Origin of the sequence: Synechococcus sp. R65.1 (assembly GCF_047461755.1) — a bacterium.
Classification (GTDB): Bacteria; Cyanobacteriota; Cyanobacteriia; order Thermostichales; family Thermostichaceae; genus Thermostichus.
The window spans coordinates 56149-96821 of the sequence record NZ_JANSHU010000008.1 but is presented as its reverse complement, the minus strand read 5'-3'; the positions used below and the strand labels follow the sequence as shown (position 1 = coordinate 96821).

Annotated in this window: 39 protein-coding genes and 1 other RNA gene (1 of these 40 running past the window's edge); 23 read left to right on the top strand and 17 right to left on the bottom strand. The window is 60.8% G+C overall.

Annotated features, from left to right (window positions below; translation table 11 throughout):
* Positions 1–185: 185 nt before the first annotated feature.
* The gene (gene glyA, locus NW814_RS05585) at positions 186–1511 is read right to left on the bottom strand and encodes a serine hydroxymethyltransferase (protein ID WP_414405516.1); all 1326 of its coding nucleotides are present in this window, start codon (positions 1509–1511) and stop codon (positions 186–188) included.
* Positions 1512–1718: 207 nt separating this feature from the next.
* On the opposite strand from glyA, the gene psaM reads away from it, so the two are divergent.
* The 3 genes from psaM (at position 1719) to purL (ending at position 6678) form a co-directional block, all read left to right on the top strand.
* Positions 1719–1811: a photosystem I reaction center subunit XII gene (gene psaM, locus NW814_RS05580; RefSeq protein ID WP_414332959.1), complete on the top strand. Its 93-nt coding sequence runs from the start codon at positions 1719–1721 to the stop codon at positions 1809–1811.
* 137 nt (positions 1812–1948) lie between these two features.
* The gene (gene recG / locus NW814_RS05575; protein ID WP_414405514.1) at positions 1949–4372 is read left to right on the top strand and encodes an ATP-dependent DNA helicase RecG; all 2424 of its coding nucleotides are present in this window, start codon (positions 1949–1951) and stop codon (positions 4370–4372) included.
* Between the two features lie 11 nt (positions 4373–4383).
* Positions 4384–6678, top strand: a complete 2295-nt coding sequence (gene purL, locus NW814_RS05570; RefSeq protein WP_414405513.1) for a phosphoribosylformylglycinamidine synthase subunit PurL — start codon at positions 4384–4386, stop codon at positions 6676–6678.
* 8 nt (positions 6679–6686) lie between these two features.
* Here purL and trxB read toward each other — a convergent pair whose 3' ends face one another.
* A complete protein-coding gene (trxB, locus tag NW814_RS05565) occupies positions 6687–8105 on the bottom strand; it encodes a thioredoxin-disulfide reductase (protein ID WP_414405512.1) in 1419 nt (472 codons plus the stop codon).
* A gap of 283 nt (positions 8106–8388) precedes the next feature.
* On the opposite strand from trxB, the gene glnA reads away from it, so the two are divergent.
* The 3 genes from glnA (at position 8389) to NW814_RS05550 (ending at position 11412) form a co-directional block, all read left to right on the top strand.
* Positions 8389–9813, top strand: coding sequence for a type I glutamate--ammonia ligase (gene glnA / locus NW814_RS05560; RefSeq protein ID WP_414405511.1), 1425 nt, complete (start codon positions 8389–8391; stop codon positions 9811–9813).
* Positions 9814–10077: 264 nt separating this feature from the next.
* On the top strand, positions 10078–10617 hold the full coding sequence (locus NW814_RS05555; RefSeq protein ID WP_414405510.1) for a hypothetical protein: 540 nt from the start codon (positions 10078–10080) through the stop codon (positions 10615–10617).
* A 66-nt stretch (positions 10618–10683) separates the two neighbouring features.
* Entirely contained in the window at positions 10684–11412 is a 729-nt protein-coding gene (locus NW814_RS05550; protein WP_414405509.1) for an SDR family oxidoreductase, read from the top strand.
* Positions 11413–11639: 227 nt separating this feature from the next.
* Here the strand turns inward: NW814_RS05550 and recR are convergent, their stop codons facing one another.
* Both recR and NW814_RS05540 read right to left on the bottom strand, forming a co-directional pair.
* Positions 11640–12239 carry a recombination mediator RecR gene (gene recR / locus NW814_RS05545; RefSeq protein WP_414393157.1) on the bottom strand — a complete coding sequence of 200 codons (600 nt, stop codon included), beginning with the start codon at positions 12237–12239 and terminating at the stop codon, positions 11640–11642.
* 4 nt (positions 12240–12243) lie between these two features.
* Positions 12244–12573 (bottom strand): YbaB/EbfC family nucleoid-associated protein, encoded by a 330-nt coding sequence (locus tag NW814_RS05540; RefSeq protein ID WP_414393158.1) that lies wholly within the window; start codon positions 12571–12573, stop codon positions 12244–12246.
* Positions 12574–12731: 158 nt separating this feature from the next.
* Between NW814_RS05540 and pyrE the strand changes: the two genes are divergently transcribed.
* Both pyrE and malQ read left to right on the top strand, forming a co-directional pair.
* Positions 12732–13346 (top strand): orotate phosphoribosyltransferase, encoded by a 615-nt coding sequence (pyrE, locus tag NW814_RS05535; RefSeq protein WP_414405508.1) that lies wholly within the window; start codon positions 12732–12734, stop codon positions 13344–13346.
* An 82-nt stretch (positions 13347–13428) separates the two neighbouring features.
* Complete coding sequence (malQ, locus tag NW814_RS05530; RefSeq protein ID WP_414405507.1) at positions 13429–15057, top strand: 4-alpha-glucanotransferase; 1629 nt, start codon at positions 13429–13431, stop codon at positions 15055–15057.
* Here the strand turns inward: malQ and thrS are convergent.
* Positions 15035–16846, bottom strand: coding sequence for a threonine--tRNA ligase (thrS, locus tag NW814_RS05525; protein WP_414405506.1), 1812 nt, complete (start codon positions 16844–16846; stop codon positions 15035–15037). The genes malQ and thrS overlap by 23 nt on opposite strands.
* Before the next feature lie 173 nt (positions 16847–17019).
* Here thrS and NW814_RS05520 point away from each other — a divergent pair, with 173 nt between their 5' ends.
* Complete coding sequence (locus NW814_RS05520) at positions 17020–18732, top strand: HD domain-containing protein (protein WP_414405505.1); 1713 nt, start codon at positions 17020–17022, stop codon at positions 18730–18732.
* 284 nt (positions 18733–19016) lie between these two features.
* Positions 19017–19646: a pentapeptide repeat-containing protein gene (locus tag NW814_RS05515; protein ID WP_414405504.1), complete on the top strand. Its 630-nt coding sequence runs from the start codon at positions 19017–19019 to the stop codon at positions 19644–19646.
* Positions 19647–19770: 124 nt separating this feature from the next.
* Here NW814_RS05515 and NW814_RS05510 read toward each other — a convergent pair whose 3' ends face one another.
* Entirely contained in the window at positions 19771–21381 is a 1611-nt protein-coding gene (locus NW814_RS05510) for an S-layer homology domain-containing protein (protein WP_414405503.1), read from the bottom strand.
* Positions 21382–21703: 322 nt separating this feature from the next.
* On the opposite strand from NW814_RS05510, the gene NW814_RS05505 reads away from it, so the two are divergent.
* Positions 21704–21931, top strand: coding sequence for an indolepyruvate ferredoxin oxidoreductase subunit alpha (locus tag NW814_RS05505; protein WP_414393171.1), 228 nt, complete (start codon positions 21704–21706; stop codon positions 21929–21931).
* Between the two features lie 3 nt (positions 21932–21934).
* Here the strand turns inward: NW814_RS05505 and NW814_RS05500 are convergent, their stop codons facing one another.
* Positions 21935–22459 carry a hypothetical protein gene (locus NW814_RS05500; RefSeq protein WP_414393172.1) on the bottom strand — a complete coding sequence of 175 codons (525 nt, stop codon included), beginning with the start codon at positions 22457–22459 and terminating at the stop codon, positions 21935–21937.
* A 186-nt stretch (positions 22460–22645) separates the two neighbouring features.
* Here NW814_RS05500 and ssrS point away from each other — a divergent pair.
* A non-coding RNA gene (ssrS, locus tag NW814_RS05495) (6S RNA) lies at positions 22646–22831 on the top strand.
* 45 nt (positions 22832–22876) lie between these two features.
* On the opposite strand, the gene NW814_RS05490 is transcribed toward ssrS, so the two are convergent.
* Positions 22877–24754: a protein kinase domain-containing protein gene (locus tag NW814_RS05490; protein ID WP_414405502.1), complete on the bottom strand. Its 1878-nt coding sequence runs from the start codon at positions 24752–24754 to the stop codon at positions 22877–22879.
* Between the two features lie 123 nt (positions 24755–24877).
* Between NW814_RS05490 and NW814_RS05485 the strand changes: the two genes are divergently transcribed.
* Entirely contained in the window at positions 24878–25714 is an 837-nt protein-coding gene (locus tag NW814_RS05485; protein WP_414393176.1) for an inositol monophosphatase family protein, read from the top strand.
* Here NW814_RS05485 and NW814_RS05480 read toward each other — a convergent pair.
* Entirely contained in the window at positions 25669–26652 is a 984-nt protein-coding gene (locus NW814_RS05480) for a glycosyltransferase family 2 protein (RefSeq protein ID WP_414405501.1), read from the bottom strand. The two genes, NW814_RS05485 and NW814_RS05480, sit on opposite strands and share 46 nt — an antisense overlap.
* Positions 26653–26899: 247 nt before the next feature.
* On the opposite strand from NW814_RS05480, the gene NW814_RS05475 reads away from it, so the two are divergent.
* The 6 genes from NW814_RS05475 (at position 26900) to NW814_RS05450 (ending at position 31853) form a co-directional block, all read left to right on the top strand.
* Positions 26900–27751 (top strand): leishmanolysin-related zinc metalloendopeptidase, encoded by an 852-nt coding sequence (locus tag NW814_RS05475; RefSeq protein ID WP_414405500.1) that lies wholly within the window; start codon positions 26900–26902, stop codon positions 27749–27751.
* Positions 27752–27832: 81 nt separating this feature from the next.
* Complete coding sequence (locus tag NW814_RS05470; RefSeq protein WP_414393181.1) at positions 27833–28114, top strand: hypothetical protein; 282 nt, start codon at positions 27833–27835, stop codon at positions 28112–28114.
* A 67-nt stretch (positions 28115–28181) separates the two neighbouring features.
* On the top strand, positions 28182–28508 hold the full coding sequence (locus NW814_RS05465) for a hypothetical protein (protein ID WP_414405499.1): 327 nt from the start codon (positions 28182–28184) through the stop codon (positions 28506–28508).
* Positions 28508–29401 carry a DMT family transporter gene (locus NW814_RS05460; RefSeq protein ID WP_414405498.1) on the top strand — a complete coding sequence of 298 codons (894 nt, stop codon included), beginning with the start codon at positions 28508–28510 and terminating at the stop codon, positions 29399–29401. Before NW814_RS05465 ends, NW814_RS05460 begins: the two co-directional genes overlap by 1 nt.
* Positions 29402–29405: 4 nt before the next feature.
* The gene (locus NW814_RS05455; protein ID WP_414405497.1) at positions 29406–30488 is read left to right on the top strand and encodes a glycosyl transferase; all 1083 of its coding nucleotides are present in this window, start codon (positions 29406–29408) and stop codon (positions 30486–30488) included.
* A 30-nt stretch (positions 30489–30518) separates the two neighbouring features.
* A complete protein-coding gene (locus NW814_RS05450) occupies positions 30519–31853 on the top strand; it encodes a class I SAM-dependent methyltransferase (protein WP_414405496.1) in 1335 nt (444 codons plus the stop codon).
* Here the strand turns inward: NW814_RS05450 and NW814_RS05445 are convergent.
* The 3 genes from NW814_RS05445 to NW814_RS05435 form a co-directional block, all read right to left on the bottom strand.
* Positions 31850–32656, bottom strand: coding sequence for a hypothetical protein (locus tag NW814_RS05445; protein WP_414405495.1), 807 nt, complete (start codon positions 32654–32656; stop codon positions 31850–31852). The two genes, NW814_RS05450 and NW814_RS05445, sit on opposite strands and share 4 nt — an antisense overlap.
* A gap of 188 nt (positions 32657–32844) precedes the next feature.
* Positions 32845–33480 carry a low-complexity tail membrane protein gene (locus NW814_RS05440; RefSeq protein WP_414405494.1) on the bottom strand — a complete coding sequence of 212 codons (636 nt, stop codon included), beginning with the start codon at positions 33478–33480 and terminating at the stop codon, positions 32845–32847.
* Between the two features lie 10 nt (positions 33481–33490).
* Positions 33491–33709 (bottom strand): NAD(P)H dehydrogenase subunit NdhS, encoded by a 219-nt coding sequence (locus NW814_RS05435; protein WP_414393193.1) that lies wholly within the window; start codon positions 33707–33709, stop codon positions 33491–33493.
* Positions 33710–33815: 106 nt separating this feature from the next.
* On the opposite strand from NW814_RS05435, the gene NW814_RS05430 reads away from it, so the two are divergent.
* Positions 33816–34403: an FHA domain-containing protein gene (locus tag NW814_RS05430; protein ID WP_414405493.1), complete on the top strand. Its 588-nt coding sequence runs from the start codon at positions 33816–33818 to the stop codon at positions 34401–34403.
* On the opposite strand, the gene NW814_RS05425 is transcribed toward NW814_RS05430, so the two are convergent.
* Entirely contained in the window at positions 34400–35899 is a 1500-nt protein-coding gene (locus NW814_RS05425; RefSeq protein ID WP_414405515.1) for a cation:proton antiporter, read from the bottom strand. The two genes, NW814_RS05430 and NW814_RS05425, sit on opposite strands and share 4 nt — an antisense overlap.
* A gap of 254 nt (positions 35900–36153) precedes the next feature.
* Between NW814_RS05425 and NW814_RS05420 the strand changes: the two genes are divergently transcribed.
* The gene (locus NW814_RS05420) at positions 36154–36729 is read left to right on the top strand and encodes a thylakoid membrane photosystem I accumulation factor (RefSeq protein WP_414405492.1); all 576 of its coding nucleotides are present in this window, start codon (positions 36154–36156) and stop codon (positions 36727–36729) included.
* Positions 36726–37004, top strand: a complete 279-nt coding sequence (locus NW814_RS05415; protein ID WP_414405491.1) for a hypothetical protein — start codon at positions 36726–36728, stop codon at positions 37002–37004. The genes NW814_RS05420 and NW814_RS05415 overlap by 4 nt, the downstream gene beginning before the upstream one ends.
* 19 nt (positions 37005–37023) lie before the next feature.
* Here the strand turns inward: NW814_RS05415 and mreD are convergent, their stop codons facing one another.
* Genes mreD through NW814_RS05400 form a run of 3 tightly spaced genes read right to left on the bottom strand, consistent with a single transcriptional unit; the run spans position 37024 to position 39429 of the window.
* On the bottom strand, positions 37024–37617 hold the full coding sequence (gene mreD, locus NW814_RS05410; RefSeq protein WP_414405490.1) for a rod shape-determining protein MreD: 594 nt from the start codon (positions 37615–37617) through the stop codon (positions 37024–37026).
* Complete coding sequence (gene mreC, locus NW814_RS05405) at positions 37589–38344, bottom strand: rod shape-determining protein MreC (protein ID WP_414393201.1); 756 nt, start codon at positions 38342–38344, stop codon at positions 37589–37591. Before mreC ends, mreD begins: the two co-directional genes overlap by 29 nt.
* Positions 38345–38400: 56 nt before the next feature.
* Complete coding sequence (locus NW814_RS05400) at positions 38401–39429, bottom strand: rod shape-determining protein (RefSeq protein WP_414393785.1); 1029 nt, start codon at positions 39427–39429, stop codon at positions 38401–38403.
* 75 nt (positions 39430–39504) lie between these two features.
* Between NW814_RS05400 and NW814_RS05395 the strand changes: the two genes are divergently transcribed.
* Positions 39505–39966 (top strand): VOC family protein, encoded by a 462-nt coding sequence (locus tag NW814_RS05395; RefSeq protein ID WP_414405489.1) that lies wholly within the window; start codon positions 39505–39507, stop codon positions 39964–39966.
* Positions 39967–40071: 105 nt separating this feature from the next.
* Here the strand turns inward: NW814_RS05395 and fba are convergent, their stop codons facing one another.
* Positions 40072–40673 carry the 3' portion of a class II fructose-bisphosphate aldolase gene (gene fba, locus NW814_RS05390; RefSeq protein ID WP_414393205.1) on the bottom strand. Its footprint extends 478 nt past the window's final position, so the window shows 602 of its 1080 coding nt (coding positions 479–1080); the start codon falls outside the window, past its right edge — the gene reads right to left on this strand; it ends in the stop codon at positions 40072–40074.

Here is a 40673-nt window from a genome sequence, read left to right as displayed (position 1 = left end):
AAAAAGCTGGAGTCCCCCCCCAGGCGCACCATCGGCTTCCGGTGGATCTTACGCTCGTCAGGAAAATCCAACTGGCCGCTGCGGATCCCGACCGCCTTCACCACCGGGGTTGCCCACAAGACCACACAGGCAGCAGCGAGAAAGGCAACCAAGTAGGGCATGGCAGGCCGTAGCGAGGATGGCGGTTATCCCAAGTGAGGGTAGAGCGGAAAACGGCGGCAGAGCTGAGCAACCCGCTGACGACAGTCTTCAAGAACGCCTGGATCCTCCGGTCGGAACAGGCAATCGGCAATGATCTCCCCGATTTCCTCGAATTCTGCCGGCCCTAGGCCGCGGGTGGTCAAGGCCGGGGATCCCAGACGCAGGCCGCTGGCCACAAGGGGCGGCTGCGGATCGAAGGGGATGGCGTTTTTGTTGGCGGTGATGTGGATCTCGTCCATCAGGCGATCCGCCCGCTTGCCCGTCATCACGGGATCCGCCGCCCCGTTTTTCTCCAGCACCGCCGAGACCGAGCGCAGGTCCAACAACATCAGGTGGTTGTCGGTGCCCCCCGAAACCAAGCGGATGCCACGCCGCTGCAGAGTCGCCGCCAGCGCCTGGGCATTGGCGATTACCTGGGCTGAGTACTGGACAAAGCTGGGCTGCAGCGCTTCCCCAAAGGCCACCGCCTTGCCGGCAATGACATGCTCTAGCGGCCCACCCTGGCTGCCGGGGAACACCGCCTTGTCCAGCTTTTTGCCCAGTTCCGGGTCGCGGGTGAGAATCAGGCCCCCGCGTGGCCCCCGCAGTGTCTTGTGGGTAGTGGTAGTTACCACATCGCAGATGGGCACGGGGTTAGGGTGGTGCCCAGTGGCCACCAGGCCGGCAATGTGGGCGATATCGGCCATCAGATAGGCCCCCACCTCGTCGGCAATAGCACGGAAAGCGGCAAAGTCAATGACCCGAGGATAGGCCGAATAGCCGCAGATGATGAGCTTGGGCCGGTGCTGCAGGGCCAGATCCCGCACCTGGTCAAAATCGATTCGCTCCGTCTTGGGATCCACCCCATAGTGCACCACGCGGAACCACTTGCCGGAGACATTGACTGGCGAGCCATGGGTAAGGTGGCCACCATGGGCGAGATCCATACCCATGATCGTGTCTCCCGGCTGCAGCAGGGCCAGGAAAACGGCAAAGTTGGCCTGGGCGCCGGAGTGTGGCTGCACATTGGCGTGGGCTGCTCCAAACAGTTGCTTGGCGCGGTCGATGGCCAGTTGTTCGATCTCGTCGATAAACTCGCAGCCACCGTAGTAGCGCTTGCCGGGCAGCCCCTCCGCATACTTGTTGGTGAGCACCGATCCCTGGGCCGCCAGGACAGCCGGCGAGGTGAAGTTCTCGCTGGCAATCATCTCCAGGTGATCCCGCTGCCGGTTCAGCTCCTGCTGAATCAGGCGGTAAACGAGGGGATCCGTTTCCGCCAAGATGGCCAGGTTGTCCCGGGGGGTGGTCAAGCTTTGGGGAGCGGCTACCATGGTGACGCCAAAAGCAAACGTTGCCGACAAAAAAAGCCCAGCAGCGCCCTGCCGTCGCAACAGTCCTACGGAGCAACATCGTAACACAGGGGGGCTAGGCCAGGGGATCCCCAGGGGCCAGAGGAGGCTTTGTAAAGAATGTTTTTCGGCCCTGGGTCTGGCCGCCGGCCAAGGTAAAGTGGGGGGCAGGGTTTTAGGGAGTTGGCTATGACCGACGCACAGGTTTTCACTATCCTGGCCATTGCCCTAGTGCCGGCAGTGATGGCCGTGCTCCTGGGATCCGCCCTGGCTCGCAGCTAGTTTTCAGCAAAAGGCTGCTCTGCAGGACCTACCCCTGGGTAGGTCCTTATTTAGTGGTCAAACGGGTGAGTGTTGCTATTGGCTAAAGTTGGATAAGAGACACTGCCGGTAGCCAGCCCGGAAGCAACTTGAGCCAGGTGGATCTCCAGCGAGTTCAGCGCGCCCTTTCCCTAGAAGCAGAGGTGGGGTTTACCGACCTGCGAGGGCGAGAGCAGACCTTCTCCCAATTTCTGCAGAGCGTGTTTGCACAGGATCCCCCCCCTGTCTGGAAGCTGGATGGGGAAGAGCGACGGCGCTGGCGGGAACTGGGATCCCGCTATCGCCTCTACCCCCAGCTAGAGCTGTCGGAGCGGCAGCACCTGGTGGCAGAAACCCGTCGCTGGCTGGAGCGTCTCCGGCGGCAGCAAGAACAAGCCCACTCCGCCCCACCCAGCCCTGCTTTGCCCCCGCCCAAGGGCCTCAGCTTGGAGCAGCCTCTGCAATTTCTCAAAGGCATTGGCCCCAAGTCAGCGGAGAAGCTGGCGCAACTGGGCCTGCATACTGTGCGCGATGCCCTCTACTACTTCCCACGGGATCACCTGGACTATTCTCGCCGGGTGCCCATTCGCCAGGCCAAGGTGGGGGAGACGGTCACCCTGGTGGGGACGGTGAAAAGCTGCAGCTGCTTCACCAGCCCCAAGAACCCCTTGCTGACCATCTTGAACCTCAAGATTGCCGACAAAAGCGGCATAGTCACCCTCAGCCGCTTCTACAGCGGGCGGCAATTTGCCCAGCGCAGTTGGCAGGCAGCCCTAGAGCGGCAATACCCCAAGGGAGCAGTGGTGGCGGCCAGTGGCTTGGTGAAGAAAGGCCGCTTTGGCCTGACGCTGGATAACCCGCAACTGGAGGTGCTGGGGGGAGAGGGCGAGGATCCGGACAAGCTGGGCAAGATCCTGCCCGTTTACCCGCTCTCAGAAGGGATCCCCGCCGATCTGGTGCGCAAGGCCGTCCAGCTTGCCCTGCCGGCAGCCGCCTTGGTGGAGGATCCCTTGCCAGAGAACCTGAAGCGGCAGTTGCAGCTTTTGGACTTGCCCCTTGCCCTGCAGCAGATTCACTTTCCTGAAACGCGAGAGCTGCTGGCCCAAGCCCGGCGGCGGCTGGTGTTCGACGAGTTTTTCTATCTGCAACTTAGCCTCTTGCAGCGGCGGCAGCGCTACCGCGCCCAAGCTCAGGCTGTACCTCGCTACCAGCCCGCCAGAGGGGAGCTCTTGGATCGCTTCTACCAGATCCTGCCCTTCCAGCTTACTGCGGGCCAGCAGCGGGCCATCGATGAGATCCTGGCGGATCTGCGGGATCCCTTGCCCATGAACCGCCTGCTACAGGGGGATGTGGGATCCGGCAAAACGGTGGTGGCGGTGGCGGCCTTGCTGGCAGCCATTCAATCCGGCTGGCAGGCGGCCCTCATGGCTCCCACCGAAGTCCTGGCCGAGCAACACTACCGCAAGCTGGTGGAGTGGCTCAGCCAACTGCAAGTGCCCGTTGAACTCTTGACTGGCTCCACACCCCCCGCCAAGCGGCGCGAGATCCTGCGGCAGTTGCAAACCGGGGAGCTGCCCCTGGTAGTCGGCACCCATGCCCTCATCCAGCCGGCGGTGCAGTTTCGCAACCTGGGCTTGGTGGTCATCGACGAGCAGCACCGTTTTGGGGTAGAGCAGCGGGCTGCCCTGCAACAGAAAGGGGATCACCCCGATGTCCTGACCATGACGGCCACCCCCATCCCCCGCACCCTTACCCTGGCCCTGCACGGGGATCTGGACGTAACCCAGATTGACGAGTTGCCCCCGGGGCGCAAGCCGGTGCATACGGTGGTAGCTCGACCGGGGGATCGCCTGCAGGTGGTGCGGCTTATCGAGCGGGAAATTGCCCAGGGGCGGCAGGCCTACGTGGTGCTGCCTTTGATTGAGGAGTCGGAGAAGCTGGATCTCAAGTCGGCCATTGAAGAGCACCAGCGCCTGCAGGAGAAAGTCTTCCCCCAGTTCCGGGTGGGCCTGCTGCACGGGCGCCTGAGCAGCAGCGAGAAGGAGGCGGTTATCGAGGCCTTTCGCCAGCGGGAGCTGGATATTCTTGTTTCCACCACGGTGGTGGAGGTGGGCGTGGATGTGCCCAACGCCTCGGTGATGCTGGTAGAGCATGCCGAGCGCTTTGGCCTCTCCCAGCTCCACCAACTGCGGGGACGGGTAGGACGGGGCTCCGACCAGGCCTATTGCATCCTCATGACCTCCTCCGAAAGCGAAGAGGCCCTGCGCCGCCTCAAAGTCCTGGAGCAGTCCCACGATGGCTTTTTCATTGCCGAGATGGATCTGCGCTTCCGGGGGCCGGGGGAGGTGATGGGCACCCGCCAGTCGGGGCTGCCCGACTTTGCCCTGGCCAGCCTCATGGACGACCAAGAGGTGCTGCAGTTGGCTCGCCAGGCGGCAGAGCAGCTTATTGCCCAAGACCCTGAGCTGCAGCAGTGGCCCCGCCTGCGCCACATACTGGAAGAACGCCAGGCCCGCCTTTTGGGGCCCGCTTTGTTGACTTAGCCTTGGTGCCTATGCCCCCTACCCCTGAAGAGCTGAAGCTCCACGGCCTCTCTTCCCAGGAGTATCAACAGATCCAACAGCAACTGGGCCGGGATCCCAACCCCACCGAGCTGGCCATGTTTGGGGTGATGTGGTCGGAGCACTGCTGCTATAAGAACTCTCGCCCTCTGCTGAAAAACTTTCCCACTGCGGGCGAGCGGGTGGTGGTAGGGCCAGGGGAAAATGCCGGCGTGGTGGACTTGGGGGATGGGGACTGGCTGGCCTTTAAGATCGAGTCCCACAACCACCCTTCAGCCGTGGAGCCCTTCCAGGGGGCGGCCACCGGCGTGGGGGGCATCCTACGCGATATCTTTACCCTGGGCGCCCGCCCCATTGCGCTCTTGAACTCCCTGCGCTTTGGGCCGCTGACGGATCCCCGCAACCGCCGCTTGATGGCCAGAGTGGTGGAGGGGATCGCCCACTACGGCAACTGCGTGGGGGTGCCCACGGTGGGGGGCGAAGTGGCCGTGGATCCCTGCTACAGCGGCAACCCCCTAGTCAACGTCATGGCTTTGGGGCTTTTGGAGGCACCAGCAGTGGTGAAGTCGGCAGCGCGGGGGGTGGGCAACCCTGTCTTGTATGTCGGCGCCACCACCGGGCGGGATGGGATCCGCGGGGCCAGCTTTGCCAGCGCCGAGCTGAAAGAAGATGCGCACCAAGACCGGCCAGCCGTGCAGGTGGGGGATCCCTTCCTCGGCAAATGTCTCATCGAGGCCTGCCTGGAAGCCTTTGCCACAGGAGCAGTGGTGGCTGCGCAGGACATGGGCGCTGCCGGGATCACCTGCTCCACCGCGGAGATGGCGGCCAAGGGAGGGGTGGGGATCCGCTTCGACCTCGACCGGGTGCCGGCCCGAGAAAGCGGCATGGAAGCTTGGGAGTACCTCCTTTCGGAGTCCCAAGAGCGGATGCTGCTGGTGGTGCAGAAAGGCCGGGAAGCAGAGGTCATAGAGATCTTCCACCGCTGGGGCCTGCAGGCCAGCGTGGTTGGGGAAGTCATTGCCGAGCCGCTGGTGGAGATCTGGCACCAGGGATCCTGCGTGGTGCGAGTGCCGGCGCGGGCCTTGGCGGAGGATACCCCTGTATACGTCCGTCCCGTGTTGCCAGAGCCGCCAGAGTATGTGCAGGCAGCCTGGCAATGGGATCCCAGTACCCTTCCCCCCTGCGACCGGCAAGGGATCCACCTACCCCAGGAAACGCTGGCGTGGGAGCAGGTGCTGCTACAGCTTTTGGCAAGCCCCACCCTGGCCAGCAAAGCCTGGATCTATCGCCAGTACGACCACCAGGTGCAAAACAACACCGTCCTTTGGCCGGGACAGGGAGATGCGGCGGTCATCCGCATCCGCCCCCAGAAATTTGGCGTAGGCGAAGTGCCACCCCTGCAGGCTTCCCGCAAGGCGATTGCCGCCACCGTAGACGGCAATGGTCGCTGGGTGTACCTGGATCCCTATGAGGGGGCCAAAGCTGCGGTGGCCGAAGCCGCCCGCAACCTTTCCTGCGTGGGGGCAGATCCCTTGGCCGTAACCGACAACCTTAACTTCGGCAACCCGGAAAATCCGGTGGTGTACTGGCAGTTGACCCTGGCCTGTCGGGGGATTGGGGATGCCTGCCGCACCCTGGGCACGCCGGTAACCGGGGGGAACGTCTCCCTCTACAACGAGAAGGGATCCCAGGCCATCTACCCCACTCCTGTCATCGGCATGGTGGGTCTCATTCCGGACTTGAAATTCATCTGTGGCCAGGGGTGGCAGCAAGAAGGGGATCTCATCTACCTCTTGGGATCCCAGGCCGTCGCCAGCCTGGGGGGAAGTGAGTACTTGGCGGTCATTTACCAGAAAGTTACAGGCCGGCCCGCGCCGGTGGATCTGGAACTGGAAAGGCAGGTGCAAGCAGCCTGCCGCCACGGCATCCGGCAGGGGTGGGTGCGCTCCGCCCACGACTGCAGTGAGGGGGGACTGGCCGTGGCGCTGGCGGAAGCCTGCCTCAGCGGCGGACGAGGGGCCAAGATCTGGATCCCCTCTCCGTCTACCCGTTGGGATCTAGCTCTCTTTGGCGAGGGATCCAGCCGCATCCTCGTTTCCGTCGATCCAGCCCAGCACTCTCCTTGGGAAGCCTACCTAGAGTCGCAGCTTCCCCGCCAGTGGCAGCTTCTAGGACAGGTGGGCGGGCCAGCGGATCCCTTGGTGGTGACTACTGCAGAAGGGGATCCCGTGTTGTCGGTCTCTTTGGCAGCTCTACAGGCCGCCTACTCCAGTGCCTTTGCCGACTAGCTGGTAGACTAGGCTGATTCGGACAAGTTGGCCTGGATCACCTCGCGGTAGTGGGACTTGGGCTTGACGCCCACCACCTGGGCCACCAGCTCCTTGTTTTTGAAAAACTGCACCGTTGGCGTACAGGTTACCCCGCCGGCCTCGGCAATCTCCGGCTCCTTCTCGATATCGATCTCCACCACGTGCAGCTTGTTGGCAAACTCTTCGATGACCTTGTTCAGGATTGGCTTGAGGGCATGGCAAGGGGTACAGGTGGGAGCCGTGTACTTGACCATCAGCAGGCGATTGCTCTCATGGTAAAGCCGCCGCAGGGCATAGCCCCCTTCATGGCAAGTTTGGTTGAAGTCGAGGTCCTCTTGCACCTCCTGCTCAAAACCGGCCTCCTCGACAGCAGAGCCTCCCGCAGGCTCTACCTCGATAGCAGAAGCGAGTTCCGGCTGGCTCGGCGGGACAACGGGATATTCCTGAGCTAGACCTCGCTCCGAGAGCCAGCGCTCCGCCAGCATGGCCGCCATACAGCCGGTGCCGGCAGCGGTGATGGCCTGACGAAACTCGTGATCTTGCACGTCCCCAGCGGCAAATACCCCCTCCACACTGGTGGCTACAGAACCAGGGCGGGTGACAATGTAGCCAGCTTCATCCAGCTCCAGTTGCCCCTTGAACAAGTCCGTGTTGGGTTTGTGGCCAATGGCGTAGAATACCCCCCCTACCGCCATCTCCTGCAGCTCGCCGGTCTGGTTGTTGCGCACCCTCACGCCAGTCAGGCGCTGGCCGTCGCCCAGAACCTCTACCGCCTCCGTGTGCCAGTGCACCGTAATCTTGGGGTGGTTGAGCACCCGGTCTTGCATGGCCTTGCTGGCCCGCATCTTGCCACTGCGCACCAGCATATGGACATGGGATCCAAACTTGGTCAGGTAGGTGGCCTCCTCACAGGCGGTATCGCCACCGCCAATCACCACCAGTTCCACTCCCCTAAACATGGGCATGGCCCCATCGCAGACAGCACAGGCCGACATGCCCCGGTTCCAGTAGATCTCCTCCCCCGGCAGGTGCAGGCGCTTGGCCGTAGCCCCGGTGGCAATGATGAGGCTGTGGGTGCGCACTTCCCGTTCCTCGGAGCGAACCACAAACGGCCGCTGGCTGAGGTCCACAGAGGTAACATCCTCGGGGTAAAGCTCTGCCCCCCACCGCTCTGCTTGAGCGCGCATGTTCTTCATCAGTTGGGGACCGCTGATGCCCTCGGGAAAGCCCGGAAAGTTCTCCACCTCGGTGGTGGTCATCAGTTGCCCACCCGGGATCCCGCCCACTTGAAACCCCTCGAACACCACCGGCTTTAGGTTGGCGCGCCCAGCGTAAATGGCTGCAGTCAACCCAGCAGGGCCCGAGCCAATAATGACCACATTCTCAACCCGACCTTGGTTTGTCATTGCTCTATCTCCCCTTCCGCAACGGGACTATCAAGTCAAACTCGTAATGACTACGCTTTAACTTAACACGATTCCGCAGCCTCAAGGAGGCCAGGGCTTGTCAGTTTCATTTTCGTTCTCCCGCGGATTGCCGGTGAGCTGCTCTTTGACGAAGGGAAGGCTGGAACCAGGTCATCCTTGTATCAGAAGATACAAAAAGCTGGTGTCGGCCTTTCTAGGATGGGTGAGCGCTTTCGGCCTGTCTTAGTTTCAACCGCAACCCAAGTCAAGTTAGGAGAAAGGCATGGCATCCACCCCACAAGAAGTGCTCCAAATGATCCACGACAACAATATCCAGATGGTGGATCTCAAGTTTGTGGATCTCTTTGGCACCTGGCAGCATGTCTCCTTCCACTCTTCAATGCTGACGGAGCAAGTTTTTAGCGAAGGGCTGCCCTTTGATGGCTCCAGCATCCGGGGCTGGAAATCCATCAACGAGTCGGACATGTACATGGTGCCAGACCCCAAAACGGCCTGGATCGACCCCTTTTTCCAAGTGCCCACCCTCAGCCTCATCTGTAACATCATTGAACCCCGCACCGGCCAGCCCTACAGCCGTTGTCCTCGGAGCCTGGCCATGCGGGCTGTGGCTTACCTGCAATCGACAGGCATTGCCGATACGGCTTACTTTGGGCCCGAGGCAGAGTTTTTCATCTTTGAAGATGTACGGTTTGACCAAACTCAGAACGCCGGCTACTACTTCGTCGATTCCATCGAGGGCCGCTGGAACTCAGGCCGGGAGGAGAAAGGGGGCAACCTGGGCTACAAGCCGCGCTACAAAGAAGGCTATTTCCCTGTGCCGCCCACCGATGCCCACCAAGACCTCCGCACCGAGATGTTGCTAACCATGGCCAAGTTGGGGGTGCCCATCGAAAAGCACCACCACGAGGTGGCCACTGGCGGGCAAGGAGAGCTGGGCTACCGCTTTGCCGACCTGCTCACCTCTGCCGACTACATGATGATTTACAAGTACGTGATCCGGAACGTGGCTCGCAAGCACGGCAAGACGGTGACGTTCATGCCCAAGCCCCTCTTCAACGACAACGGCAGCGGCATGCACACGCACCAGTCTCTCTGGAAAGACGGCCAGCCCCTCTTCTACCAAGAAGGCAACTACGCGGATCTCAGCGAGATAGCTCTCTACTACATCGGTGGCCTCCTCAAGCATGCACCAGCCCTTCTGGCTTTCACCAACCCCACCACCAACTCCTACAAGCGCCTGGTGCCTGGGTTTGAGGCGCCGGTAAACTTGGCCTACTCGCAGGGCAACCGCTCCGCAGCCATTCGGATTCCGGTAACGGGCAAAAACCCCAAGGCCAAGCGGCTGGAGTTTCGCTGCCCAGATGCCACCTGCAACCCTTACCTTGCCTTCTCGGCTATGCTGATGGCTGGCTTGGACGGGATCAAGAACAAGATCCACCCCGGCGAGCCTCTCGACAAAGACATCTACGATCTGGAGCCGGAGGAGCTAGCCAAGATCCCCTCCACGCCCGGATCCCTGCTGGATGCTTTGGAAAGCCTGCAGAAGGATCACGACTTCTTGTTGGAGGGGGGCGTCTTCACTGAGGATCTCATCGAGACCTACATCGAGTACAAGATCGACAACGAGATCAACCCCATTAACCTGCGGCCTCACCCCTACGAGTTCGCGCTCTATTTCGACGCCTGATTCTCATCTAAACCATTAGTTCTCGGCCAAGGCTTTTGAACGGGATCCCTTCTTGCTGGAGGGATCCCTTTTTTGTGCCTGCTCTGGTACTCTGGGTGGGGGTGCTGAGTTTACAAACTCAGGGGGGGTTTGGATGGGATGGTTATAGGTCTTATTATTTTTGTCCTTTTTCTCGTCCTTCTTTTCTTAGGCCCTCTGGCGCTTATCGCCTATCTAGAGAAGAGGCGTCGGGAAGCCTTGGAGCGGGTAGCCAGGAGGTTGGGAATGTCGTTTTCGGCGGAGCTACCCGAAGGGATCCGATCCCGCTTGCTTCAGGCTGGCTTTGAGCTATTCCAACGAGGCGGCGCTCGTTTCTACAACTCGATGTTCAAACGACTGAACGATGGAACCGAAATCGCCATCTTTGACTACAGCTGGAAGGCTTCCAGAGGAAGAAATTATTACTTTTCTGTTTTCTGGGCCTATTGCGAAGACCTACGGCTACCTCATTTTCGGCTGCACCCAGAAGTTCCCTTGTTCCACGACGTTGCTAAAGCTTTTGGCATGCAGGATATCAATTTCGAGAACCATCCCGACTTTTCTCGCCGCTACCTTTTGCGCGGAGAAGATGAGGCTAAGATTCGCCTGCGCTTCCATCCCAGTTTCCTCAACTTCTTGGAGCAGCATCCTCCTTGTTGTGCGGAGGGATTCGGGCCGCAGCTTGTCATTTGGCGGGATGACCCACCGGTGAGTCCAGAAAAAATGGCAGACTGGCTGCGCTTTGGGGAAGAATGGGTGCAACGACTGCGGCTGCGTCGCGTTTAACTCTCTGGATCGTCCCTCAAGGCCACTCCCTGGGTATGATGAGAGGAAGAGTTTAAAAAACGTAACGTGTCTTCCTCATTGTCCCAGGCGGTTGTTCTCATTACAGGGGCCACAGGGGGCATTGGCAGCGCCCTTGTGCCTCTCCTGGCCCAGGCCGGAGCCCATCTGGTGCTGGCGGCGCGGCGAGAAGGGCCCCTAGCCACCTTGGCCGAGAAAGCAGTAGCCCTCGGGGCTGCTTCTGGAGTAGGGATCCCCACAGATGTAACCGACTACGCCCAGGTCGAGGCGCTGGTGACCCAAACGCTGCAGAGGCACGGGCGGATCGATGTGCTAATCAACCTGGCCGGCGCCGGCATCCTCAAACCTGCCCCGCAAATTACCCCCGCTGACCTGGAGCAGATGCTGGCGGTCAACCTCAAGGGCAGCTTCTACACCAGCCAACTGGTGGCCAACGCCATGCGGGAGCAGAAGTCCGGCCATATTCTCAACTTCCCCGGCATTCTGGGTCGCCACCCCATGGCCATGGCCTCGGCTTACTGTGCTGCCAAATTTGGCGTGGTCGGCTTTACCAAGTGCATGGCCGATGAGCTAAAGCGCTTTGGGGTGCGCTTTACCCTGTTTTACTTTGGCGGCATCGACTCGCCCTTTTGGGATCCCATCAGCCTCAAGGTGCAAAGGGACAAAATGCTCAGCCCCGCCACGGCTGCCGAGGCCATTCGCTTTGTCCTCACCCTGCCGGCCAATGCCGTGCCCAATGAGGTAGTGCTGCAGCCAGAGAGCCATCAGTTCCTCTAAAGCTTGCCAAGAGCACCTCCAGGCTAGAGGTGGGATCCCTGCTGGCTAACTTGGCAAGGCCCCTCTTGGCTGGGGGGCTAGAGAGCTACTTGCGGCTATTTGGGCAGGGTGTTTGGCGCCACCACCCGCCTCCCGGAACGCCTTGCCAGCTCTGATCCTATCTAGGAGAGTTTGGATCCTGGGCTTCACCGACTAGCTCCCCAGCCCGTCCTTCCGGCAGCCTGCTGCTACAGCTCCTGCCGCGCTTCCAAGGCTCGGGCCAGGGTAACCTCGTCGGCATACTCCAACTCCGATCCCATGGGCAGGCCAAAAGCTAGACGAGTCATGCGCAGGTTGGGAGCAACCGGCTTCAGGTAATCTTTAACCACATGCATGGTGACCTCCCCCTCTACACTGGGGCTGAGGGCAAAAATGAGCTCCTGGGGCTTCTCCCGCGCCACCCGTGCCACCAGTTCGCGGATGCGCAACTGCTCAGCCCCGATCCCATTCATGGGCGAGATCAAGCCCCCCAATACGTGGTAGAGACCCTTAAACTCGCGCGTTCGCTCTACGGCGATGAGATCCCTGACATCGGCCACCACGCACCAGAGCAGGCGGTCCCGCTGGGGGGAGCGGCAGATCTCGCAGGGATCCTCTGCCGACCAGTTAAAGCAGATGGAGCAGTGCTTAACGGTTTGCTTGGCTTCCAGTAGGGCTTGGGCCAGGGCCTCGACCTCGTGGGCGGGCCTGTTGAGCAAGTGCAAGGCCAGCCGCTGAGCGGTTTTGGAGCCAATGCCGGGCAGGCGCTGCAGCTCCTCGATTAGGCGAGCCAAAGGGCGAGTGTACACAGGATTAGCCCAGCCCCGGCAGGCTGATATTTGCCGTCAGTTCCTCCATGCGTTTGCGCATCGTCTCAGCCGACTGGGTGTAGGCATTTACCATTGCCGTCAGCAGCAAGTCCTCCACCACATCCACTGGCTCCTGGAGGACTTGGGGATCTATGGACACCTTAAGGGGCTCCTGGTTGCCGTTGACCGTCACCTTCACCAAGCCATTGCCGGCCTCGCCAACAATTTCCATTTCTTCTAGCTCTTTTTGCAGCTTTTGGGCGCCGTCGCGCACCTCTTGAGCTTTTTTGAGGGCTTCCTGAATCTTGCCAAAGGGTCCAAAGCCTCGCGTCATGGGATCCTCGTAGTTGAGAGACTCTGCTGTTCTACTCTACTCCTTTCCTTCCGTTGGTAAAAGTACCTGCCCTTCCAGATTGGATCGGGCTTCTTTGTTGGGCTGCCATCTTCGGCTATCGTTGCAACGAGTGCAGTGGAAAAACTTGGATCCCTGCTGTGTTGTTACTGGAGTGTTCCCCCTTAAACCTTTCCCCGGCTGAGGCGCGGGAGAAATTGCTCTATTTGCTGGCACAGCTGGCCTACCGCGAGGGATCCTTTACCCTCACGTCCGGGCGGCAGAGCTCCTACTACATCAACTGCAAGCCGGTCACCCTCCACCCCCAGGGGGCCTACCTGGCTGGATCCCTGCTTCATCGGCTATTGCCTCCTGAAACAGCAGCAGTTGCCGGGATGACGCTGGGGGCAGATCCCCTGGTGACGGCAGTGAGCTTGGCTTCTCTTTATGCCCAGCCGGCTAACCTAGCAGCCCTGATTGTCCGCAAAGAGCCCAAGGCTCATGGCACCCAGGCCTGGATCGAGGGGCCAGAACTGCCAGCCGAGAGTCGAGTGTGGATCTTGGAGGATGTCGTCACTACGGGTGGCTCTGCCCTCAAGGTTGTAGAGCGGGTACGCGCGGCAGGCTATCGGGCAGAAGGAATCCTCGCCTTAGTCGACCGGCAGGAAGGGGCAGAAGCTCGCTTTTGCCAGATGGGGATTCCCTTTCGCCGCCTGTTTACTCTCGAAGAGGTGCGGGCTTGCCACCGGGCTGTCGGTCAAGGCTTGAGGAGCTAGCTTGGGCGTGCGGGGACTTTCCATCAAGCTGCAAAAGTGACAGCATAGGCGGTGGAATACTTTTGGGCAAAAAGGCACAGCCATGCGCAGGGGCAGACTCAGTGGGATCCTCTTGCACCCCACTTCGCTGCCGGGATCCTTTGGCATTGGCGACCTGGGGCCGGCCGCTTATCGGTTTGTGGATTTTCTGGTAGAAAGCGGCCAGCGCCTCTGGCAGGTGCTGCCTCTGGGGCCCACTGGCTGGGGCAACTCCCCTTACATGAGCTTTTCTGCCATTGCCGGCAACCCGCTGCTGATTAGCCCGGAGCTACTGGTCGAAGCTGGCTGGCTGGAGGCCAACGCCTGGGAGGAGCTGCCCCAGTGGCCGGCCATCCAGGCGGGGGATGCTGAGCGGGTGGACTACGGGATTGTCATCCCCTTCAAGCTGGGTCTTTTGCAGCGGGCCTGGGCCACCTTCAAGGAAAAGGCTAGCGCTGCTGACTGGGAAGCCTTTCACGCCTACTGTGCCGAGGAGGCGGATTGGCTACCGGACTACGCTCTCTTCATGGCTCTCAAAGAGGTGTATGGCGAGCAAGAGTGGACTCAGTGGCCTCCAGCCCTAGCCCAGCGGGATCCCCTTGCTCTCCAGGAGGCCCGCGACCGCTACGCCGACGCAGTCACCCGCCAGATGTTTTGGCAGTATCTGTTTGCCCAGCAGTGGAGATCCCTAAGGGAGTATGCCCACCAGCATCAAGTGCAGCTCATTGGCGATGTACCCATCTATGTTGCCGCCGACAGTGCTGACGTGTGGGCCAACCGGGAGCTGTTTCAGCTCGATGAAGAGGGGCGGCCCCTATGGGTAGCCGGCGTCCCCCCCGATTACTTCAGCCCCACTGGGCAACGCTGGGGCAACCCCCTCTACAACTGGGAGGTGCTTAAGGCTCGCGGCTACGACTGGTGGATCCGGCGCATCCAGGCCATCCTCAAGCAGGTGGACTATGTGCGCATTGACCACTTCCGCGGCTTCGAGAGCTACTGGGCTATTCCCAGCAAGGCAGAAACGGCGGTGGAAGGCGAGTGGCAAAAGGGACCGGGAGCGGATTTCTTTCAGGCGTTGGCCGACAAGCTGGGGGAAATTCCAATCATTGCCGAAGATCTAGGAGGAGAGATTACGCCAGAGGTGGTGCAACTGCGGGATCAATTCAGCCTGCCCGGCATGAAGGTCCTGCTATTTGCCTTTGGCGCCGGCCCCGACAACCCCCACCTGCCCCACAGCTACGAGCGCAACTTCGTCGTCTACACGGGTACCCACGACAACAACACCATAGTGGGTTGGTTTGAGGATCCGGATCGCCCGGAGTGGGAGAAGCAGAACCTGCTGCGCTACCTGGGCTGCCAGGGATCCGCTGGCATCCACTGGGATCTCATTCGCCTGGCCCTTGCTTCCGTGGCCGATTTGGCCATTATTCCCCTCCAGGACGTAATGGGCTTGGGGGCAGAGGCGCGCATGAACTTCCCCGGCAGAGCCGAAAACAACTGGGCCTGGCGCTACCGCGAGGAGATGCTGCGCCCAGAGCTGGCCCAGCGGCTGGCCGAGATGAGCGTGACCTATGGACGCATCTCTCCCCATGATCTAGAACAACGGCGGGCGGCCCTGGCCCAGGAACGGGCGGCTGCAGCAGCCCCAAGAAGCCATTCCCAGGCAGGTTCTACTCAAGCGCTTGCGCCTTAGCCAGGAACTCAGCCACCGTCAGGGATCCCAGGTCTTTTCCGTGGCGCTGCCGCACGCTTACCGTGCCGGTTGCCTGTTCTTGTTCTCCCACGATAAGCATGAAGGGGATCTTGGCCTTCTCGGCATTGCGGATCTTTTTGGGCAGGCGCTCGCTGTCGGCATCGATGTGGACGCGGATCCCGTGCTCCCGCAGCTGATCCCGCACCTGGAGGGCGTAGCCCAGGTATTGGTCGGAAACGGGCAAAATGCGCACCTGTTCCGGCGCAAGCCAAAAGGGAAAATCCCCCGCGTACTCTTCAATGAGGATCCCGATGAGCCGCTCCAGCGAGCCAAAGGGAGCGCGGTGGATCATTACCGGCCGCTGCCGGGATCCGTCCTCGGCTACGTAGTACAAATCAAAGCGCTGCGGGTTTTGGTAGTCTACTTGCACCGTGCCCAACTGCCACTCCCGATCCAGCGCGTCGCGGAAGATAAAGTCCAGCTTCGGCCCGTAGAAAGCTGCCTCCCCGATCCCTTCAAAATAGGGCATCGACAACTTCTCCACGGCACGGCGAATGGCATTTTCAGCCATGTCCCATTCTTCCGGCGATCCCAGATACTTGTCAGACTTGGGATCGCGAAAGCTGAGGCGGGCACGGAAATTCTTGAGTTTGAGCTTGTCGAAGACTACCAGAATTAGATCCACAACCTTGAGAAACTCCTCCTCCAACTGATCGGGCCGGACAAAGAGATGGGCGTCGTCCACCGTAAAGCCGCGAACGCGGGTCAGGCCCCCCAGTTCCCCCGACTGTTCGTAGCGATAGACGGTGCCGAATTCGGCATAGCGCAGCGGCAAGTCGCGGTAGGATCGCAGCTCCGATTTGTAGATCTGGATGTGAAAAGGACAGTTCATCGGCTTCATGACAAAGCCTTGCTCTGCCGCCCGCGCTTCCTCGCTTTCTGCCATCAGGGGAAACATGTCTTCCCGATACTTTTGCCAGTGGCCGGAGATCTTGAACAAATCCACGCGGGCAATGTGGGGGGTGACCACTGGCAAGTAGCCCCGCTTGAGCTGCTCTTGCTTGAGAAAATCCTCCAGCACCCAGCGCAGAAGGGTTCCCTTGGGAGTCCAAAGGGGCAGGCCCGGCCCCACCTCGTCGGAAAAGATAAATAGCCCCAGCTCCCTGCCCAGCTTGCGGTGATCCCGCTGCTTGGCCTCTTCCAGCCGCCGCTTGTATTCCTTTAGCTCCTCCGGCGTCTCCCAGGCCGTGCCGTAGATGCGCTGTAGCTGAGGTTTGGTTGCGTCTCCCCGCCAGTAGGCGCCGGCCACGCTGAGCAGGTCAAAAGCCTTGGGGTTGAGCTCGTTGGTGTTTTCCACATGGGGGCCAGCACAGAGATCCCACCACTCGTCCCCCAGGTGGTAGATGGTGATGGGCTCGCCTTCGGGGATGCTCTCAAGGATCTCCAATTTGTAAGGTTCGCCAAGAGCCTCGATGCGGCGTCTAGCTTCTTCTCGAGTCACCTCCTCGCGGATCACCGGCAAGCCTTTTTTGATAATGGCCTGCATCTCCTTTTTGATGCGCTCCAGATCTTCCGGCGTGAAGGGCTCGGGGTGGTCGAAATCGTAGTAGAAGCCGTAGTCGGTTGTCGGGCCGATGGCTACCTTCGCCTTGGGAAACAGCCTCTGCACCGCCATAGCCATCACATGGGAGGTGGTATGGCGAATGCGCTCCAGCTTGGGAGACTCCTGAGTGCGCAGCAGCTTGAGAGGACTACTGGCCTGTTGAGGCGATTCGGCTGGTCGAGACATCGGAACCCGCGGTAACAACTTCGTACTTAATCTTAGGCTGAGGCAAGGGCAGCCCCAAGGAGGACAACCAACAGCTGGCTGGCTGAGATGCCCCTAAAGCCAGCGGTTGACCAAGAAAAAGGGGCAAAAGCGCACAGTATTCTAGAAGGTGTTGCCACCCCTGCATTGGCTTCATGAGCCTCTCGCCCGCCAACCTCGCTACACGCTCTGCCGCCTCTGAACTGAAGCCGCTCTCCATTGCAGACGCGGGAGCTGCCCCCGTCATCGCCGCCATCGATGTGGGCAGCAACTCTCTGCACATGGTGGTGGTGCGCATCAACCCCCACATCCCCAGCTTCACCATCATCTCCCGCGAAAAAGCCACTGTCCGCCTGGGGGAGTTTTGCAGCCAGACAGGTGCCCTTACGCCTGTTGCCATGGAACGGGCGCGGACGGCTCTGGAGCGGTTTTGCCGCATTGCCGAAAGCTTTCAGGTGCAGGATATTGTTGCGGTGGCCACCAGTGCCGTGCGCGAAGCCCCCAATGGGCTAGAGTTTTTGAAGCGGATTGAGCGGGAGCTGGGCCTGCGGGTGGAGCTCATCTCAGGGCAGGAGGAAGCCCGCCGCATCTACCTGGGCGTGCTCTCGGCCATGGAGTTCCACAACCGGCTGCACGCGGTGGTGGATATCGGTGGCGGCTCCACTGAGCTGATTTTGGGCAACGGCCAAGAGCCGGAGTTTCTGCGCAGCATCAAGGTGGGAGCGGTGCGCCTGACCCAAGCTTTCCTGCACCACGACCCGCCTACGGCTGGTGAGCTGCAGGCGCTGCGGCAGCATATTCGCGGCATGTTGGAAGCTCCCATCGAGCAGATGCGGCGCATTGTCGAGTCGTCCCCCCAGGCGGGATCCCTGGCCTTGGTGGGCACCTCCGGCACCGTGGAGTGCCTGGCCCAGTTGGATGCCCGCCGCCGCCTGGGCGATCCCCCCGCTCGCCTGCACGGGTACAGGTTTAGCCTGGAAGCCCTGCGCGGCTACATCAAGGAGCTGCGCTCCCTCACCGTGGCCGAGCGGCAAAAGCTACCTGGCCTCGGGGAAAGGCGGGGAGAGATTATCCTAGCTGGGGCGGTCATTTTGGAGGCAGTGATGACCCTGCTGGGGGTGGAGCAGATCCAGTTTTGCGAGCGGGCCTTGCGGGAAGGGCTGATCGTGGATTGGATGATCAGCCAAGGGTTAATTGAAGATCGGCTGCGCTACCACAGCTCGGTGCGGCGGCGTAGCGTCCTCAAGTTGGCAGAAAAATACCAAGTCGAGATCCCCTATGCCGAGCGGGTGGCAGAATTTGCCCTCAGCCTTTTCGATCAAACCCGTGGCATCTTGCACGGCTGGGGATCCCGGGAGCGAGCTCTCCTCTGGGCGGCGGCCATGCTGCACAACTGCGGCCACTTCATCAGCCATGCCGCCCACCATAAACACTCCTACTACCTCATCCGCCACGGGGAACTCTTGGGCTTCAACGAGGAAGAGGTGGAGGTGATTGCCAACCTAGCCCGCTACCATCGCAAGTCGCCCCCCAAGAAGAAGCACGAGAACTTCCAGCGCCTCACCAACGAGCGGGATCGCCAAGTGGTACTGGAACTTAGCCCCTTGCTGCGCATAGCCTGTGCTCTTGATCGCCGCCGCCTGCAGGCCATCCAAGCGGTGCACTGCCGTTTCCAGCTTTTGGGAGAGGGCCCCCGCCGTATGGAGCTAATTTTGGATCCTAAGCATCCCAACGACGACTGCGCCCTAGAGCTGTGGAGCTTGAACGAGAAGAAAAAGGTCTTCGAGCAACAGTTCAAGCTGCAGGTAATTCCCAAACTATCCACCCAGATCCAGCCCAGCGCCGATCCCTTTGAGGTAGCCGTCTAGCCAGGGAATACATTCTGCACAAGTAGACTCAAGACTTGGCTCTACTCAGACTGTTGGCAGTGGAGACACCTGGGGGTCTGCTGATTACGGCAAAAATTTGTGGGTGTGGATTTCACTTCCATGGCGGCTGGGTGGGATCTATCTGGGCTCGGCTCCACTAAGTGCTCGTCTCTATCGGCCCAGAGTGCGTGAAAGAATCCCTGCTTTTGAGGGGGCTGACTTACTCTCACGAGGCAGCATGTGGCTGTTGAGGCCAAGCTAACGTCTAGCCAGGAGGCAGTACGGTGGCGGAAAACTTCAATACTGTTTCGGGCGGACAAGGGCCTGCCGGATTGGATCGAGCCTTGGGTAACCTGGTGGCTATTCGACAAGCCCTGGCCAGTCCGGATCCCCAGGTCCGCATCGAGGCCCTTAAAGAGGCTCTCCACCATGGAGAAGAAGGGGCGCAGCTTCTCATCAAAGCCCTGCACGAAGATGGGGATTGGGAAGTGAAGTTTGCTGCTTGGGAGACACTCCTGAAATCGCTTGATCCCCGGCACGTGCAGGTGGCAAAGGAGTACCAGCTCCTCCGCCTACGCCAGGTTGGAGATGTTCGAGCACGGTACGATGCTGGCGAGCGCGACTTCCGCTGGGCTGACTTGAGGGGGGCCGACCTAGGCGGAGCCAACCTGGGCAGTGCCAACCTAGGCGGGGCTATCCTAGCCAAGGCCAATCTGAGAGGGGCCCTGCTGACTGGAGCCAATCTAAGCTGGGCTGACCTGACTGGGGCTAACCTGAGCGGGGCCGAACTGGTGGGTACTCAGCTCAGAGGGGCCAACCTAACAGGTGCCAAGCTTGACTTTGGATGGGAACGGCTCAAAGATTTGACGGGCACGATTCTTCCCGATGGGACATACCATCCTTCGACTTTGTAGCCCCAAGGTCTATGGGGTGTTGGTTGAAAAAGCGGCAAAGGCGTACTAGATCTCCCTGCGTCAGGAATCATGCTGTTTTTAGTTGGCCCCTCCCACACGGGCCAGGCCTAGAGAGATCGCATGGTCAAGGAGCAATGGTAATGGGCGAGGGGCTGGTTTGGATGGCCCTTTGCCCGCCCCGCTCCAAGATTACCTCGATGATGCCGTCGTTAACTGGCTGCATGTTGGAGGGCAGTTGCTGCTGAGTTTCATAGAGGCCCGGTGCCACCTCCCGCATCTCTACCTCGGGAGTTACCCCGACAATACGAAAAGCGGCCCGCCCTCCGGGATCCCCTTGCATTGTTACTCTGAGGATCTCGCCCCTGCGCAGGTTGGTGCTGTTGGTGGTAACGCTGAAAATCCGAGGCGGCCCGGCGACCACAGGCCCAGAAGCCGGCTGAATGGTGGGGCGGGTTCCTTTGGATCCATCGATTGAGAAAGGAAAGATCTCCCGGTACTCCTGGCTGAGGCCGTCTTTGGTAAGCACAACCCGCAAGGTGGGATTGGTGGCCTGGTGGGTGGGAGCCACCACGTAGGTGCCCTCGTAGTGGTGAGGCCGCACCTCCCGCATTGGCTGGTTTAGGGCCAGGTTGCCCAGGTCAAATTGGGCAACTCCTCCTGAGTCCCCCCAGATGGCGATGGTGAGGATATCTCCTTCCACTAGGTCGCGCTGGGGATGCAGGCGAATGGCCGTGATGCGAGGGCCGTGGCTGGCGGCCAGGGGGGTAGGAGGGGCAGGGGCCGGCTGGGGCAGAGGGGTTGAAGAAGGGAACAGTGGCTCTACTCGTGGGGGAGCGACCTTGCCCAAGGCCAACTGGGGGAGCCGCCGCTGAACACGGGTCTCCAGCCCGTTGAGGCTAAGTTGAATGCGGATGTCGGGGCTAAGGGCGCTGTCTTGGGGGCCAAGGGTGTAAACGGCGCGGTAGTAGCCAGGCTGCACCTCCTCCATGGGCAAGCCCCGCACCAGGTCGCCGATATCCACGCTGGCCTTGCCGTTGGGGGTGCCCTGGGCCTCGACCGTCAGGGTTTGCCCTGGCAGCACCACTCCCGCTTCAGGAATGACTCGTGTTTGCAAGATTTCAGGCTGAACGCTTTTGGCCACTGGCGCCGGGGAAGGACGCAGTTGGGCTACTGGAGGCGGCAGAGGCGGCAGCTTTCCGCGATGTACCAGCGCCTGGTGCAGCAGCACTGCTCCTTCACCACGGCTGAGGATCCGGTTGGGCCGCAGCTTGGCGGGATCCGGCACATTCACCAATAGGCCCGCTTCCCCTGCCATAGCCACAAGAGCTCGCCCCACCTCTGGCACCTCAGCAGCGTCGGTGTACAGAGCCATCCAGCGCTCGATGTCAGCCTGGCTGGGAGCAGGCAATCGCAAGGCCCGCACCAGGATGGCTAGAGCTTCTAGGCGGGTGAGATCCCCTTGGGGGCGGAACTCGTTGCCTTCGTAAAGACGCATGGCCCCTGCCTGTAGCACCGCCTGCGCCGTCCAATAGTCAGGGGTATTGGGCTCAAGGTCGCGAATCTCTTGCACCTGCTTGGGGTTGGGCACGTAGCCGAAAAATTCGGTTAACCACCGGGCCAATTCCAGGCGGGTGAGAGGGGCTGACAGTGGCTCCCGGGTCAGCACCAGGTCTGTTTGGCGCTCCAGCGCTGCCACGTAGGCTTCAGTCCAGGCCAGCGAGGCTTGCTGTTGCACACCTTGGGACCAGGTGGGTAGGCTAGCACTCGACCAGGCGAGCACCCAACCTAGGCCTAGCGCCAGGGGCCACGAGCACCGCATGGCTGCCGCTCCCGTTTAATTTGGATTCCCTCAGGGAAAGCTTAGCCCAAACTTCCACCCTCTCTCCCCGCCTTCGCTAGCAGTTGCGGGTGCGCTCTTTGGCGGTGGCTCCCCAAGAATTTACGCTCGTTTTCGCCTAGAATGACAAAGCCATCCGCCATGCAGGGGCAGAGGGCGGACAGACTTGAGGCTAGCTGCCTTGGCCAACAGGACTAAGAAGCGTCCGCGGGAGGGATCCATGCCGCACACCATTGTTACTGACGTTTGCGAAGGCGTTGCCGACTGCGTGGAGGCTTGCCCGGTTGCCTGTATTCACCCTGGGAACGGCAAAAATGCCAAAGGCACCGACTACTTCTGGATCGACTTTGCTGCTTGCATTGACTGCGGCATCTGTCTCCAGGTTTGCCCCGTAGAGGGCGCTATCCTCCCCGAGGAAAGACCAGAGCTGCAACGAGTACCCAGCTAACCTCTAGCCCAGAGAGGCCAAGGCCAAGAGGCCACTGGTCAACCAGTTCAGGGAAAGGATCCCTCCCAGAAAGGCCATCGGGATCAGGCCTACCAGACGCCACCACTCTAGATCCAGGGCCACCGCCGCCGCCCGCACCTGCCAAACCCCAAACCACACCAGGGCCACCAAGCCCAACAGGGATCCGGCAACCCCGCCCAAAGCTTGGGCAGGCCCCAGCAGAAGCCAGGGCAGGCCGGCAAAACCCGTCAGGCAAAGCAGGGCCGCAAAGGAGGGGGCAGCCCGCCCAAAACAAAAGGCCAGGCCCTGCAACAAAGCTGCCAAGCTCACCCAGCCCAGGAATCCCGCCAGGACTGCCAGTACTAGGCTCGGCAGGTTGAACCCGAAGCGGCGAATGGCCTCGAGGAGGTTAAGCAGCGCTACCACCCCAAACGCCTGCCAGAGGACAGGCTGTTGCCGCAGCAAGCGAAAGGTACGTTCTGGCAGGAACCAGGCGCCGTAGATGTTGTCCAACAGAGAACCCAGCATGGCTAGAAGGACGTTTCAATAGGGACATTCCAAAACGGATGCACGCAGAGATTCTCCCCTTTACGGGAGCTACCTAACCCGCATGCCCCTACCGTACCCCAAAAAGCCACAGAGCAAGGGATCCGAAGAGGGACTTCTTGCTAGGCCCTTGACAGATCCCGCAGGGGAATGGGGTAAGATTGCCAAAGGATACTGAGGCGTTGGTGACTGCCGTTATGTTTTTGCGATCGATACCCTTTGGCAATTAGGACGGGTGTGGATGTGAGAGTAGTAAGCCAAACTTGGTTTGGAAACTATCAATATCATCCCCGATGTCCTATCGTGGATTTTCCAGGTCGAAAACAACGGTAAAACGGCGCAAACAGTATCCCTAAGGAGGCCCTCAGGAGAGGGCTTTCTTGTTGTTTGGAGTCTTTACTACCTGCGGCACCAATACAAAAGCACAAGAGCGCTAAGGGGACGGGTAGAGGCCAAAAGACCTGCAAGGAGCAGCAACCAGGGGTTCCCAGCAGAGCTAGCCAACAGCAGGTCCATGAGCAGAGCCGCTCCTCCCCCTTCTGCCCCTGCTGCTAAGAGCCAGGCCCAGGCAACTTTCCCCTGTCGAGCGAGTAGGATCCCTTGCAGCCCACCGAGGCCAAGACCCACCAGCAAGCCGCGTAGGGGGCTAGCCATCGCTGGAAGGATCCTCTGGATCCAGGGATCATTCGGATCAAAAACAGGGATCACCCCCTCCACCTGAGGAGCTAGGAGATCTGCCGCCAGCCAACCCACAGCTGTAGCCAGCAGCGTAGCTGCCACCCACCACCAAGAGACCTGCCGCCGCAGCACTGCCCACTGCAGTAGCCCCGTCATCAGGCCAAGACCAGCCCCAACCACCGCCCCTTGGAGGGATCCGAAAGGAACCAGCAGCGGAGCCAGAGCCGCCAACCCTAGGTAGCCGCCGCCAGCTGCTGCCCCATTGGCCAAAAGCCAAGCCCAGGCCAACCTTCTGCCCCGCCGAGGTGTAGCTGTAGGAAACAGGGTAGGTCTGTGGTCAGAACCCACCTGCTGCTCGACCTCGCGTAGCCCCTGTTCTGCAAAGGGATTGCCCGGTTCCAGCCGCAGCACCCCTTGGTAGTCCATCTGGGCAAGACCCCAATGGCCTTGCCGTTGGTGAGCCAGGCCGCGGTAGAGATAGTAGCGGGCGTCGTTGGGAGTCTTCTGGATTAGCTCGCTGAGGAGGCGGACGGCCTTCTTGTACTCGCCTGCCTCGATCCAATGCACGGCTTGCTGCAGCTTTTTCTCATCTACCTCCGAGCTGGAGGGAGCCTGTGGAGTCCCTTGCCCGCCAAAGCCCGCGGGGATACGCCGGGGAGGGGTCTCCTCTTGCCGCGGAGAATAGACAGCCTGGAGCTCTTGAGCCAGCTCTTCCATAGTGGCGGGGCGAAGGGCAGGGTCTTTCTCCAAACAACGCAGCACCACCTTTTCCAGCGCCTCGGGGATAGGGTGAGGCAGGGGATGGTCTCGCAGGGGACGGGGCTGCTGAAAGTTATGGACGTGGTACCAGCCCTGCAAGGTATCGGTGTCGGGCTCGAAGGGAAGCTTGCCAGTGAGTAACTCGTACAGCACCACCCCCAGGGAGTAGATGTCGGAGCGGGCATCTAGTTTTTCTCCTCGCATTTGCTCCGGGGAGGCGTAGACCATCGTGCCCAGAAAATAGCCCGTCTGCGTCAAGCGGCGAGAGGCTTCTCCCATGAGCTTGGAAATGCCGAAGTCGAGGATTTTGACCCGCTCCTTGCCGTCAGGACCCTTTTGCACGAAGATATTGCTCGGCTTGATGTCGCGGTGGATAACGCCGCGAATGGAGTGTTTGCCTAGATCCATGTGGAAGTTGTGGGCATGGTGCAAGGCTGAGCAAATTTGCAAGGCCAAGTTCACCACCCGCTCAGGAGGCAGAGGGCCCTCTTGCGCCAGCACGGAGTCCAAACCTTGGCCCGTGTAGGGCTTGGCGTTTAGGTACTCCATCACCAGGTAGGGCTGGTTTTGGTACAGGCCGTAGGAGCGTACCTGCACAATGTTGGGGTGCTCCCCCAGCAAAGCACTTACCCTTGCCTCGTCCAGGAAACGCTGCTGCAGTTGCTGGTAGTACTCCGGCCCCATGTCCGGCGGCGGCGGGCGCAGCAACTTGACAGCTACCACCTCGTGGCCAAGCTGGGTATCCACTGCCTCGAACACCTGGCCATACCCCCCCTCACTGATGGGTCGGATCAGCCGGTAGCGGTTGCCAATCAGTTGTCCAATCAGTTGCGGGTTCATGGAGGAGGAAGGCCGGCTGTGGCAGACCTGTCAGCGATTCTAGTCGGCTTGGAGCTGAAGGCGGTCGGGGAAGAGAGGATCTGGCTGATCCTGGGCTACTTAGGCTGCCGCTAGGATTAGAGCATGGAGCTTTCCTCCTTTTGGCGCGAGGTCACCGAGTTTGCCCTCCAGCTGACAGCCCGGGTGGGCTCTCAGCTTTTAGCTGACTTTGGCCAGGCACGCTCCACGGAAAAGGCGGATGGCAGCTTAGTAACCTCTTCAGACCAGTGGGCTGATCGGGCCTTTCAGGAGGCAATTGCCGCTGCTTATCCGGATCACGGCTACTTGAGCGAGGAGTCAAACCACATCTTCCCCGAGACAGAGTGGTGCTGGGTGGTGGATCCCCTCGATGGCACCACCAATTTTGCCCACGGGATCCCCATCTGGGGCAGCTCGCTGGCGTTGCTGCACTGGGGCCTGCCTGTGTTTGGCTGTGTCCATTTGCCACCTATCCGCCAGACTTTTTACGGCTATTGGCCCCAGTTTCCCGGGGATGCCCCAGCAGGGGCTTTCCTCACCCGCCACGACCGGCATCCTGCTTGTCCTCAACCCATCCGCCCCAGCACCGCTCCACCCGGCCCCAACCAACTGTTTAATTTTTGCTCCCGCAGCGGCCATTGGATTAGCCCAGAATTTCCCTGCAAGGCGCGCATGCTAGGGGGAGCTGCCTACAACTTGCTCTTGGTGGCTAGCGGCAGCCTTTTGGGCGCGGTGGAGCGCTCGCCTAAGATCTGGGATGTGGCGGCAGTGTGGGCTATTGCTAAAGGAGCTGGCGCAGTGTGGGAGCCTTTGGGCCCGGCTGACCCGGATCCCGGCCAGCCTTTGAGGGTGGGCAAGGACTATGGCCAGCTGACCTACCCGACGCTCTTGGTGGCTCAGGCAAAGTGGGTGCCGCTGTTTCGCGCCTTTATTTCCCTGTAAGCGGCATAAACTGCTTGCACGTTATACCAGTTGAGAAAGAAAATCCGACACAGCTCTAGGGCCAGTTGGGATTGTCCCTTCTGGATTAGCCAGCGCAGCAGCGGTTCCAGTCGCTTTTCGTTCAACCAGCCCCCCAGCGACAGCAGGCCCCAAAGGATTTGGTGCAGGGGCGTTAGCTGGATCATGAAACGCACCGCCCAGGTGGGGTGTTTTTGGTAGAAAAGGATGCCCATGCGGCCCCGCTGCCGCTCCCGCTCAATGAGCGCTGGAAGTTGCTGCAGCTCAAAGGGGGGGTGCCAGTGGTAGCCAGTGGCCTGGGGGCACTTGACCAGGCGCAAGCCCAGGCGCTTGAGCCTCACCCCCAGCTCCAGGTCTTCCCAGCCATAGAGGTGAAACCGCTCGTCGAAGGGGCCGGCAGGGGTTTCGCAGACCTGCTCTAGCCAGTGGCGGGCGATAGCCACATTGCCGGTGGCAAAAAAAGCGGCCGAGAAGTCAGTGGGCTTGAAAGGCTCGGAGCGGGGATCCTGGAAGTTGCAGGTGTTGATGACCCGCCCGTAGGTGAAGACCTTGGCTTCGTGGGGCGAGTTGGGATTGCCGGTAACCCCATGCCGCCGCAGCATCTGGGCATGGGCGGCCAGGAAGTGCTCCACCACCACTAGGTCGCTATCGATGAAGACGATGATGGATCCCTGGGCGTGGCGAAACCCCAGGTTGCGAGCTGCAGCAGGGCCGCGGTGCTCTTGGCACAAGAGTTTCAGGGGCGGCAAGGCCGGCAGCTGGCTCTGCAGCCATTCCACCGTCCCGTCGGTGGAGCCGTCGTCTACCACCACCACCTCGTAGCCGTCGTAGGGGCCGGGCTGCTGTTGCGCCAAGGCTCGCAGACACTGCTGCAAGATGGGAAGGCGGTTGTAGGTGGGAATGATGACGCTGATGTACACCGAGGATCCCTAGCGCTGCAGCCAATGTTAGCGTTTCGGAGGCTTTTTGACGGCCAGCCCAGCTATGGTTGTTCAAAAGAAGAGGGCGAAGCATTTCCTGGGGCTGCGGCAACTTGGACGCCGAACCTGGAGCCTGCGCCTGCTTGGATTCCTCATGGCTGTGCTGCTACTGCTCCTCAAAGCGTGCGGGGGAAGAGGGGGTTTCTCTTCCTTAGAAGCCCTTCCTCCTCCAACTCTGCCTTCGCCAATGGCTGCTCCTGTTCCCCAGTTCACCATTGACGTTCGTTTCCCCGACAGCAGCCTCACTCCCAGCCAACAAGCCATTGTCCGCAGCGCGGCCTTGAGGTGGCAGGAGATCATCATCGAGGATCAGCCGGATCTGCCGCCTACCACCATCCGGGCCGACGAGTGCGATGCGGGGTTTCCCAGCACCCCCCTTGATTTCCCCATCGACGATCTGCTGGTGGAGGTGCGGGCGAGAAACCTGGGCAACGAGCGGATTTTAGGGGGAGCCGCTCCCTGTTTTGTGCGGGCCTCCAATGGCCTGCCTTTCTACTCCGTTGTTGTGTTCAACAGCCAAAACCTCTCGGCTTTGGAAGAGCGGGGGGATCTGCCCATCACCGCCCTGCATGAGCTGGGCCATGCCCTTGGCTTTTTGCCCAGTGTCTGGAATCCCAAGGGGCTGACAGTGGGCTTGGCGGGGCGGGATCAGCCGACGCCGCCGGGCTATGACCCCCGCTTTATCGGCCCGCGGGCAGTTGAGGCTTTCTCCACGCTAGGAGGCAATGCCCCTTCTGTGCCCCTGGAGAACCAATTTGGGGTGGGATCCCGCGATTCCCACTGGCGGGAGAGTGTCTTGGGCCGCGAGCTGATGACCAGCCGTCTCGACCGGGGCGTGCCCAATCCCTTGAGCATCCTCACGGTGGGAGCCATGGCGGATATCGGCTACAAGGTCAATCCGGCAGCAGCCGATAGCTTTGAGCTAGGGCGCAGCCGGGTCATCTTGGAACCGCTGGAACCCTTGGAGCTGCAGGAGCTGGAGCTGGCCCTACCCCTACGGCGCTTTGACGCCACTGGCAGAGAGGTGGGGGATCCCTGAGCCTAAGAATGTTTACCCATAGCCAAGGTGCTCGACCTCAACAATAATGAGTGTTGGGTTGCATAACTTTCGCAACTGGCTATGGGCATTCTCAAAAAGCTGTTCGGTGGTCTTTTTTCCTTCTTTGGCATCCTCTTCGGCGGCCTGGTGGATTTTATTACCGGGCCTTTTCGCCCGGCCTCAACCCAGCCGGCAGCTTCTTCCAAGCCTGCCCCAACGGCTGCGCCTGCTAAGCCTAAGGTGGTGGTCGAGAAGCCGTTTGTGCCCAACGAGATCCCGGCTCCGCGTCCCAACCGTCGCCCCGGCCCAGCTTTGGATCCATTCCGCGCCATGGCCCAAGAGATCCTCTCGGCGCGGGCCTAGGTTGCCCGACTTTGTGAGGAGCAGCCCGTAAGATGGAGGTGGCTCTGGATTCTAGAGACTGCCCCCTATGTCAGAGCAAGAACGGCTGAAACAGCTTGAGCTTGAACTGGAGCAGGCGACTGCGGCTGCTGCTAGGTCGCGGAGCTCGTCCCAGGACAAAGCTGCCCTTTGGGCTTGGGTTGGGAGGTGGGGGCGTCCCCTGCTGCCGGTTCTGGCCATCCTGGGCTGTATCCTGCTGGTTGGGCTAGTCTTTCGGGTGTTCGTCACCCTTCTCAGGTGGGCGGTGGTGGCGGGGCTGGGCTACCTGCTCTACGCCTGGGTGGTGGCACCGCGGTTGGGCCTTTCCACCAAAGCGAAGCCGAAGCCGGAGGATCGAGATCTCGACAGCTTCTAATGCACAGGGATCCCCGCCGAGCCTATGCCTATCTGGCGGCAGCCATCTTAGGCTGGGCCACGGCAGCCAGCGCCTTTAAGTTTGGTTTGCAACACCTTGCGCCGACGGCCTTGCTAATTCTTTCGGCGGGCAGCTCCTGCCTAATCTTGGGGATGGCTCTGGTGGTAACAGGGCGGGCGCATCTTGTTGCCCAACAGAAGGGATCCCAGCTTGCCCTGTCGGCGTTGCAGGGGCTACTTAACCCGTTTGGCTACTACGGGGTGCTCTTCCAGGCTTACGATCGCCTCTCGGCCCAGGCGGCGCTGGCTTTGAACTACACCTGGCCGCTGGTGTTGGCTCTCTTGGCAGTGCCGCTGTTGGGGGAGCGCCTGCGCGGGCGGCTACTGCTGGCCTTGGGAACAAGCCTGCTGGGGGTGGTGCTGGTGGCCACGGGGGGATCCTGGGGCACCTTGCAGGTGGAGGATCCCTGGGGGGTGGTGCTGGCAGTGGGCAGCGCCGCTATTTGGGCTCTCTACTGGCTGCTCAATGTGCGGGATGGACGGGATGCCCTCCTGAAGCTGTTCATGGGATTTCTCTTCGGCAGCGGCTACTGTCTGCTGCTGTTGCCGTTTCAGGAGCTGAGGTGGACAATGGCGGGGCTGGCCTGGGCAGCCTACATCGGCTTGGCGGAGATGGGCTTGACTTTTGTGTTCTGGTTGCGGGCGCTGGAGCTAGCGAACGAGCGGGGATCCCTGGCCAATTGGGTCTATGTAACACCCTTCTTGTCGCTGGGGCTGATTGCGGTGCTGTTGCGGGAGCAGATCGCTCCCGGCTCCGTGCTGGGCCTAGTTCTCATCTTGGCCAGCAACCTCTGGGTCTCCTGGCGGGAAAGACCTCAGCCTGTTCTTTCCTGAGGCTATGGCAGTGAAGCCGGTCCCTCTGTATGTGGCGGCAACGGCCCATGGGTTTGGGCATGTCACTCGCCTGGCGGCGGTGGTAAACGCTTTGCGGCGGCGGGATCCCAATGTCCTGCCCATTTGGGTGACACCAGCCCCCCGCTGGCTCCTGGAGCGCTATGTGGAGGGGCCGTTTCTCCATCGACAGCGGGCCCTGGATGTAGGCGTGGTGCAGCCCGATGGTCTGCAGGCAGATCTGCCGGCTACACTAGCTGCCCTCAAGACGTTCAAAGCCGGGGCTGAGGCACTGATTCAGGAAGAAGCGGAGTTCATTCGCGCCCAGGGGATACCCTTGGTGTTGGCGGACGTGCCGCCGCTGGCTGCAGCAATTGCCCAGGCCGCCGGGATCCCCTGCTGGATGGCGAGCAACTTCGGCTGGGACTTTATCTATCAAGAGTATGGCCCCCAGTTCCAGCCTTTTGTGGTCTGGATCCGCGAGCTGTACGGGCGGTGCCAGCGGCTGTTTCGCCTGCCCTTTGCCGAGCCCATGGGCGCCTTTCCCTGCCAAGAGGCAGTAGGGCTGACGGGGTCGGATCCGCGCTACTTGGCAGAGGAGGTGGCCCAGCGCCTGGGGCTAGAGCGAGAGCGACCCACGGTTTTGTTGACCTTTGGCGGGCTGGGGTTGCAGGGCTTGCCCTACGGGCGGCTGGAGGATTTTCCCGACTGGCAGTTTCTCACCTTTGACCAGCAGGCTCCTGCCTTGCCCAACCTGCGAGTCCTAGACGGTCAAGTGTGGCGGCCAGTGGATGTGATGCCCCTCTGCCGCTGGGTGGTGTCCAAGCCGGGCTATGGCACCTTGGCAGAGGCACTGCGCTGTGGCACGCCCATGGCCTGTGTCAACCGCTTTGGGTTTGCCGAGTCGCCCCTATTGGTGGAGGGATTGCGGCGCTACGGCTGGCATCGCATCCTCTCTGCCGAGGAGTTTTTCGAGGGATCCTGGGACTTCTTGCGGGATCCCCCCTACCCACCCCAGGCGTCGGAGAAGTTGGATCGGGGGGGCAATGAGGCCATTGCCGCTGCCATCGCGGCCTTCCTGAGGCAGTAGCATAGGGAGCAGCTTCTTGGAGCGGATCCCATGGCCGGCAGCACTACCGAGTCGTTGCGGCAAGTCTACGAGGAACTGCCCTATCCCAACGTGCCCCTCGAGACGTCAGGCCGCAACGCCATCGACAGCCTGTACCGCCTGAGCTGGACGACGGCCCAATACGCCCGTACCCGCGCCATCCTGCCCAGCGAGGGGATCACCATCCTCAATGTCGGCTGTGGCTCTGGCTGGGAGACCTTGCTCTTGGCGGAGGCCAATCCAGGGGCGCGGCTGGTGGCCTGTGATCTGGCGCCAGAGTCAGTGCGAGCAGCCGAGCGGCGCCTGCGCTACCACGGGTTCGGGGAGGTGGAGCTCTACGCCCTAGACTTGTTGGAGGTCGAACGGCTCGGGTTGCAGTTTGACTTTATCAGCCTTAACGATGTGCTCTATTTGCTGGACGACCCGGTGGCTGGGCTAAAGGCCCTCAAGCGAGTGCTCAAGCCAAACGGGATCCTGCGGGCCAACCTACACCACGCCTACCAGCGGGAGGTGATCTTCCGCATGCAGGAGGCGTTCCAGCTGCTGGGCCTGTTTGAGCTGCCCACCCCCGAAGCTTGCCGGCGGGTGCGGGAGTTTATGGCCAGCCTGGCCTCTGACGAGCTGCGGGTCTCCCTGCACTGGGATCCCCAGATCTACAGCGACGACACCAACATCCGCGCCAACTACCTCTTGCCCGGCGACAAGGGGTTTTTAATCCCAGACTTGATGCGTATGCTCCAGGAGGCGGAGCTGGGCTTGGTTTGCCTGGTGGACTACGCCGACTGGGATCCAGCGCTGCTGTTTAAAGACAAAGCCCTGCCGGCTTGGCTAGAGGCGGAGCTGGACAAGCTCTCTCCTGCCGAGCAAAACCACCTCTACGAGCTGATCTGCCCCAACCACCGCCTCATCGACTTTTGGGCGGAGCACCCTGGCTCTTCCCTGGTCTTGCCCTGGAGTGATGAAGACTGGCTGAGAGGCAGGGTACAGCTCAACCCCATCTTGGCGGACAACGCTGAATTTCGCCACAACTTCGCCCAGGCCCACGAAAAAAAGCAGGAGTTTGCTATGAATTGGCCAGGGGCTAGCCGCGGGCGCCTAACCATTCCCGGGGCCCAGATGGCCTGGCTGGGATCCCTGTTGCAGGGGCCAACGGCGGTGGCCAGCCTCATCGAGCAAGCAGCCCAAGCCAATCGAATAGACCAGGAAGCGGCTCAGGAGCAGGTGCTCACCTACCTGGCAGGGCTGGAGTCGTTTCTGTTTGTGATGTTGGATCCCACCCCTTCCCCAGATAGGTCAGAAGAGGGAACGCTGAACTCCGCTGCAAAACGGCAACTGCCGGCAGGCTAGGCCCAGGGATCGTCGTCGAAGGGGCTCTCCTGCCAATAGCCACCTGGCTGGGTTGGAGGAGACTGCTGAGGTGGGGGCGGTGGGTAGCCAATTGGAGGGGAAGGCGGCGGTGTGGGGATGGGAGTTGGCTTTTCCATATCCTCAAGCCGCGGCAGGTCAGCAGGTTTGGGCTCGACCCCGAGGCTTTTCAGCTTGGCCTGGGCCTCTTGGATCTGGGCGTTTAGCTCTTCCAAGTAGGCGCGGTAGTGGTTGACGGCCTCTAGGTATTGCTGAGCTTTGCGCTCGTTGTCTTTGATCACCGCTTCCAGCTCTTTGTTGCGGACGGTGTAGTCGGCCTCCTGGTTGGTAAGGTTTTCAATGGCCTGGTTGAGCACAGCTCGACGGCGCTCCAGTTGGGCAACAATTTCCGAGAGCTGTCGTTCCCGTTCGCTGAGGCTGCGCTCGCGGTTTTGGGTTTGCTCCAGTTGAAAGGCAACTTGGCTGAGTTGTTCGCGCAGGTGCATCACCTGGGGCTCGATCTCGTTGCGCTCCTGCTGCAACTCAAAGACCCGCGCCTCCAAGTTCTCTTTTTCCTGCTGCAGCACTTCTCGCTCGTTCAAGAGGCGGGTATAGAGCTGGTTGAGGAAGTCCACTTCCATCACCACCTGGCTGAGCTGGGTGGCATATTCCCCCACCAAGGCCAACTCCCGGGCCAGGTTTTGGGTTTCGCTGGTGGCTTGGTCAGTGAAAAAGGGAGGAAGCTGGGTGGTTTCTCGGAGGCGTTGGGCAAATTGCCTGAAGCGGAAGGAAAAGTTGCTCGCCATGGCCGGTGCAATAGCCTCGAAGTCGGGAGAATGCCGATGGTCTGGATCCCATCCAATCTAACATCGAGCTGCAGCCTTTTTGGGGGCAGAAATCCGTCCCCAAAGCTCGGCTAAAGAAAAGCTGGGCTTTAGGGTGTGGCTGTCGTGGCCGAGGAAGCTGGCCCTGGGGATTGGTTTCCGTTCCTGCTTTAGGGTTGGGTTGGGATCCTGGCCAAACGGCGCAGCAGCCGCTGCAGCAAAAGGTTATGGCGATTGCCGAAGCTGGAAAAGCGGCTTTCAATCTCTTCAGCAGGGATGGGGTCGATCTGGGCCAGCTCCAGATCGCTCAAGAAAAGAACCCGCGCCACAGCAAGAGGGATCTGCAAAAACACATTGGCTCCCCAAAAGCCAAAGGCAGCAATGACTAGACCCGCTAGCCGACTGCCATCGCCGGGAGTAAGGGGGGCAAAGAGAGGTGCCAAGTCGTAAAGACGCTCGAGAACCTCCAGCAGTAGGAACGCCGCCAACACCGTCAAGATCTTGTGTTCCGGGCTCACAAAAGCAGCCAGGATGCGGCGCTGGTCAGGGGAGAGCTCCTCCGGAGGAAAGGCGACCACCCACAGGCTGAAGACATTGAAGGGCTTGCGCCACTGCATGGCTAAAACCGGCCCAATGCCTGCCACCGCCACTGCGGCCTGCTCCACGCCCACCGGCAGGAGGGGATCCCCCATAGCCAACCCAACAAGAGTTAGCCCCATCCACAGGGGGAAAAGGAGGATCCCAGCAGCGTGGATCCAGAGGAAAGGTTCCTGCCAGTGGCTGCGCATGGGAAGTCCCAGGGACACCCAAGCAAAGCTAGCGGCGGGACTTGTCCACCACTTCCAATTCTGTGAGGCGGAAGGTTACCAATTTATCCCAGTTGCCGCCTTCAAAAAGGACGGCAGCGTGGTCGTCGGTAACCCGCTGCACCTGGCCCTCAAAGAGGTAGTAGGTATCGTTGGGGTTGATGACCCGCACGGCAACGCCAGGGTAAATCGGAGGAAGCTCCTGGAGAAGGGAGGAAGGTGCAGTCATAACCGGTGTTTACGATTCCTCGCGGGCAAAAAGCCCTACCCTATTATAGGGGTATAGGGAAGACCCTCTTTGGCCCCTCCGTTCCTGGCCAAGCCAACCCCAAGCCATGCCTGCCGACCCAGTTTCCCAAACTTGGCACGTTTTGGTGATCGACGACGAGCAGGGAAGGCGAGCCTTGGCCCTCAGTGCCGCCACCTATTCTATTGGCAGGGATCCCAGCAACGCCATTGTCATTCATTCGGCGGCTGTTTCTCGGCAACACGCCCTGCTCTTGCGGCTACCGCAAAAGGACGGGCAGTACACCTACCGCTTGCTGGATGGGAATATCGAGGGCAAGCGCAGCACGAACGGCCTCTCGGTCAACGGGCAGAGATGTTTGAGCTGGGATCTCAAAGACGGGGATCAAATTCTGTTGGGAGAGCAGGTGCGGCTGCAATACTACGTTCGCCGCTCTTCTGAGGCCGACTTGCAGCAGTACCTCCAGGAGGTAAGCTTCCGCAGCCTCAAGACCCCAGTCCTGGATCGGCGGGCAACCACGCTGCAGCGGTTCGAGCCGTCCCCAGTCCAAGTAGCACCGCCGGCGCAGGCAGCGGCCAAGGTTGCAGAAGGGGGGCCGAGCTGGCGCAATCCTATCCGGCTGCTGGTGCAGGCCATCTGGCGGCGCCTATGGGCGGAGCGGCAACCGTTCCATTAACTCTCAGGAATACCCAGCCGTTCCGAGGCCGGAGGGACAGGCTCTAGGGTGCCCGCAGCCCCTTTGCGATCTTGCTCTGTAACCTCGGCTTGGAGTTCTAGGAGAGAGGAAGGGGCCTCTGGAGCTGCCGTGGTGGCTGCTGTTGCTTCTCCACCCCCCAGCACTCCCCGCAGCCAGAGGGGGGCAACGAAGGTGGTGGCAATCACCATGACAATGATGCTGACGTCGAGGGCGTCGGAAAGAACACCGCTGGCCGATCCCACCCCAGCAAACACCAGGCCCACCTCACCGCGGGGAATCATGCCCACGCCGACAGCGTAACGGCTGAGGCCCGGCTTGCCAAACGCCCCCAGGCCAGCGGCCAGCTTGCCGAAAATGGCAACACTAACCAAGAAGGCGGCAATGATCAACCCTTCCCGGTTGGCAGGGAGGGTGGGGTTAAGGACGGCGAGGTTGGTTTTGGCCCCAACACAGACGAAGAAGATGGGCACCAGCAGGTCGGAAACGGGTTTGATCTGTTCTCCTAGCTCTTGGCGCTTGTCCGTTTCCCCCAAAATCAAGCCAGCGGCAAAGGCGCCCAGAATCGCCTCCAGGTGGATGGCCTGCCCCACGTAGGCCAACAGGAAAGCCAACACCAGAGCCGGCAGAAGGGGGTTGCCGCGGGTCTTCAGGTGGCTGAGGAGAGCCACAAAGTAGGGGCTGAGGAGTCGCCCCAAGACAATAGAGCCGACCAGAAAGACGACAGCGCTGACAAGGATGAGGCCCACATCGGCGACATCAACCTCGCCGGTTTTGGCCAAGCTCGCCACCACGGCCAAGATGACAATGCCCAACACGTCGTCCAGCACGGCAGCGCCAAGGATCACCTGGCCTTCGGGGGAGGTGAGTTTTTGCAGCTCGGCCAAGACGCGGGCGGTGATGCCAATGCTGGTTGCCGTCAGAGCTGCCCCCGCAAAGATGGCGGGGATGACGGGCACATGAAAAAGGTAGAGCAGGCCCAGTGTTCCCGCCGCGAAGGGGACAGCAACCCCAATAACGGCTACAGCCGCCGCCTGCGGGCCAACCCGCAACAGTTCCCCCAGATCGGACTCGAGGCCAATTTCAAAGAGGAGGATAATGACCCCGATTTCCGAGAGGACCTCGATGATCTCAGCCTGGGAGGCAAACACCGGCACCAGGGATCCCTCGTCAAGGCCAGCGGTGGCCTGTAAAAGTTGCATAAGAGCCGAGGCATGGGCCAAAGCAGGCAACGTCTCAGCAGAAGGCGGCCCCTCGGGAAAAACCAGCAGCCCCAGGGCAGAACCGCCCACCAGGACACCCCCCACTAGCTCGCCCAGTACGGGAGGAAAGCCGAAGCGGACGGCTATTTCCCCGGCAATGCGGCTGACCAGGTAGATAACCACCAGTGCCAGCAGCACCGCCACCAAGATCACAGGAGCGAGGTTGTCTCCCCCTGGCGGCTCAACGGAAGCAGCGGCTTCGACAGCTAGCAACACCGGATCCAAGACCCTCCCATGGACAGCTTTCCATCTAGGCTGGCCTCCGCAGAGCCGTATCTCTAGGGTCGCTCTGCCAGGAGACTGTTCCAAAAGCTAACCTCCTGCGTAGCCTGCTGGCAATGCCTAGGGGGCACGAATAGCGCCGGCTACCTTACGATGGGCGGAGGCCATCATCCACCGCTCCCAAGCTGGATCCCAGCCCAGGGGAACAAGGCGGCGCCGTGCAAGTGGCACAATGAGGAAGTCCCCCCTTGCCGGGTTGTCCGACAGGCCCTCTCTTGAATATGCGGCAGCTCCGTCTTCTCCTGCTGGTTGCCTGTTTCCTGTTAACGGGTTGGCTGTCTCCGCCTGCCCATGCTCTTCTCAACGACGACCGCTACGACGGCAACATCTTTGCCCTCTACGGCTCCAATGGGGGCATGGTTCCGCCGCGCGTCTCCCTAAAGCAGGCGAAGGAACAAGGGATCCCGGCCCTTCTTGTCTACTACATCGACGACAGCAGCGATTGCAAACGGTACGCGGCAACGCTCTCCAGCTTGCAGGTTCGCTATGGCCGGGCAGTCTATTTCATTCCTTACTCAGTGGATTCTCTTTTGCCAGGCGATGAGCGCGGCCAGTACTATAGCGGCCGAGTTCCCCAAACCCTTCTTTTTGACTCCCAGGGCAAGCTTGTCTACCACTCCATCGGCAACCGCCCCATCACGGAAGTGGAGAACGCCATTCGGGCTCTTTTCCAGCTGGATCCCCTTCCCCCGGGGGTGATCCAAGCCAAGCCCTTCAACGAAATTCAGACCGGATTTTTCACTCCAGCCAAGACCCAGCCGTGACAGCTCCTCCCGATTCCCCGGATCCGCTTGAGGCTTTGCAAGCAAGGCTTGAGATCTTACAGGCACGGCTAGCCGACCTGCGCCAGCTGGAGCGCCTGTCGCAGCTTTCCCCTGACCAATGGGCTGAGCTCCAGACGGAAGTCAGCCAGCTAGAAGAACGGCTGCAAGCCTATCTGCTGGAAGTGTTTCTCCCTGCAACCTTTTGGCAGGTGGTGCGCTTTGGCGGCCTGGGCCTGCTCCTTGGCATTGCCCTGCAGCGCTGGGTGCTGGGCTAGCTTGCTCTTCCCTCCGCAGCTACTGCAGATCCCGCTCTTGGGAGTGCCAGCAACGGCTAAGAGGCCAGTACAGAGCCGGTGCCCACAAACTACTTAAAATGGCCGAGGTAAGGACATTGCGTTGATGGTTCCACCAGATGCTCTCTAGGGAGCGGGGGCCGGCGCTGCCAAGGCTTCCTAGCGGGGAACTTGCCATGCCTGCCGGGGCAAAGGCCGTCAGCCACATCCATTGCAACGCCATCAGCGTTTCGGCAATCACCACCATGCCAAAGACAATCAAAGCTATGGAGATAAAGTCCTCGTGCATATAGCGCTGTTTCTGCAACCTGGCTGCGAGGATCCCGACCACGGCTAACCCTAGAGCATGGGTAGGATAGGGGTTGGTGAGGGCGTCCTGCAGGAACCCCAGGGTGATCCCGGCAACAGCCCCCTGCCAAGCTTTTCGCCGCACACTCCAGCACACCACCCAAATCAAAGGCCAATCGGGGGTCAAGCCCGCCAGCTCCAAGCCCGGCCCCCGCCACCACGGAGCCACCGTTGCCAACAGCCCTGACAGGACGGTAACCAGCCAGTTGAGGTGAGGTTTAAGAGGGGGAAGCCGCAGGTTGAGCATAGGGGTAGACCAAGGCCCATTCTAGAAACCCTAGCGGCGCCGACAGTTCAACAGTGGCCTGGGGAGCAGGGCTAGCATCTAAGTTAATTGCCCGAACTGTTCCCACGACAATCCCGGCGGGGTAGAGGCTGCTCAGCCCCGAGGTGACCACCACATCGCCCACCTCTACCTGGGGATTTTTATCAAAAAAGTCCAGAATAGCTTCCTGGCTGCCAGTGCCCCGCAAGATACCCATCTGCCGGCTGCGGCTTAGCGTCACCCCCACTCGGCTGGTGGGATCGCTAATGAGCAGCACGCGACTGCTGTTGGGGGTTACTGCCTCAACCCGACCAATCAATCCTCCCGGCGCCACCACCACATCCCCTACCTTGATCCCTTGCCGGCTGCCGCGGTCAAGGGTAAGCTGCTGCCACCAGTGATCGGCACTGCGGCCCACTACAGCTGCCGGGATCTTCACCTGGGGCCCTTGCTCGGCAAGCTGCAGCAGCCGCCTTAGCTCGCGGTTTTGGTGCTGCAACTCGGCTACTAGGGCCTGTAGCTCACGGGTAGCAGCCTGCCGGAGCACCTCCTCGGGATTCACGACTGGACGGAGTGGGGCCGTGAGCCGAGTGTACGCCTCTACCAGCAGGGATCCCTTCGTTTGGCGCAGGCTTAGGGCGGCCCCTAGGGCCAAAGTAGCTAGGAGCAGCCCCCCAACCTTGCGCCTCCATTGGCGTAGCCGACTCAAGCACTACTCCTCTTAACCACTCCACTCCCACCCAAAATGGAGAGCTGCAAACCCTGCTAGGCCTTGAAGCTGGCACTCAACACCCGACCCAGGGTTTTGAAATCCTCCAAAACTTTCCCCGTGCCGAGCACCACGCAACTGAGGGGATCGGGGGCAATGTGAACCATGATCCCAGTTTCATGGCTAATCAGAGCGTCCAGGCCCTTGAGCAGGGCTCCGCCTCCTGCCAACATGATGCCACGGTCAATGATGTCAGCAGCAAGCTCCGGCGGCGTGCGCTCCAGGGTACGCTTGATGGCCTCCACAATCACTGAGAGAGGCTCGGCCATGCTCTCGCGGATCTCGGTGCTTTTGACCGTCACGGTACGAGGCAGGCCCGAGAGGAGGTGCAGCCCCCGCACTTCCATGCTCAGCTCTTCCTGAGTGGGGTAGGCAGAGCCAATTTGAATTTTGATCTCTTCGGCGGTGCGCTCCCCAATGGTAAGATTGTGGGCTTTTTTCATGTACTGGATGATGGCTTCGCTCAGCTCATCTCCTGCCACCCGCACCGATTCGCTCAGCACGATCCCTTGCAGGCTGAGGACAGCCACCTCAGTAGTGCCGCCGCCAATGTCGACAATCATGTTCCCTACGGGCTCCTGCACCGGTAGGCCAGCCCCAATTGCCGCTGCTACCGGCTCATCCACCAGGTACACTTCCCGCGACCCCGCCTGCAGGGCTGCCTCCATCACCGCCCGCCGCTCCACACCGGTCACCCCACTGGGGATGCCAATGACAATGCGCGGCGCAATCAGGTAATGACCTCCGTGTACCCGCTGGATGAAGTGCTTGAGCATCATCTCTGCCGTGTCAAAGTCGGCAATCACGCCATCCCGCAGAGGGCGCACGGCAACAATGTTGCTGGGGGTACGGCCCAGCATCTTTTTGGCCTCTTCCCCTACCGCCAGAAGTTGCTTGGTGTTTTGGTCGATGGCCACTACAGAAGGCTCTTGCAGGACAATGCCGCGCCCGGCCACGTAGACCAGCGTGTTGGCCGTGCCCAAGTCAATGCCCATGTCACGGGAAAAGCGGCTAAATAGCCCCAGCACGGTAGGTTGCTCCAGTTTTTTGTAAAGAGGCAGCAAGTCTTGCTACCTACTATAGTTCAACCTTGGGAGAGAGTGGAAAAGCAAAAGGGGGCTAGGGTTGCCATGGAGATTGCCGCGGCTTTGTTCAGCTTGGCCACCCCCAACTTACCTCGCTTGCTGCGCTTTTACCAAGCCCTTCTGGGGATCCCGCCCCAGGTTCGGGTTCCTCCCCAGGGAGAGCCGGTGTATGGGGAGTTTCGGCTGCCGGGACTGCGACTGGGCCTCTACCACAGCCGTGAGCCAGAGTTGGCAGTCCCAGGAAGGGCAGCCAGCCTCTGCCTGCAGGTGCGGGATCTAGCTGGATACTTGGGATCCCTAGCGGCGGTGTTGGCCGAGTACCAAATCTCCCCTTCCCCTCTGCGCCAGGCCTTTCACGGCCAAGAGGTGGAGCTGTGGGATCCCGATGGCAATCGCATCGTCCTGCACCAGCCTTCGGCCCCTTTCTGGGAGGCAATGGCCCTAGGCCCGATCCCTCAAGAAGAGTCCTGGAGCTAACTGCACCTGGAACTGCCGCACTGCCAGGGGCAGGGTTTGAGGTGCAAAAAATAGCCCCCTCCTTACAGAGGAGAGGGGAGCGATGAGAAGCTGGGCAAGCGATCCCTAGACCACAGCGGTCTTCTTCACCTGAGCCGACAGAGCGCCGGAGGCGTACTTAGCCGCCATCTCATCTAAGGTAACGACCGGAATTTTGGTGCCGTGACCGGCGCAGCCAAAGGCAATGTAGCGCTCGGCGCACACCTTTTGCATTTCCTTGATGGAAGGCTTGAGGAAAGAGCGGGGATCAAAGTCTTTCGGGTTCTCGGCCAGCGCGCGGCGCACGGCAGCCGTAATCGCTAGGCGGTTGTCCGTGTCGATGTTAATTTTGCGCACCCCATTTTTGATGGCCCGCTGGATTTCTTCAATGGGCACACCGTAGGTTTCGGGGATAGAGCCGCCGTACTGGTTGATGATGTCAATGAGCTCTTTAGGCACCGAGGAGGAGCCATGCATCACCAAGTGAGTGTTGGGCAGACGGCGGTGGATCTCCGCAATGCGATCGATGTCCAGGATGTCCCCTGTAGGCCGGCGGGAGAACTTGTAAGCGCCGTGGCTGGTGCCGATGGCTACGGCCAGCGCATCCACCTGGGTTTGCTCCACAAAGTCCACCGCCTGATCCGGGTCGGTAAGCAGTTGGTCGCGGCTAAGAGCCCCTTCGGCGCCGT

Bases quoted from the DNA above. Each gene is read 5' to 3' on its own strand.
- glyA (WP_414405516.1), bottom strand. From the start codon at position 1,511: ATGGTAGCCGCTCCCCAAAGCTTGACCACCCCCCGGGACAACCTGGCC.
- psaM (WP_414332959.1), top strand. From the start codon at position 1,719: ATGACCGACGCACAGGTTTTCACTATCCTGGCCATTGCCCTAGTGCCG.
- purL (WP_414405513.1), top strand. From the start codon at position 4,384: ATGCCCCCTACCCCTGAAGAGCTGAAGCTCCACGGCCTCTCTTCCCAG.
- trxB (WP_414405512.1), bottom strand. From the start codon at position 8,105: ATGACAAACCAAGGTCGGGTTGAGAATGTGGTCATTATTGGCTCGGGC.
- glnA (WP_414405511.1), top strand. From the start codon at position 8,389: ATGGCATCCACCCCACAAGAAGTGCTCCAAATGATCCACGACAACAAT.
- NW814_RS05555 (WP_414405510.1), top strand. From the start codon at position 10,078: ATGTCGTTTTCGGCGGAGCTACCCGAAGGGATCCGATCCCGCTTGCTT.
- NW814_RS05540 (WP_414393158.1), bottom strand. From the start codon at position 12,573: ATGACGCGAGGCTTTGGACCCTTTGGCAAGATTCAGGAAGCCCTCAAA.
- malQ (WP_414405507.1), top strand. From the start codon at position 13,429: ATGCGCAGGGGCAGACTCAGTGGGATCCTCTTGCACCCCACTTCGCTG.
- thrS (WP_414405506.1), bottom strand. From the start codon at position 16,846: ATGTCTCGACCAGCCGAATCGCCTCAACAGGCCAGTAGTCCTCTCAAG.
- NW814_RS05520 (WP_414405505.1), top strand. From the start codon at position 17,020: ATGAGCCTCTCGCCCGCCAACCTCGCTACACGCTCTGCCGCCTCTGAA.
- NW814_RS05505 (WP_414393171.1), top strand. From the start codon at position 21,704: ATGCCGCACACCATTGTTACTGACGTTTGCGAAGGCGTTGCCGACTGC.
- NW814_RS05500 (WP_414393172.1), bottom strand. From the start codon at position 22,459: ATGCTGGGTTCTCTGTTGGACAACATCTACGGCGCCTGGTTCCTGCCA.
- NW814_RS05490 (WP_414405502.1), bottom strand. From the start codon at position 24,754: ATGAACCCGCAACTGATTGGACAACTGATTGGCAACCGCTACCGGCTG.
- NW814_RS05485 (WP_414393176.1), top strand. From the start codon at position 24,878: ATGGAGCTTTCCTCCTTTTGGCGCGAGGTCACCGAGTTTGCCCTCCAG.
- NW814_RS05475 (WP_414405500.1), top strand. From the start codon at position 26,900: ATGGCTGCTCCTGTTCCCCAGTTCACCATTGACGTTCGTTTCCCCGAC.
- NW814_RS05470 (WP_414393181.1), top strand. From the start codon at position 27,833: ATGGGCATTCTCAAAAAGCTGTTCGGTGGTCTTTTTTCCTTCTTTGGC.
- NW814_RS05465 (WP_414405499.1), top strand. From the start codon at position 28,182: ATGTCAGAGCAAGAACGGCTGAAACAGCTTGAGCTTGAACTGGAGCAG.
- NW814_RS05460 (WP_414405498.1), top strand. From the start codon at position 28,508: ATGCACAGGGATCCCCGCCGAGCCTATGCCTATCTGGCGGCAGCCATC.
- NW814_RS05455 (WP_414405497.1), top strand. From the start codon at position 29,406: ATGGCAGTGAAGCCGGTCCCTCTGTATGTGGCGGCAACGGCCCATGGG.
- NW814_RS05450 (WP_414405496.1), top strand. From the start codon at position 30,519: ATGGCCGGCAGCACTACCGAGTCGTTGCGGCAAGTCTACGAGGAACTG.
- NW814_RS05445 (WP_414405495.1), bottom strand. From the start codon at position 32,656: ATGGCGAGCAACTTTTCCTTCCGCTTCAGGCAATTTGCCCAACGCCTC.
- NW814_RS05435 (WP_414393193.1), bottom strand. From the start codon at position 33,709: ATGACTGCACCTTCCTCCCTTCTCCAGGAGCTTCCTCCGATTTACCCT.
- NW814_RS05430 (WP_414405493.1), top strand. From the start codon at position 33,816: ATGCCTGCCGACCCAGTTTCCCAAACTTGGCACGTTTTGGTGATCGAC.
- mreD (WP_414405490.1), bottom strand. From the start codon at position 37,617: ATGCTCAACCTGCGGCTTCCCCCTCTTAAACCTCACCTCAACTGGCTG.